This is a genomic window from Pseudomonas sp. Irchel s3a10 (assembly GCF_900187525.1).
GTDB lineage: Bacteria > Pseudomonadota > Gammaproteobacteria > Pseudomonadales > Pseudomonadaceae > Aquipseudomonas > Aquipseudomonas koreensis_G.
In genome coordinates this window covers 1-57,301 of sequence record NZ_FYDR01000008.1, presented here as the reverse complement: position 1 = coordinate 57,301, position 57,301 = coordinate 1, and the positions used below count along the sequence as shown (strand labels likewise).

Annotated in this window: 53 protein-coding genes and 1 pseudogene (1 of these 54 cut by a window edge); 23 read left to right on the top strand and 31 right to left on the bottom strand. The window is 61.2% G+C overall.

Translation table 11 applies throughout. The features are described from left to right. The 16 genes from CKW11_RS21735 to CKW11_RS21660 all read right to left on the bottom strand — a co-directional run. A protein-coding gene (locus CKW11_RS21735) for a class I SAM-dependent methyltransferase (RefSeq protein WP_095139352.1) crosses the window boundary here: on the bottom strand, positions 1-868 show its 5' portion. Its footprint begins 203 nt before the window's first position; 868 of the gene's 1,071 nt are visible here — the first part of the coding sequence; its start codon is at positions 866-868; the stop codon falls past the left edge of the window. Beyond that, positions 865-1,716, bottom strand: coding sequence for an NAD(P)-dependent oxidoreductase (locus CKW11_RS21730; protein ID WP_095139351.1), 852 nt, complete (start codon positions 1,714-1,716; stop codon positions 865-867). The genes CKW11_RS21735 and CKW11_RS21730 overlap by 4 nt, the downstream gene beginning before the upstream one ends. Then, positions 1,713-2,939, bottom strand: a complete 1,227-nt coding sequence (locus tag CKW11_RS21725) for a class I SAM-dependent methyltransferase (protein WP_095139350.1) — start codon at positions 2,937-2,939, stop codon at positions 1,713-1,715. The genes CKW11_RS21730 and CKW11_RS21725 overlap by 4 nt, the downstream gene beginning before the upstream one ends. Then, on the bottom strand, positions 2,936-3,496 hold the full coding sequence (locus CKW11_RS21720; protein ID WP_095139349.1) for a dTDP-4-dehydrorhamnose 3,5-epimerase family protein: 561 nt from the start codon (positions 3,494-3,496) through the stop codon (positions 2,936-2,938). Before CKW11_RS21720 ends, CKW11_RS21725 begins: the two co-directional genes overlap by 4 nt. Continuing rightward, positions 3,493-4,575, bottom strand: a complete 1,083-nt coding sequence (gene rfbG, locus CKW11_RS21715) for a CDP-glucose 4,6-dehydratase (RefSeq protein ID WP_003222822.1) — start codon at positions 4,573-4,575, stop codon at positions 3,493-3,495. Before rfbG ends, CKW11_RS21720 begins: the two co-directional genes overlap by 4 nt. Further along, entirely contained in the window at positions 4,557-5,330 is a 774-nt protein-coding gene (gene rfbF / locus CKW11_RS21710) for a glucose-1-phosphate cytidylyltransferase (protein ID WP_095139348.1), read from the bottom strand. The genes rfbG and rfbF overlap by 19 nt, the downstream gene beginning before the upstream one ends. Positions 5,331-5,585: 255 nt before the next feature. Further along, entirely contained in the window at positions 5,586-7,592 is a 2,007-nt protein-coding gene (locus CKW11_RS21705) for a calcium-binding protein (protein WP_095139347.1), read from the bottom strand. Positions 7,593-7,818: 226 nt separating this feature from the next. Beyond that, positions 7,819-11,412 carry a glycosyltransferase gene (locus tag CKW11_RS21700; protein ID WP_095139346.1) on the bottom strand — a complete coding sequence of 1,198 codons (3,594 nt, stop codon included), beginning with the start codon at positions 11,410-11,412 and terminating at the stop codon, positions 7,819-7,821. A 109-nt stretch (positions 11,413-11,521) separates the two neighbouring features. Further along, positions 11,522-13,093, bottom strand: a complete 1,572-nt coding sequence (locus CKW11_RS21695; protein ID WP_095139345.1) for a flagellar hook-associated protein 3 — start codon at positions 13,091-13,093, stop codon at positions 11,522-11,524. Positions 13,094-13,106: 13 nt separating this feature from the next. Then, the gene (gene flgK / locus CKW11_RS21690; RefSeq protein WP_095139344.1) at positions 13,107-15,152 is read right to left on the bottom strand and encodes a flagellar hook-associated protein FlgK; all 2,046 of its coding nucleotides are present in this window, start codon (positions 15,150-15,152) and stop codon (positions 13,107-13,109) included. A gap of 21 nt (positions 15,153-15,173) precedes the next feature. Further along, complete coding sequence (gene flgJ / locus CKW11_RS21685; protein WP_095139343.1) at positions 15,174-16,460, bottom strand: flagellar assembly peptidoglycan hydrolase FlgJ; 1,287 nt, start codon at positions 16,458-16,460, stop codon at positions 15,174-15,176. A gap of 11 nt (positions 16,461-16,471) precedes the next feature. Next, entirely contained in the window at positions 16,472-17,560 is a 1,089-nt protein-coding gene (locus CKW11_RS21680) for a flagellar basal body P-ring protein FlgI (RefSeq protein ID WP_164747921.1), read from the bottom strand. Between the two features lie 27 nt (positions 17,561-17,587). After that, the gene (gene flgH, locus CKW11_RS21675) at positions 17,588-18,283 is read right to left on the bottom strand and encodes a flagellar basal body L-ring protein FlgH (protein WP_095139341.1); all 696 of its coding nucleotides are present in this window, start codon (positions 18,281-18,283) and stop codon (positions 17,588-17,590) included. Between the two features lie 52 nt (positions 18,284-18,335). Beyond that, a complete protein-coding gene (gene flgG, locus CKW11_RS21670; protein WP_003222804.1) occupies positions 18,336-19,121 on the bottom strand; it encodes a flagellar basal-body rod protein FlgG in 786 nt (261 codons plus the stop codon). A 45-nt stretch (positions 19,122-19,166) separates the two neighbouring features. Next, positions 19,167-19,907 carry a flagellar basal body rod protein FlgF gene (locus CKW11_RS21665; protein WP_007965507.1) on the bottom strand — a complete coding sequence of 247 codons (741 nt, stop codon included), beginning with the start codon at positions 19,905-19,907 and terminating at the stop codon, positions 19,167-19,169. A 373-nt stretch (positions 19,908-20,280) separates the two neighbouring features. Continuing rightward, positions 20,281-21,843: a sigma-54-dependent transcriptional regulator gene (locus CKW11_RS21660; protein ID WP_095139340.1), complete on the bottom strand. Its 1,563-nt coding sequence runs from the start codon at positions 21,841-21,843 to the stop codon at positions 20,281-20,283. A 385-nt stretch (positions 21,844-22,228) separates the two neighbouring features. Between CKW11_RS21660 and phhA the strand changes: the two genes are divergently transcribed. The 6 genes from phhA to CKW11_RS21635 all read left to right on the top strand — a co-directional run bounded on the left by phhA (position 22,229) and on the right by CKW11_RS21635 (position 26,645). Next, entirely contained in the window at positions 22,229-23,020 is a 792-nt protein-coding gene (gene phhA, locus CKW11_RS21655) for a phenylalanine 4-monooxygenase (RefSeq protein ID WP_007965510.1), read from the top strand. A 118-nt stretch (positions 23,021-23,138) separates the two neighbouring features. Then, complete coding sequence (locus tag CKW11_RS21650) at positions 23,139-23,495, top strand: 4a-hydroxytetrahydrobiopterin dehydratase (protein ID WP_003222798.1); 357 nt, start codon at positions 23,139-23,141, stop codon at positions 23,493-23,495. After that, the gene (locus CKW11_RS21645; RefSeq protein ID WP_095139339.1) at positions 23,495-24,688 is read left to right on the top strand and encodes an amino acid aminotransferase; all 1,194 of its coding nucleotides are present in this window, start codon (positions 23,495-23,497) and stop codon (positions 24,686-24,688) included. The genes CKW11_RS21650 and CKW11_RS21645 overlap by 1 nt, the downstream gene beginning before the upstream one ends. Before the next feature lie 269 nt (positions 24,689-24,957). Beyond that, positions 24,958-25,089, top strand: a complete 132-nt coding sequence (locus tag CKW11_RS28895) for a hypothetical protein (RefSeq protein WP_256214475.1) — start codon at positions 24,958-24,960, stop codon at positions 25,087-25,089. Between the two features lie 70 nt (positions 25,090-25,159). Beyond that, complete coding sequence (locus tag CKW11_RS21640; protein ID WP_025113527.1) at positions 25,160-25,342, top strand: hypothetical protein; 183 nt, start codon at positions 25,160-25,162, stop codon at positions 25,340-25,342. A gap of 115 nt (positions 25,343-25,457) precedes the next feature. Then, positions 25,458-26,645, top strand: a complete 1,188-nt coding sequence (locus tag CKW11_RS21635) for an MFS transporter (protein ID WP_177440029.1) — start codon at positions 25,458-25,460, stop codon at positions 26,643-26,645. Here the strand turns inward: CKW11_RS21635 and arfB are convergent. Both arfB and CKW11_RS21625 read right to left on the bottom strand, forming a co-directional pair. Continuing rightward, positions 26,642-27,055, bottom strand: coding sequence for an alternative ribosome rescue aminoacyl-tRNA hydrolase ArfB (gene arfB / locus CKW11_RS21630; protein ID WP_095139337.1), 414 nt, complete (start codon positions 27,053-27,055; stop codon positions 26,642-26,644). The two genes, CKW11_RS21635 and arfB, sit on opposite strands and share 4 nt — an antisense overlap. A gap of 216 nt (positions 27,056-27,271) precedes the next feature. Beyond that, positions 27,272-28,690, bottom strand: a complete 1,419-nt coding sequence (locus tag CKW11_RS21625; protein WP_095139336.1) for an amino acid permease — start codon at positions 28,688-28,690, stop codon at positions 27,272-27,274. 893 nt (positions 28,691-29,583) lie between these two features. Between CKW11_RS21625 and CKW11_RS28680 the strand changes: the two genes are divergently transcribed. Both CKW11_RS28680 and CKW11_RS21620 read left to right on the top strand, forming a co-directional pair. After that, a complete protein-coding gene (locus tag CKW11_RS28680) occupies positions 29,584-29,721 on the top strand; it encodes a hypothetical protein (protein WP_003222780.1) in 138 nt (45 codons plus the stop codon). Positions 29,722-29,792: 71 nt separating this feature from the next. Continuing rightward, positions 29,793-30,758, top strand: coding sequence for a hypothetical protein (locus tag CKW11_RS21620; protein WP_041073062.1), 966 nt, complete (start codon positions 29,793-29,795; stop codon positions 30,756-30,758). 199 nt (positions 30,759-30,957) lie between these two features. Here CKW11_RS21620 and rluB read toward each other — a convergent pair whose 3' ends face one another. The 6 genes from rluB to CKW11_RS21590 form a co-directional block, all read right to left on the bottom strand. Next, the gene (rluB, locus tag CKW11_RS21615) at positions 30,958-32,178 is read right to left on the bottom strand and encodes a 23S rRNA pseudouridine(2605) synthase RluB (RefSeq protein WP_095139335.1); all 1,221 of its coding nucleotides are present in this window, start codon (positions 32,176-32,178) and stop codon (positions 30,958-30,960) included. A 142-nt stretch (positions 32,179-32,320) separates the two neighbouring features. Continuing rightward, positions 32,321-32,512 carry a DUF1289 domain-containing protein gene (locus CKW11_RS21610; protein ID WP_016771121.1) on the bottom strand — a complete coding sequence of 64 codons (192 nt, stop codon included), beginning with the start codon at positions 32,510-32,512 and terminating at the stop codon, positions 32,321-32,323. A 144-nt stretch (positions 32,513-32,656) separates the two neighbouring features. Continuing rightward, complete coding sequence (gene scpB / locus CKW11_RS21605) at positions 32,657-33,634, bottom strand: SMC-Scp complex subunit ScpB (RefSeq protein ID WP_095139334.1); 978 nt, start codon at positions 33,632-33,634, stop codon at positions 32,657-32,659. An 11-nt stretch (positions 33,635-33,645) separates the two neighbouring features. Then, positions 33,646-34,344, bottom strand: coding sequence for a ScpA family protein (locus CKW11_RS21600; protein ID WP_177440028.1), 699 nt, complete (start codon positions 34,342-34,344; stop codon positions 33,646-33,648). Positions 34,345-34,467: 123 nt separating this feature from the next. After that, entirely contained in the window at positions 34,468-35,097 is a 630-nt protein-coding gene (locus CKW11_RS21595; RefSeq protein WP_007966016.1) for an L-threonylcarbamoyladenylate synthase, read from the bottom strand. 13 nt (positions 35,098-35,110) lie between these two features. Beyond that, the gene (locus CKW11_RS21590; RefSeq protein ID WP_095139332.1) at positions 35,111-35,974 is read right to left on the bottom strand and encodes a PHP domain-containing protein; all 864 of its coding nucleotides are present in this window, start codon (positions 35,972-35,974) and stop codon (positions 35,111-35,113) included. 87 nt (positions 35,975-36,061) lie between these two features. Here CKW11_RS21590 and CKW11_RS21585 point away from each other — a divergent pair, with 87 nt between their 5' ends. From CKW11_RS21585 to CKW11_RS21560, 6 genes are all read left to right on the top strand, one after another. Beyond that, positions 36,062-36,658, top strand: coding sequence for a septation protein A (locus CKW11_RS21585; RefSeq protein ID WP_027613975.1), 597 nt, complete (start codon positions 36,062-36,064; stop codon positions 36,656-36,658). A gap of 1 nt (position 36,659) precedes the next feature. After that, a complete protein-coding gene (locus tag CKW11_RS21580; RefSeq protein ID WP_007966019.1) occupies positions 36,660-36,959 on the top strand; it encodes a YciI family protein in 300 nt (99 codons plus the stop codon). A 283-nt stretch (positions 36,960-37,242) separates the two neighbouring features. Beyond that, a complete protein-coding gene (locus tag CKW11_RS21575; protein ID WP_095139331.1) occupies positions 37,243-37,653 on the top strand; it encodes a translation initiation factor 2 in 411 nt (136 codons plus the stop codon). A gap of 7 nt (positions 37,654-37,660) precedes the next feature. Beyond that, entirely contained in the window at positions 37,661-38,338 is a 678-nt protein-coding gene (locus CKW11_RS21570; RefSeq protein WP_095139330.1) for a response regulator transcription factor, read from the top strand. A gap of 262 nt (positions 38,339-38,600) precedes the next feature. Further along, positions 38,601-39,050, top strand: a complete 450-nt coding sequence (locus CKW11_RS21565; protein WP_095139329.1) for a Spy/CpxP family protein refolding chaperone — start codon at positions 38,601-38,603, stop codon at positions 39,048-39,050. 180 nt (positions 39,051-39,230) lie between these two features. Continuing rightward, on the top strand, positions 39,231-40,571 hold the full coding sequence (locus tag CKW11_RS21560; protein WP_095139328.1) for a cell wall metabolism sensor histidine kinase WalK: 1,341 nt from the start codon (positions 39,231-39,233) through the stop codon (positions 40,569-40,571). Between the two features lie 110 nt (positions 40,572-40,681). Here the strand turns inward: CKW11_RS21560 and CKW11_RS21555 are convergent, their stop codons facing one another. Further along, positions 40,682-41,248 (bottom strand): nitroreductase family protein, encoded by a 567-nt coding sequence (locus CKW11_RS21555; RefSeq protein ID WP_095139327.1) that lies wholly within the window; start codon positions 41,246-41,248, stop codon positions 40,682-40,684. A 121-nt stretch (positions 41,249-41,369) separates the two neighbouring features. On the opposite strand from CKW11_RS21555, the gene CKW11_RS21550 reads away from it, so the two are divergent. Beyond that, positions 41,370-42,824, top strand: a complete 1,455-nt coding sequence (locus tag CKW11_RS21550) for a TrkH family potassium uptake protein (RefSeq protein WP_095139326.1) — start codon at positions 41,370-41,372, stop codon at positions 42,822-42,824. Here the strand turns inward: CKW11_RS21550 and CKW11_RS21545 are convergent. Beyond that, positions 42,781-43,836, bottom strand: a complete 1,056-nt coding sequence (locus CKW11_RS21545; protein WP_208101423.1) for an AraC family transcriptional regulator — start codon at positions 43,834-43,836, stop codon at positions 42,781-42,783. The genes CKW11_RS21550 and CKW11_RS21545 overlap by 44 nt on opposite strands. Before the next feature lie 164 nt (positions 43,837-44,000). Between CKW11_RS21545 and CKW11_RS21540 the strand changes: the two genes are divergently transcribed. Beyond that, complete coding sequence (locus CKW11_RS21540; protein ID WP_095139324.1) at positions 44,001-44,312, top strand: DUF962 domain-containing protein; 312 nt, start codon at positions 44,001-44,003, stop codon at positions 44,310-44,312. A 26-nt stretch (positions 44,313-44,338) separates the two neighbouring features. Further along, positions 44,339-44,929 carry an HD domain-containing protein gene (locus tag CKW11_RS21535; protein WP_095139323.1) on the top strand — a complete coding sequence of 197 codons (591 nt, stop codon included), beginning with the start codon at positions 44,339-44,341 and terminating at the stop codon, positions 44,927-44,929. Between the two features lie 120 nt (positions 44,930-45,049). Here the strand turns inward: CKW11_RS21535 and CKW11_RS21530 are convergent, their stop codons facing one another. After that, a complete protein-coding gene (locus tag CKW11_RS21530; RefSeq protein ID WP_047292436.1) occupies positions 45,050-45,865 on the bottom strand; it encodes a UDP-2,3-diacylglucosamine diphosphatase in 816 nt (271 codons plus the stop codon). A 136-nt stretch (positions 45,866-46,001) separates the two neighbouring features. On the opposite strand from CKW11_RS21530, the gene CKW11_RS21525 reads away from it, so the two are divergent. Both CKW11_RS21525 and CKW11_RS21520 read left to right on the top strand, forming a co-directional pair. Next, on the top strand, positions 46,002-46,766 hold the full coding sequence (locus tag CKW11_RS21525; protein ID WP_095139322.1) for an AraC family transcriptional regulator: 765 nt from the start codon (positions 46,002-46,004) through the stop codon (positions 46,764-46,766). Between the two features lie 183 nt (positions 46,767-46,949). Further along, positions 46,950-47,843 (top strand): DMT family transporter, encoded by an 894-nt coding sequence (locus CKW11_RS21520; RefSeq protein ID WP_095139321.1) that lies wholly within the window; start codon positions 46,950-46,952, stop codon positions 47,841-47,843. Here the strand turns inward: CKW11_RS21520 and CKW11_RS21515 are convergent. Further along, positions 47,837-48,124: a SelT/SelW/SelH family protein gene (locus CKW11_RS21515; protein ID WP_095139320.1), complete on the bottom strand. Its 288-nt coding sequence runs from the start codon at positions 48,122-48,124 to the stop codon at positions 47,837-47,839. The genes CKW11_RS21520 and CKW11_RS21515 overlap by 7 nt on opposite strands. A 71-nt stretch (positions 48,125-48,195) precedes the next feature. Between CKW11_RS21515 and CKW11_RS21510 the strand changes: the two genes are divergently transcribed. Next, a complete protein-coding gene (locus tag CKW11_RS21510) occupies positions 48,196-50,397 on the top strand; it encodes a patatin-like phospholipase family protein (RefSeq protein ID WP_095139319.1) in 2,202 nt (733 codons plus the stop codon). A gap of 142 nt (positions 50,398-50,539) precedes the next feature. Here CKW11_RS21510 and CKW11_RS21505 read toward each other — a convergent pair whose 3' ends face one another. The 3 genes from CKW11_RS21505 to recQ all read right to left on the bottom strand — a co-directional run bounded on the left by CKW11_RS21505 (position 50,540) and on the right by recQ (position 55,143). Then, complete coding sequence (locus CKW11_RS21505) at positions 50,540-52,318, bottom strand: FimV/HubP family polar landmark protein (protein WP_095139458.1); 1,779 nt, start codon at positions 52,316-52,318, stop codon at positions 50,540-50,542. 127 nt (positions 52,319-52,445) lie between these two features. After that, the gene (locus CKW11_RS21500) at positions 52,446-52,880 is read right to left on the bottom strand and encodes a MarR family transcriptional regulator (protein ID WP_007962151.1); all 435 of its coding nucleotides are present in this window, start codon (positions 52,878-52,880) and stop codon (positions 52,446-52,448) included. 133 nt (positions 52,881-53,013) lie between these two features. After that, the gene (gene recQ, locus CKW11_RS21495) at positions 53,014-55,143 is read right to left on the bottom strand and encodes a DNA helicase RecQ (protein WP_095139318.1); all 2,130 of its coding nucleotides are present in this window, start codon (positions 55,141-55,143) and stop codon (positions 53,014-53,016) included. 410 nt (positions 55,144-55,553) lie between these two features. Here recQ and CKW11_RS21490 point away from each other — a divergent pair, with 410 nt between their 5' ends. The 3 genes and pseudogenes from CKW11_RS21490 to CKW11_RS21480 form a co-directional block, all read left to right on the top strand. Next, complete coding sequence (locus CKW11_RS21490) at positions 55,554-56,141, top strand: YecA family protein (RefSeq protein WP_007962155.1); 588 nt, start codon at positions 55,554-55,556, stop codon at positions 56,139-56,141. Between the two features lie 10 nt (positions 56,142-56,151). Next, positions 56,152-56,547 (top strand): YbaN family protein, encoded by a 396-nt coding sequence (locus tag CKW11_RS21485; RefSeq protein WP_095139317.1) that lies wholly within the window; start codon positions 56,152-56,154, stop codon positions 56,545-56,547. A gap of 217 nt (positions 56,548-56,764) precedes the next feature. Continuing rightward, a pseudogene (locus CKW11_RS21480) lies at positions 56,765-57,301 on the top strand (hypothetical protein); the annotation flags it as partial.

The following is a 57,301-nucleotide window of genomic DNA, read 5'->3' as shown; positions in this document are numbered from 1 at the left end:
GATCCACCGCGACACCCGCACGTTGCAGGAACAGCGAATAGATCACGCCTTTGGACGACGCCCCCCAGATCGCCGAACCCTGTCCGGGTGCGGACTGAATGATCTGCACCGCGCGCCCAAGGCTCGCCGTGAAACCGTCCGGCAGCGTCAGGCGTGGCACCGGTTGCTCCGGGGTCAGGCGCAATGTCGACAGGTCGGCGACGATGTACAGGTATTGGCCGCCAAACAGGTGGCCGGCCTCGTGCACGGTGCCGAACATCCGGCGCAGGTCATCGAGGCGGAAATAATTGACGTGCTCGTAGAACAGGTCGAACCAGGCCTTGTGCTCGATAATCCAGTCGAAGCACGGCACTTCGATGTAGATCTGCCCGCCCTGATTGGCTTCGGCGATCACCGCCAGAAAGCTCACCGGGTCTTCGATGTGTTCCAGCACATGGCGCAGGACGATGGCGTCAGCCGCCAGACCGAGACCTCGGGTGAACGGCGCCTTGATCACGTCGGCGTTTTCGCCTTCGTAGGCCGGATCAATCCCGGTGATCGAATAACCGAGGCCTTTGAGCAGCTCAAGGAAGTAGCCCTTGCCGCAGCCGACTTCGATCAGCTCCTGGCCCTTGAAGTGTTTGGCGATGATGCCTTCGACGTCGCTCAGATGCTTCTGGAACTGGCCCGAATGGGCCTGCTCGTTTTGATAGTCGGCGTCATAGCTGAGCTTGTCGGCATCGAACGCAGCGTTGAAGATCAGGCCGCTGCGCTCATCCTGCACCAGCAGCATGTCGGCGCTGGCCGAGGCTTTTGCCGACTGCGGGTCGGCAAAGGTGCGGTTCTGCAACACCGGCAGGTCAGTGACCCGATACAACTCGTGCCTCATTGCGGCTCTCCCAGTAGCTGTTGCAAACGCTCGGTCACGGCCCAGAACGCCATCGGTTCATGGGTCGGATAAGGGTAATGGCCAAGGTTCAGATTCAGTGCCGCACCGCGCTCGCGCAGCCGTTGTTCAACCAGCGCGCGCACCGATACCGGCTGGCCGCTGGCGCAATTGATCACGCCGTTGAAATCGCGCTGATGGACGATCGTGGCGAGATAATCGGCGGCGCTGGCGATCGGCAAAAAGTCCCGCAATTGCTCGCCGCCAGACATGTTGAACGACGCGTCGCCGTTATCGATCGCCCGATCCAGCGCTGCCAGCAGACTGTTGGGGTTCTGCCCTTCGCCATGCAGGTAGAACAGACGCGCCCACTGCAAGGTGAACGGTTTTTCCTGCTGCAGATTTTGCAAGAACAGGTGCAGCGTGTGTTTGGCCAGACCGTAAGGGTTGCTCGGCTGCGGCTCGACGCTTTCGCCGAGCGGGCCGCTTTGCATGCCGTACTCGAAGCAGGTGCCGGTTACCAGGACTTGCGGTACGCCCGCCTCGACCACGCCTTTGATAAAGCGGTAGTCGGCCATCAGGTTGTGCTCGAAATGGAACAGCGCCCGATAGTTCGGCAACCCCGGCCAGGCCAGGTGCGCCAGCACGTCGATACCGTCGGTGAGCGCCGCAATGTCGAGATCCGACGCGTGAATATCCGCCGCGACGAATTCGACGTCATTGATCCATGGCATGCTCGCAGCCGTATCTGTATTGCGCGCCACCGCGCGCACGGTGCAGCCACGGGCGAGCAACGCCGCGACCAGATGCCGACCGACGAAGCCCGTGGCCCCGCTGACCAGGACTTTCACAGGACTTTCATCTCAGGCACGGCGATCACGAAGCGCCCGTTCCACTGACGCACCTGCGCCAGTTGCTGACTGACTTCGTGTAGCAGGTTCCACGGCAACACCAGCACGTAGTCCGGTTTTTCGATGTCGATCTGCGCCGGCGCGACAATCGGGATGCGACTGCCCGGCAGGAACTTGCCCTGCTTGTGCGGATTGGCATCGGCCACCCACGCCAGCAGGTCGGATTTGACCCCGGCGTAGTTGAGCAAGGTGTTGCCCTTGGCCGCCGCGCCGTAACCGACCACACGCTTGCCGTCGGCCTTGGCCTGCAACAGGAAGCGCAGCAGTTCATGTTTGATGCGTTCGGCAGCCGGCGCGAGGGTCGCGTAGTACTCAGGGGTTTTCACCCCGGCATCCAGTTCCGCCTGCAACTGTTGCTGCACCGCCGGCTGCACCGCACGACGCTCTCCGTCCTGGCGCTGCACGAACACCCGCAGCGAACCGCCGTGAGTGCTCAACTGACTGACGTCAAACACTTCCAGACCATTGCGTTCGCACAGTGTCTGCACCGCGGTCAGCGACAGGTAGGAATAGTGCTCGTGGTACAGCGTGTCGAACTGCGCACCGGCCATCAGCGTCAGCAGTTGCGGAAATTCGAAAGTAGCGACGCCGCTCGGCTTGAGCAGCGTGGCGAAACCGCCGAGGAAATCATTGATGTCCGGCACATGCGCGAGCACGTTGTTGGCGGCCATCAGGTCGGCGCCCCAGCCTTCGCTTTTGAGCTGCGCTGCGCTGTCGCGACCGAAGAACACCTCACGAATCTGCAGGCCCTTTTCCCGCGCCGCTTGCGCGGTGCTGCGAGTCGGCTCGACACCCAGGCACGCAATGCCGCGAGCAGCGACGTACTGCAGCAGATAGCCGTCGTTGGCGGCGATTTCGACCACACGACTGTCGGCGTTCAGCGCAAAGCGCTCGACCATCTCGGCGACATAACGCTCGGCATGGGCCAGCCAGGTGCTGGAGAACGAACTGAAGTAGGCGTACTCGGCGTCGAACAGGCTGTCGGCGCGGGTGTAATCCTCGGTTTGCACCAGCCAGCATTGCTGGCACACGGCAACCTTGAGCGGCACCCATTGCTCGGCCTGTTCCAGGCGCTCGGCGTGCACGTAAGCGTTGGACGGTGGCGAGGTGCCGAGGTCGATCAGCGGCAGACTCAGCGGTGCGGCGCACCCACGGCAGTTCATAGACGCACTCCAGCAAAGTGTTGATCGAGCGCGGGATGGCTGGAATCACGCGCTGACAAATTATTGACAGGCAACGGCCAGGCGATCGCCAACCGTGGATCGTTCACCGACAAGCCGCCCTCATGCTCCGGCGCGTAATCAGCGCTGTGCAGGTAAAGCAGTTCGGCGTCGGCGGTCAGGGTCTGGAAGCCGTGAGCAAACCCGGCCGGAATCAACAGGCTGCGACCGTCGCCGGCCTTGAGATGCTCGGCGTGCCAGTGCAGAAAGGTTTCGGAATCAGGACGCAGATCCACCGCCACATCCCACACTTCACCACGCAGGCAGGTGATCAGCTTGGCTTCCGGGGCGTTGGCATTCTGATAATGCAGACCACGCACACTGCCCTTCTCGCGGGTGCAGGAATGGTTGATCTGGCGGATATGAAATTCGCTGCCGAACGCGCTCAGGCTGCCCTCGCAGAACAGCCGCGCGAAGTGCCCGCGCTGATCTTCGAAGCGTTTGTGCTGAACGCTGAACAGCCCGGCCAGCGGCAATTGTTTCAAGGAAAACTCGCTCACAGCGCGCCCCGGTACAGGTTCAGTTGGCCGAGAGTGACATTGCGCATGTCATCGCCGTTCTGCCACGCCAGGTGCCAGTCGAGGGTCTGAGTCAGGCATTGCTGCAAGGTCCAGCGTGGCTGCCAGCCCAGTACCTGACGGGCGCGGCTGCTGTCCAGACGCAACAGACCCGCCTCGTGCAGTTCGCTTTTTTCGATGCGCAGACCGCGTGCCTGCGGCCAGCGACTGGCGAGCAGCTCGACCACTTCGCCGACGCTGCACATGTCCGCCTCGCCCGGGCCGAAGTTCCACGCCCCGGCGTATTCCGGGCCTTGTTCGTAGAGGCCGGCAGCCAGTTGCAGGTAACCGGCCAGCGGTTCCAGCGCGTGTTGCCACGGGCGCACGGCTTGCGGGTAACGCAGGGTCACCGGCTCGTCCGCAGTCCAGGCTTTGAGCACGTCGGGAATCAGTCGCTCCGGGGCGAAGTCACCGCCGCCCAGGACGTTGCCGGCGCGCGCGGTAGCCAGGGCCAGACCGTGCTCGGCGTACTTGTCAGCCGGAAAAAACGACGCTGCATAAGACTGCGCCAACAGTTCACAGCAGGCCTTGCTGCTGCTGTAAGGATCGTGCCCGCCGAGGGCTTCGTCCTCGCGGTACGGCCACAGCCATTCCTTGTTGGCGTAGACCTTGTCGGTGGTCACCAGCACGCAGGCGCGCACGCAACCGACCTGACGGATCGCTTCGAGCAGGTTCAGCGTGCCCATGACGTTGCTGGAGTAAGTGCCCAGCGGATCGCGATAGCCTTCACGCACCAGCGGCTGCGCAGCCAGATGCAGGACGATTTCCGGCTCGGTGTCGGCGATGATCTCCAGCAACGCGCCGAGATCGCGCAGATCGCCACGTTGATCGTTGATCCCTTCGTGAACCCGCGCCAGTTCATACAGGCTCGGTTCAGTCGAAGGATCCAGCGAGAAACCGCTGACTTGCGCGCCGAGGCTTTGCAGCCACAGGGTCAGCCAGCTGCCCTTGAAACCGGTGTGACCGGTGACCAGTACACGCTTGCCGCGCCAGAAATCCGCACTCAGGCCCATTGCTTCCATGGGGCCTCCCCGCTCTGCCACAGCGCTTCGAGGTGGTTCTTGTCGCGCAGGGTGTCCATCGGATGCCAGAAGCCTTCGTGTTCGAAGGCGTTCAGCTGTTCATCCTCTGCCAGACGTGCCAGCGGCTCGGCTTCCCAGGTGGTTTCATCGCCAGCGATGTAGGACAGGACTTTGGGCGACAGCACGAAAAAGCCGCCGTTGATCCAGCCACCGTCGCCGCGCGGTTTTTCGGTGAAACCCAGCACCTGATCGCCCTGGCGCTCAAGGGCACCGTAACGTCCAGGCGGCTGCACCGCGGTGACGGTGGCCAGACGACCGTGGGCTTTGTGGTAATCGACGAGTTGAGCAATGTTGATGTCGGAAACGCCGTCGCCGTAGGTGAAGCAGAACGCCTCTTCATCCTTGAGGTAACGGCCGGCACGCAACAGACGGCCACCGGTCATGGTTTCCTCGCCGGTGTCGATCAGGGTGACGCTCCACGGCTCGCTGTAGTTCTGGTGCACGTCCATGCGGTTGTTGCGCATGTCGAACGTGACGTCGGAGGTGTGCAGGAAGTAGTTGGCGAAGAAGTCCTTGATCGCATAGCCCTTGTAGCCCAGGCAAATCACGAAGTCGTGGATTCCGTGGGCGGAATACTGCTTCATGATGTGCCAGAGAATTGGCTTGCCGCCGATCTCGATCATGGGTTTGGGCTTGAGGTGCGACTCTTCACTGATGCGTGTGCCGAGGCCACCCGCCAAAATAACTGCCTTCATCGTCTCCCCTCTCGTTCGTCACCGGGCTGCGCATGGCTTTGTTGAGCGATGCGGGCCGTCTGGCTAACCCTTTTGCCGCCTGCGGCGCCGCTGCGATGACCGCGAGCGCTCGTTTTATGGCGATTTGAGGGGGACTTGCAGGAAACGCGCCAGCTCCGCGAGCGCTGCGTCAGGTGCGCCGTAAGGCATGAAAAAAGGGATGAATCCAGCAGCGGATTCATCCCTTTCATTGCGTTGCATCAACAGATCGAGTGATCAGCCGAACATGGCGAACCCATCAACCGTCGCCGGCAGGTCATAGACCTGGCCGTCGGCAGTCTGCAGGTGCTCGATGTTGTTAAACCCGGCATACCATCCCGCCAGTTTCACGCCGTTGTCCGGCACACCGGTGCTGCCGTCGTTGGCGCTGTGCAGGTAGGCGTCATCGCCGATGCGGGTGACGTTCAACTGGCTGGCGTTGGTGATGGTGTTGAGGATCAGGGTGTCGTTGAGATCCCAGCCCTCGTCCTGAATCGATACCAGCCCGGTGCAGTTCACGATGTAGATATCGTCACCCATACCGCCCAGTGCGGTGCCGCCAGTACCGGACTGCCCCGGAAGATTGAGGTTCAGCACGTCGTTGCCGCTACCACCTGACAACAGATAACTGTTGCCGGTGCCGGTGAGCACGTCATGACCGTCATCACCAAGGGCACTGCCGTTGTGGACCGTGATGGTGTCATTGCCTCCGTCGCCGTGGGCCACTGTACCCAGGTCATTCACAGCGCTGACGATGACGTCATCACCCGAACCGCCAGACAGTGTGTCGGCCTGCGCGACATCACCGTCGAGACCGGATTTCAGTCCGCCGTAAAGGTGATCATTGCCATCGTTGCCACTGATCACATCATCGCCGTTGCCACCTTCCAGGATCGCGTCCTCGCGGCCGGCATCCATCACATCGTTGAAACGACTGCCTTGCAGACCTTCTACGTCGTAATACATATCCCCTTCGGCCGTACCGTTCTGGCCAATCCTCGACAGGTTGACCACCACACCCGTATCGCTGTCGTCATAGCTGACGATGTCCGTTCCCGCGCCGCCGACGAACACATCCCGTCCGGCGCCACCGTAGAACAGGTCATCGCCGCTGCCGCCGAAGATGTAGTTGTCGGAATCATTGCCATAACCGGTGAAATCGGCTGTACCGGTGTAGGTCATTTTCTCGATGAACGGGTCCATCTTCATGACCGACAGGCTGGTGTACAGCTCGTCAAACCCCATGCCTGAGTCTGTCTCGACGATGGTCACACCCTCGCTGTTGATCGTGTAGACGTCGCTGCCCCAGCCACCTTCGAAGGTCACGCCGCCCGAGTTGGCAGTGAAGTGATCGTCCAGGTTAGTCCCGACAACCTTTTCCACATTGATCAAGGTGTCGCCCTCGGCGTAGTCGCCGGAACCGAAGCCCTTGCCATCACGAAACTCGATGCTGACCGCGTCGTTGGAACGGCTGTAATCGACGGCGTCAAAGCCATCGGCACCGTCCATGACCATTGCGCTTGCGCCGGCGAAGATCACATCGTTGAAATTCGAACCCTGCACGGCCTCGATGCTCGAGTAGGTATCGCCGAATGCAATACCAGTGGCGCCCCAAATGCTCGAGAGCTCGATACTGACGCCTTCAAGGCTTTCGGTATAGCTGACGGTGTCGAAGCCCTCGCCGCCAATGAACTGATCGCCACCGTCGCCACCCCACAGCACGTCATTGCCTGCACCGGCGACAATCACGTTCGCCTCGGCATTGCCGTAGCCCTTGAAGTCGCCGGTGCCGGTGAAGATCATTTTGTCCAGGAACGGATCCATCCTCTGGGTGTTGACGCTGGTGCGCAGCTCGTCGTAACCGCCGCGTTCCGCTTCGACGATGGTCACACCTTCGCTACCGACGATGTACACGTCGTCGCCGTTATCACCTTCCAGCGTGATACCGCTGATTGAACTGACCAGGGTGTCATTGTCAAAGCTGCCGATGACTTTTTCGATGCCGACCAGGGTATCGACGGAGCCGTCCGCCTTGGTGACAGTGGCCAGCCCTTCGCGAAAATCGACGCTGACGCCGTTCGGCATCATCTGATAACTCACCGAATCGAACCCTTCTCCGCCATCCAGCAGATCGGACCCCATGCTCCCCCAGATCCGATCATCCGACTCCAGTCCGTAGAGTTCGTCATTGCCTTCATCACCGCCCATGACATCGGCTTGACTCGTTCCATAAATCACTGTCATTTGCTACTTCCTTGCGTTGTTGTTGAGTCCGGAATTGTGAAATCACAGGGGCCAGCGATCCCCGTCGAGCAGCCCGCTGAAAAGAGCGAATAAAGAGATATCGACAACAAACGCCAACTATTGAAGTCGCCGCAAGCAAATGCGTCGGGATTGATGCAAACACTTTTCCCTGCACAAAAAAAAGCGACTCGGAAGTCGCCTTTCTTCAGTTGGGTGTCCAGAGCAATCAATCCGCCAGCCAGCCACTCTCCCAGTAACGCAAGTTGTCGCCACGCAACACGTAGTCACGCAGCACCACCTCACGCAACTCGTCCCCCATGCGGTAGCTGGCATCCGGGTCGGCCAGGTGCATGCGGATCGCCTGCAGCCATTCATCGGTGCTGTTGGTCTTGACCCGGGTGCACGGCAGGTAACCGCGATAGGCCTCGGTATCGGTGCAGACAACCGGGTAACCGCAGGCGCCATACTCCAGCAGACGCAGATTGCTCTTGCAGTCGTTGAAGATGTGGAATTCCAGTGGCGCCAGCGCCAGATCGAGATTCAGGCTGGCCAGTTTGGCCGGGTACACTTCCAACGGGATTACCCCGTGGAATTCATGCATGTACGGACGCAGATCATCCGGGCACATGCCAAAGAACACCCAGTCGACTTCGTTGGCCAGCTCACGCACGACATCGGCGATCACCGCCAGGTCGCCGTGGTGACTGGTACCACCGCCCCAGCCGACCCGTGGTTTTTTCGAAGTGCGGCGCTGGCTGCGCAGGTCAGTCCACAAGTTGCGCGCGAGCATGTTGGGGACGACGCGAATGTCGTGATGCATGTCCGACAAGGCGTTAGCCAGTGGCTGGGTCGATACCACCACCCGATCACACAGGCTGATCGCACTGCGCACCATCCGCTCCATTTCCTGCTTGTTGGGCATGTTACGGATATGGGCATTGCGATGGGGAACGTCGATCACATAATCATCGAGTTCAAAAATGCGCCGCGCATGGCAGAACTTCTTCAGCGGCGGAATCTCATCAATGGCACCCTGCGAATAACGCCCCTGCAGCACGATCACGTCCGGGGACTGACGCTCGATATCAATGATCGACGGCAGGCCATAGCAAATCCGCCCTTCTGCGCGGTTGGCGGCTTCCAGTTCGATCAGCGGCTGGCTCATGCGGTAGTGACCGATGGCCGAGGCGTTGATCGGCACGGCAAGCACGTTCGGCAACTGCGCCCGGGAAAATGCACTCCAGCCCGTACGCAGGCCCGGCTCCAGGCTGAAGCTCGTCGCACCGACACCCTGCAACGACAAATTGACGTTGAAGGCCGGATCACGGGCAATGCGCGGCAACCAGCGCTTGTAGAAGGTTTCCTGCTCCTGAAGCTGCAGCTGCTCCTCTTCTGCCGTCGCCTGGACACTGGGGCGTGCGCCCAGCGCCAGCAAGGCGTAAGGGGTCCACACCACCAGGTATCCTTCCTGACCGATGCGCAGGCACAGATCCACGACATTCAGCGCCTGTTTCAGCGCTTGCTCATCGAGACCGGCGACAGACTCGTAAACCGCCTTGCGCACCATCAGGCAATCGGCGCCGACGGCGCTCAGGTCATGGACCGCTTGCAGCCGGAACATGTAACCATCCGACTGCAACGACTGACCATAGAACGGCAAACCCACCGCACCTTGCAGGCCAAGAATCAGACCTGCGTGCAGCACGCACCCATCAGGATTGAACAGCTTGGCGCCGACCACGCCGACTTCCGGGCGCTGCGCATGATTGAGCAGTTCGTCGAGCCAGTCGGCCTGGGTGATTACCGCAAACGAATTGAGCAGCAGCACGTATTCGCCACGCGCCTGCCCTACCGCAAAATTATGCAGCGCCGCCGCGTTGCCCTGCTGCGGGTAGCTCAGGACACGAATCCGCTCGCCGCCCAACTGCGCCATGCCGTCCAGCCAGGCCAGCGCTTCGGCGCTTTCGCTGCCGTTATCGACCAGCAACAGCTCATACTCGGAGTAAGCGGTCTTCTCCAGCAGCGTCTCGACGCAGCGCTGCAAGGCAGCCGTCTGGTCCTTGGTCACAATAATGATCGACACCAGCGGACGCCGGGCATGGCGATAGTCGACACGATTGAGCAGCTCGGAGCTGCCACGGCGGATTTCGTGGGCGATCCCCAGGCGCTGCAGATGGGCCTCAATGACACGCGGGTTCTGCTCGATGACCGCCGGGGCGGCGAGCCAGGCGGACAGATCGAATGGCGATTGCACCAGAACTTCGGCGACATGCCCGACCACCTGCGTACCATCGCTCTCGACCATGCGCCACAGCACGTCGTGGGGGGCCAGCTCGGCGAACGTCGCCTCGAACCCGCCCAGCGCTAGAAAGCGTTCGCGCTTGAACGCCAGCGCGCGCCCGACGTACGGGTAACTGCGCAGCAGGTCGAGGTTGAAATCCGGTTTGAACGCAGGCTCCGCCGATTCGCCGTTGCGCAGGCTGCCTTCATCGCTGTACAGACACGTCAGCGCCGCAGAGTGGGCGATGCGCTCAGCCATGATCAACAGCGCCGGCACCACCGGACGATCCCCGGCCTGCAACAGGTAGAACCAGTCGGCCCCTTCCAGTTGCGGCAACAACGCGTTGATCTGCTCCAGCCCGTCGTCCTGCAACGGCATGCGGAACACCCGATCATCGAGCTCTGCCTCAAAACAGGCAGCGGACAGCACCAGAATCAGTTCCGGCAGATAATCCTGTGCGGCAAGTGCCTCCAGCGTGCGCTCGACGCCGTCGCGACTGCCGTCGCGATCGATGACGATCGGGACGATGCCCGGCTGATGCGACCAGCCAGCCAGAGTCTCCGGCAGCAACTTGCGCTGTCCCTCGGTAAGAACCCGGCACTCCAGCCATTGCGCATAGAGTTCGGCAAAACTCCAGCTGTCGATACCGACACACCACTCCTGGCGACTCTGCTTGGTACCCAGGGTGCGGCTCAGGGGCAGTTCTTCCCAGACCCGGGGTGTCTCATCAGCCTTGGTCAACGGGATGTAGCGAACCCAGCCTGGCGCAGGGGCAGATTCGCCGCTGCGCGCCTTGAGCATTTGCAGAATCCACTCACGCTCGACTTCAACCGCATCCTTCATCGACTGCTGGGCGCTCAGGCGCTCCGGGTACAGTCGCTCGGCACTGAGCACATTGTTGGACACCGCCACATTGCCGCGCCGCATCAGACAGACGAACAGCGCGAAATCCAGGGTTGCAACAAAGCAGTGGCCTTCCTGGGTCAACGCCGGCAGCAACTCGACAACATCTTCACGACGGAACAACGCATTGGTGAACCCACCCAGTACATTGACCGGAAACTTTTCAAAGATGCCCAGCAGGTCGTCGCCCTTGAACAGGCCACTGAGCGGAGACAGCGAAGTGTTTTCCAGACGCGCCGGAAGAATGATGTCGTCAGCGTCCCAGAACAGACGCTGAGCCAGCACCAGCCGGACTTCCTCACGCACCATTTCCTGCGCTTGCTGTTCAACACAGGCGGCGTAGAGATGATCGTCGTCGCACAGAAACTTGATGAGTTGGCCCTGCGCCTGTTCCAGGCAAGCCTTGAGATTGCCGACCATGCCCAGGGTGCGCGGATTGCGCACGTAACGCACGGCGACGCCGGACTGCTCGACTACCGCCGCAACAATGGTTTGAATCTCGCTGCCGCGGCTGTCGTCGCAAACGATGATTTCGAGCTGGCCATAAGTCTGGCTCACCGCACTGTTCAAAGTCCGCTCGAAGAAGCGCGGATTGAAGGCGGGAATGACCAGACTGACGAGAGGAAGTGGATTCACGGCGGGCTCACAGGCGGTACGAGCCCGCTCGGTAAAGCGAGCCCATGAAACCGCAAAAAAACATTAACTGAGGGACGAGACAAACGGGCGCCTGCGCGCCCGTCCAACGTCAGATCTTGTTGAACAGACCCAACTGACTGATCTTGCTGAACGCCAGTTGCGAGGCTTGCAGCATGGTCTGCTGCAACGTCAGGCGGGTCATCACCTCGGCCGGATCCGAATCACGGATCGAACCCTGGGTCGTGGTGTTGGCCTGGATCAGGCTCTGGTTGGTGGTGTCCTGGTCATCCAGCGACTGACCGCGAGCACCGATCGAGGTCACCGCAGCGCCAATCTGGTTGGACGCACTGTCGATGTTGCCCAGGGCCGACTCCATGGCCCCCTGGAATTTCTGCTTGGCTACCGGATCACCATCGACCGGCATGTTCAGCGCCGTGACCATCTGGCCCAGGGTGTCGAGCACGTTCTGGGTCTGATGGTTGTTGGACTGGATCGAGAACTGATCGCCCGCGCCTGGCGTACCGCCGATGGCGAAGGTCACACCGGCAGCCGTGGCGTTGCCACCAACCATGGTGCCCGACGACACCGGTTTGCTGTCGGCGGTGACCGGTGCCGCGTACAGGTCGAAATCGGTGGCGCTGGTGAACTTCAACACCGCGCCGCCGCCTGACGGGAAGGCCGCGCTGTACGCCGCCTGGTTGGTCACGCTGGAGCCGGTGATGACCGCTGTTGACGGGTTGCCCGGGCTGCGCGCGGTGGTGAACGAGTCAGGTGTGGCCGACAGCTGGAAGCTGTGACCGGCGATGACCGCATCCGGGTTGGTGTCGCCGGCTTTGAGGTTGATGTTCAACTTCATGTCGACGCCACGGAAACTGACGGTCTGGTTGGCGCCATTGCTGTTGCTGATCAGGCCGTTCTGGCTGGCCTCGGACGTCACGTCGTTGCCCAGGGCATCGGTGATTTTCAACTGCGTGCTGCTGATGAAATCCACGGTGTATGGCTGGCCCGCCGTGAACTTGGCGTTGTAGGTCGCCGCGGTGCCGACCGTACCGTTGGACAGCACTACACGACCGTCATCCACCGCCGGAGCGGTCATGTTGGTCTGCGTACGGCTGGTGTTGATGGTCTGCTGGAAGGCGTCCCAACCGGTGGTATTGGTCGCGACCGACATGCCGTCGCCAATGCCCAAGTTGATCTGGGTCTGGTCACCGTTATAGGTGTAGGTGCCGTCGACATTTTGCGAATACGGCGCGGTATCGGTCTTGGAACCGGAGAACAGATAGTTGCCGTTGGCATCCTTGGAGTTCATCAGGCCCAGCACTTGTTGCTGGATCTGGCTCAGTTCCGCCGCGTACGCCTTGCGGTTGTCGTCAGTGGCGATACCGTTGTTGGCTGCCAGGCCGATTTCCTTGGCGCGCTGCAGAGCCGTGGTGATGGAGTTCAACGTGGACTCCTGCACGGTCAGCGAGCTCTTGGTGGTGTCGATGTTGCCCTGATACTGGTCGAGCATCGCACTTTGTTGACCCAGCTTGAGCAGACGACCAGCGCCGATCGGATCGTCGGCAGCGGTGTTGATGCGCTGCAGGCTGCTCGCTTCGTTGGCGGTCGCGACCGTCTTGCTGTAGTTGCGCTGATATTGAGCAGCTTGCGTCGCGTAATACTGGGCGGTGGAAATGCGCATGAATTACGACTCCTTAAAGACTGTTGATCAGCGTGGCGAAAGTTTCCTGCGCAGCTTTGATGATCTGCGAAGACGCTGTGTAGTACTGCTGATACTTGACCAGGTTGCCGGTCTCTTCATCGAGGTTGACCTGAGACAGCGAATCACGCGCGCCTTTGGCCTGATCGAGGATCACCGAGGTGGCTTCATTGTCGGACTTGCTCTGTGCAGCCTTGGTACCGACGTTGGTCACCAGTTTGTTGTAGGCGTCGGTCAGGCTGATGCCTTTGCTCCCGGTGCCAGTGTCCACCGTCTGCTTGGTCTGCAGGCCAACCAGTGCCTGTGCGTTGCGGTTGTCCGAAGAGGCCGCGCCGGTCAGGTTGATGGTGAAGGTTTCGCCGGACTTCGGCGTCGCGCCCACGGTGGTCTGTACGGTAAAGGTCTTCTGCACGTTCGGCGTGACCGTGGTGTCCATCACCGGAGCACCGGTGGAGTCGACCATGCCGACCTTGAGGTTCAAGGTGTTGGCCTGGCCCGGCACGATGGTGCCCGAACCGATGGTGTTGCCCTTGGCATCGACCATGTTGTACGACTGGCTGCCGCTGGCGACCGCACCGAACACCAGCTTGACCGGCGTCGAATACTTGAGCGCATTCTGCAACTCGGTCTGCGACGCCGGGTTGTAGATGTTGATCGAATCGGTCAGCGTCGGCTGGGTGTAGGTACCGGAATTGTTGGTACTGGCCACGCCGGTCAGTGGTGCCGCCGCGGCGATTTTCTTCGGATCGGTCAGTACCGTCTGAATGGAGGTTGCCGCATTACGCGTCGGGGTCACCTTGAAGGTGTCGCCAGCGCTCAGGGCGCCGCCGTTAAGGGCCAGGGTGAAGCCGTCGATCACCGGCGGTGGCGTGGTCGTGGTGCTGAACGACCCCATGTCGGTACCGTCGGAGCGCTTGACCGAATAGTTGGTGGCGCTGGTGAAGGTCACCTGGTAATCGCTGGTGGTCAGCTTGCCGGTGTCCTTGATGGTGACATCGAGGTTGCCCGAGCCGGCGCTATTGGTCGACTGCGCAATACTGCGCTGACTGACCAGCGCGGCACTGTTGATGTTGTTGAAGATTGCTGCGCCGAAGTCACCGTTCTTGTCGATGCCCTGGGCTTGCTGACTGTTGACCTGGTCGGCCACCACCAATGCGACACGCCCCAGCTCATTGAGCGAAGGGTCGAGCACTTCTTTGCGATAGGTCAGCAGGCCACCGATTTCGCCACCGCTCATGGCCGACGTGATGTCGATCACGCTTGAGCCGCGATCCAGCTGAATGGCCATGCGCGTCGGATCGTCCTTGCTCGGCACGGTGCTCAGGGTGTTGGTGGTGTTGCCGATCACCAGCGGCTGGCCGGTGCCGATATACACGTCAAAACTGGTGCCACGCTCGACGACCTGCGCCCCGGTCAGCTCGGAGAGCTGGCGCACGGCTTCGTTACGGCTGTCGAGCAGATCGTTCGGCTGGCCGCCGCTGGTGGAAATCTCGCCGATCTTCTGGTTGAGCGTGGCAATCGAAGTGGCCAGCTTGTTGACCTGGGACGTCATGTCGCCCAGGTTGCCATTGATCGTGGTGTTCTGATCGTTCAGCTGTTTGGCCAGCGCATTGAAACGGCTGGTCAGCGCCTGCGCACCGGTCAGTACCGACTGACGGGAAGTGTCGTCAGTGGCCGAAGTCGCCACGCCCTGCATCGAGGTGAAAAACTTCTGCAGCACACCGGTCAGGCCGGTGTTGGTATCGGACATCGAGGCATCCAGCGCAGTGGCCTGGGCACCGTACGCAGCCGCTTCGCTATTGAGCGAGGTGGCGGTATGCAGCTGGTTTTCGAGGTAAGAGTTGTAGACCCGGCGCACATCGGCCAGGGTCGTCCCCGTACCGATGAAGACGTTGCCGAACTGCTGCGAGGACTTGGTGCTCTGCACGGTTTGCTGGCGTGAATAACCGGCGGTGTCGACGTTGGCAATGTTGTTACCTGTGGTCGCGAGAGAGGAAGAACTCGCGGACAACCCCGACATCCCGATATTGAGCAAACTCATGATTCAAACCTTACCGTGTGTTTATAGAGGCGTCGTTGAAACGCCGGCCGCAGCGTAGTTTTCGAAACTGTTCATCTGCTTGGCTATCTGCGAAATCTTCGTCGCGTAGTTCGGGTCGGTCGCATAACCGGCCTTTTGCAACTCGCGTACAAACTGTTCTGGGTTATCGGCCGACTTCACGACATCTTGATAGCGATTATTGGTCTGCAGCAAAGTCACCAGATCGTGGAAACTGTCCTTGTACGAGGCATAGGAACGGAACTGCGCCGTCTCCTTGACCATCTGCCCGTTACGGAACTCGCTGGTGATCGCCCGGGCCGAATCGCCGGTCCAGTTGCTGCTGGCCTTGATGCCGAACAGGTTGTGGCTGCTACTGCCATCCTGGGCGCGCATGACCGATTTGCCCCAACCGGTTTCCAGTGCAGCTTGTGCCACCAGGTAACGCGGATCGACGCCAATACGCGCGGCGGCCTCTTTGGCCATCGGCAGCATGGTGTTGACGAATTCATCGGCGGAGCTGAACGCGCGCTTGGCCGGTGCCAGCGGAATCTGCGCCATCGCCCGGCCGTAAACCTGCATCTGCCCGCCGGAGGCTTTGGCGTCTTCGGCACGACTCAGCCAGTCGCCGTTGTACAGCGGGCCGGCGCCGGTGACGGCCGTGGTCGCAGCACGTTGCGGCAAGGCATTGGCCGCAGTCGGCGTGGCGGAAGGCACAAGACCTGCGAGCAAACGATCAGCCAGCTTCGGTGGCAACGCCAGACGACGCTTGTTGATCATCTCCATGTCGTTGGCGTGCACGGCTTCGGTATTGGCGACACGCCCGGAACGCGATGCCCACAGCGGACGCTCGCCATTGAGTCGCGATAACGGCCCGTTGGTGGCAGTCGTGCCGGCCGCAATCGGCGTCTGCACAGCAGCGGCTTTCGCCGCCTCTTGCTTGGCGGCGGACGCAGCCGCAGCCTCACCCGGTGCCAGCGGTTTGCCCCTCGACATCTGCTTCATCAGCACGTCGGCCAGACCGATACCACCGCCCTCGCGGGACAGCGACACCGCCAGTTGCTGGTCGTACATTTCCTGATATTGCTTGGCGGCCGGGGTGTTCATCGGGTTGTCTTTACCCAGTGCCTCGGTGGCCGAACGCATCGACTTGAGCATCTCGCCGAGGAACAGCGATTCGAATTCCTGCGCCACCTTGCGCATGTTCGCATCGCTGTTCTTGTCGCCGACCTTGAGCTGGTTCAGACGATTGAGGTCGGAGTACGAACCCGAATCGCCGGTGCCCACCAGACTGCCTTTACGCATATCCATGGTCGGCGTCCTCAGATCACGATCAGGTCGGCTTGCAACGCGCCGGCCTGCTTCAGAGCTTCGAGAATGGCCATCAGGTCGCCCGGTGCCGCGCCGACCTGGTTCACCGCCCGTACGATCTCGTCGAGGGTAGTACCCGGGCCGAACTTGAACATCGGTTTGGCTTCCTGTTCGGCATTCACCCGCGAGCGCGGCACCACAGCAGTCTGGCCGTTGGACAACGGGCCTGGCTGGCTGACAATCGGGTCTTCGGTGATGGTCACGGTCAGGCTGCCGTGAGTCACGGCGGCCGGCGAAACCTTCACGTTCTGGCCGATGACGATGGTGCCGGTACGCGAGTTGATGATGACTTTCGCCACCGCCTGACCCGGGTCGACTTCAAGGTTTTCGAGGATCGACAGATAGTCGACGCGCTGGCTCGGATCGAGCGGCGCCGTCACACGGATCGAGCCGCCGTCGATGGCTTGCGCCACGCCAGGGCCGAGCATGTCGTTGATCTTGTCGACGATACGTTTGGCGGTGGTGAAGTCGGAACGGTTGAGGTTCAGCGTCAGGCTGTTGCCCTGGTTGAAACCGCTCGGCACCGAACGCTCCACCGACGCTCCACCGGGGATCCGACCGGCCGACGGAACGTTGACGGTGATCTTCGAACCGTCACGCCCTTCGGCATCAAAACCACCGACCACCAGGTTGCCCTGAGCGATGGCGTAGACGTTGCCGTCGATACCCTTGAGCGGGGTCAGCAACAGGGTGCCGCCGCGCAGGCTCTTGGAGTTACCGATGGACGAAACGGTGATGTCGACCTGCTGACCCGGTTTGGCGAACGCCGGCAGATCGGCACTCACCGAGACCGCCGCGACGTTTTTCAACTGCACGTTGCCCGATCCCGGCGGCACCTTGATGCCGAACTGCGAGAGCATGTTGTTGAAGGTCTGCAGGGTGAACGGGGTTTGCGTCGTCTGGTCGCCGGTGCCGTTAAGCCCGACCACCAGGCCGTAACCGATCAACTGGTTGGAGCGCACGCCGGAAATGCTGGCGATATCTTTCAACCGCTCGGCGTGAGCACCAAAGGCAGCGGACATCATGGCCGCCGCCAGCATGAAGCTTTTCAGATTCAACGTAGCCACCTAGAAAGGGAACAGCGGGCTGAGGAAGAAACGGTCGAACCAGCCTGGCTGACTCGTATCGGCGAACGCGCCGGTACCCGAGTAGGTGATGCGTGCATCGGCAACACGCGTCGACGACACGGTGTTATCGGTGGCGATGTCATCGGCACGAACCATGCCGGCAATGCGCACCAGTTCGTCACCGGTGTTGAGGGTCAGCCACTTCTCGCCACGCACAGCGATGATGCCGTTGGGCAGCACATCTGCGACGGTCACGGTGATCGAACCGGTCAGGCTGTTGCTCTGCCCGGACTTGGCGTCACCCTTGGTCGAGCGGTCGGCGCTATAGCCGGCGTTCAGGCTCAGGTCGCCGCCACCAATCGGGTTGTTGGTGGTCAGGCTGGAGCCGAACAACGAAGTCAGACCGATCGAGTTGTCGCTGTTCTTGTCCATTTGCGAGTTGGCGTTCTTGCTCGCCTGGGTGCGCTCGTTCAGGGTGATGGTGATGATGTCACCGACCCGGAACGCCTTGCGGTCGCTGTACAGGTTCTGTTCGAAACCGGCCTGATAGATCGAGCCGTTATTGGCGGCTGCCGGCAACGGCGTGCGCGGCAACACCGGAGCGTAATAAGGGTCATTGGGCTTGGGTGTCGGGGCGACACAGCCCGCGAGCGAGACGACCCCACCCAATGCCAGAACAGATACGAAGCGTTTCATGACCCTACCTCACGGTATTGCTGGCGGCCTCAAGACCGCCCCATAGACTTGATTACAGATTCTGCGTTACGAACGAGAGCATCTGGTCGGCGGTGGAGATCACCTTGGAGTTCATCTCGTAGGCGCGCTGAGTGGTGATCATGTTGACCATCTCTTCAACGGTGCTGACGTTGGAACCTTCCAGGGTGTTCTGCAGGGTGGTACCGAAACCGTTCAGGCCCGGGGTGCCGATTTGCGGCGCGCCGGAAGCAGCGGTTTCCAGGAACAGGTTGTTGCCTACTGCCTGCAGACCGGCCGGGTTGATGAAGTCGGCGGTTTGCAGGTTGCCGATCACTTGAGCGGCCGGGTTGCCTGGCACCGTGATCGACACGGTGCCGTCGGTGCCGACGGTGAAGCTCTGCGCGTTGTTCGGGATGACGATGGCCGGCTCCAGGGCAAAACCGCTGGCGTTGACGATCTGGCCGTTGGAGTCGAGGTGGAAAGTACCGTCACGGGTGTAGGACGTGGTGCCGTCCGGCTGCAGGATCTGGAAGAAACCGCGACCGTCGATGGCCATGTCCAGCGGCTGCTCGGTGGTTTGCAGGCTGCCGGCGGTGAAGTTTTTCTGGGTGCCGACGATGCGCACACCGGTACCCAGTTGCAGACCCGACGGCAGTTCACTGTCCTGGGTCGACTGGGCGCCTGGCTGACGCTTGATCTGATACAGCAGGTCCTGGAACTCGGCACGGTCACGTTTGAAACCCGTGGTCGACACGTTCGCCAGGTTGTTGGAAATGGTGGTCAGGTTGGTGTCCTGGGCGGACAGACCGGTTTTGGCAACCCATAGAGCCGGAAGCATTCGATTCTCCTCGTGCGCCTGTTTTACGGCGCGACGTTCTGATAATTAGCTGATCTGCAAGACCCGAGCCATGGCCTGGTCGTCGTCTTTGGCGGTGTTCATCATCTTGACGTGCAACTCGAACTGCTTGGCCAGGGCCAGCACCGAAGTCATTTCTTCCACGGCATTGACGTTGCTCGACTCAAGGAAACCCGACACCAGTTTGACGTTGGCATCGGCCGGCGCCGGCTGGCCGTCCTTGGTGTAGATCGAGCCATCGAGGCCTTTGTTGAGGTTCTTGATGTCCGGGTTGACCAGTTTGATCCGGTCGACTTCCGCCATGACGCGCGGGCCTTCGCCCATCGCACGAATACTGATGGTGCCGTCTTCACCGACTTCGACCTGCTGCTCCGGCGGCACGGCGATCGGACCGCCATTGCCAAGTACCGGCATGCCGTTGCCGGCGCGCAATACGCCGAGGGCGTCGATGTTGAGACTGCCGGTGCGCACGTAGCTTTCGCCACCGTTAGGGTTCTGCACGGCAATAAAGCCGTTGCCGGTCACGGCCACGTCGAGGTCACGCCCGGTCTGTACCAGCGAACCGGCGGTGAAGTCGGTGGCGGGCCGTTCGCTCATGGCAAACGCACGCGCCGGAAAGCTGTCACCGAACACCGGCATCGAACGCGCCTGCTCCAAGTCGCGCTGAAAACCATTGGTGGAAATGTTCGCCAGGTTGTTGGCATGGGCCTTTTGCGCCAGCGCGTTCTGACTGGCGCCGGTCATTGCCACATAAAGGTACTTGTCCACACTCTTTCCTCTGCATGCCGGACGTTTGCCGCCCACCGCTGTACTGCTGAGCCATAAGCAATTTGCAGACCAACTTTTTTCTGGCGGCTTGCGGCCCGGTAAACAAAGGACTTGAGGGGTTTTGCGGGGAAATCTGAAATGTATCGAAGTCGAAAAACCGGCGGTGTTATGCCGCTTGGCGGCAATCCCGATTTTTGCAGATGGAAAAAGAACCTGTGGTGAGGGGATTTATCCCCGATGGGCTGCGCAGCAGCCCCCAATCCATACATGGTGGTGTATCAGACGAACCGCATTCGCTGGTTTGGGGCGGCTTCGCCACCCTTCGGGGATGAATCCCCTCACCACAAAAGCTCTTTTCACCACAGTGTTGCTGTTAACTCTCGGGGTCTTTACCGACCTCATACTCACGGAGCTTATTAGCAATGGTGGTATGCGAAACCCCCAGCCGTTTGCCCAGTTGCCGACTGCTCGGGTGCTCGGAATACAGCCGCTCCAGCACCGCTTTTTCAAAGCGCCCAACGATCTCGTCCAGCCCGCCCTCCAGCGAGAAATCGCCAAGCGGCTGACGCACCCCGTAGTCCGGCAAGCGAATATGTTCGACCTTGACCGTGCCGCCATCACACAGCGAAACCGCCTGAAACAGCACGTTCTCCAGTTGCCGCACATTGCCCGGCCAGTGGTAATGACTGAGGCGATCCATCGCCGCCGGCGCCAGTTTCGGCAGCGAGCAACCGATCTGGCGGCTGGCCTGATCAAGGAAGTGTTCCACCAGCGGGGTCAAACCGTCGAGGCATTCGCGCAGCGGCGGGATGTGCAGCGACAGCACGTTCAAGCGGTGATACAGATCCTGACGAAATTCTCCACGCGCACACAGCTCGGACAAGTCGACCTGAGTCGCGCAGATCACCCGCACGTCCAGATACACCTCTTCGTCGCTGCCGACCCGGCGGAAGCAACCGTCCTGCAGAAAGCGCAGCAACTTCACTTGCAAGCGCGGGCTCATTTCACCGACGCCATCGAGAAACAGCGTGCCGCCCGCCGTCAGCTCCAGCAGACCGAGCTTGCCTTCGGCACGCGCGCCTTCAAACGCGCCGGGGCCGTAGCCGAACAGCTCGGTCTCGGCCATCGACTCCGGCAGCCCTGCGCAATTGAGCGCCATCAGCGGCGACTGCCCGCGCGGGCTGGCGAGGTGGCAGGCACGGGCCAACAACTCTTTGCCGGTGCCGGTTTCGCCTTCGATCAATAGCGGCGCATCCAGCGGCGCCATGCGCCGCGCTTCACGCACGACAGCGGCCATCACTTTCGAGCTCTGAAAGATACTGTCGAAGCCGCGCAGCTCCTGCTTGCGCACGTTATAGATGCGCTCGCCGACGCGGTCGGCGCGGTGCAAGGTCAGTACCGCACCGGCCATGGCTTCGCTGTCGTCGTGCTCCGATTGCAGCGGCGCGATGTCGGCGAGAAAGATGTCGCCCTTGACCTTGACGCGCATGCCGTTGATTCGCGATTTGTTGGCGCGCACCAGTTCCGGCAGGTCGAAATCCTCAGCGTAGCGCGACAGTGGAATCCCCGGCACCTCATCCACCCGCACCCCGAGCAACTGCGCCGCCGCGCGGTTGGCCGCGACGATCGAGCCGCCCATGTCGATCGACAGCACCGGGAACTCCAGCGCGCCGAGCAACGCGTTCAACTCCATGTGCCGGCGCTCGCTGGGCATCAGCCCGACGCGCTTGACGCCAAACACCCCGGCAATCGCCTCGAACTTCGGCCGCAGCGCCTGGAACTGAATGTTGATCAGGTTCGGGCAGTGCAGGTAGATCGCATTGCCGTGCTCACCCCCGACCTCACCGCGCGCCACGTTGATCCCGTACTCCACTAACAAGTTGAGGATGTCGCGCAGGATGCCGATGCGGTTCTGGCAGTGGACTTTGATACGCATATAAAGAGGACCGACGAGGATGAGGGGTTGAACTCAATCCCTGTGGGAGCGGGCTTGCTCGCGAAAGCGGTGTGTCAGTAGCCATTCATGCAGCTGATACACCGCTTTCGCGAGCAAGCCCGCTCCCACAGGGGGGTTGGGCCACGATTTTTCTGTCGAGGCGCGCAGATAGTTGTCAAGATTATGTGACAGCCATAGCCCTTTTCAAACCTGCAAATCGCCGCAAATGCGCAATATCAGTCAAAGCGTAACGATTTTTTTACGAAAACCCGCGATTGTTCCTGCCAGGAACGCGTTCAACCTGCTGCATCCCACCGCGCTCTCGGGTAATCCTGACCCCATCGCTGGACATAACAAGAACGAATTCCCCTAGCAGGAGAGCAGTATGAAGCAGACGCAATACGTGGCCCGCGAGCCCGATGCGCAAGGTTTTATCGACTACCCCGCCGAAGAACACGCGGTGTGGAACACGCTGATCACCCGCCAGTTGAAAGTGATCGAGGGTCGCGCGTGCCAGGAATACCTGGACGGTATCGAAAAACTCGGCCTGCCCCACGACCGCATCCCGCAACTGGGCGAGATCAACAAGGTGCTCGGTGAAACCACCGGTTGGCAGGTTGCCCGCGTCCCGGCACTGATCCCCTTCCAGACCTTCTTCGAATTGCTCGCCAGCAAGCAGTTTCCGGTGGCCACGTTCATTCGTACCCGCGAAGAACTGGACTACCTGCAAGAGCCGGACATTTTTCACGAGATCTTCGGCCACTGCCCGCTGCTGACCAACCCATGGTTCGCCGAATTCACCCACACCTACGGCAAGCTCGGCCTGCAGGCCACCAAAGAAGAGCGCGTCTACCTGGCGCGCCTGTACTGGATGACTATCGAGTTCGGTCTGGTCGACACCCCGCAAGGCAAACGCATCTACGGCGGCGGCATCCTGTCCTCGCCGAAGGAAACCGTTTACTCGCTGTCGGACGAGCCCGAGCATCAGGCCTTCGATCCGCTGGAAGCCATGCGCACGCCGTATCGCATCGACATCCTGCAGCCGCTGTACTTTGTCCTGCCGAACCTCAAGCGCCTGTTCGACGTCGCCCATGAAGACATCATGGCCATGGTTCGCCAAGGCATGCAGCTGGGGTTGCACGCACCGAAGTTTCCGCCAAAACCGAAAGCCGCGTGATCCGCGACTTTTGCTGAGAATTGAGTCTGTCAGTCGCCGCCACTTTGGTTTAGCGTGACGGCATTGACGGGCCGATAGTTTCTATAAAAAAAACACACTCGATTTCAGGAATCACACCATGTCCACTTTGAACCAAGCCCACTGCGAAGCATGCCGTGCCGATGCGCCACAAGTCAGCGACGAAGAACTGCCGATCCTGATCAAGCAGATCCCGGACTGGAACATCGAAGTACGCGACAGCATCATGCAGCTGGAGAAGGTCTTCCTGTTCAAGAACTTCAAGCACGCACTGGCGTTCACCAATGCCGTCGGTGAAATCTCCGAGGCCGAAGGTCACCACCCGGGTCTGCTGACCGAATGGGGCAAAGTCACCGTGACCTGGTGGAGCCACTCGATCAAGGGCCTGCACCGCAACGACTTCATCATGGCCGCACGCACTGACGAAGTGGCCAAGACCGCAGAAGGACGCAAGTAATGCACTTCGACGCCATCGGCCGGGTACCCGGCGACCCGATCCTCGGTTTGATGGAGGCCTATGCGCAGGACACTAACCCGCGCAAGTTCGACCTCGGCGTTGGCGTCTACAAGGATGCCCAGGGCCTGACGCCGATCCCCGAAGCGGTGAAAATCGCCGAGGCGCGACTGGTCGAAAGCCAGGACACCAAGACCTACATCGGCGGTCACGGCAATCCATTGTTCGGCAAAGTCATCAATGAACTGGTGCTTGGCGCCGACTCGAAGCTGATCGCCGAACAGCGCGCTGGTGCCACCCAGACCCCGGGCGGCACCGGCGCGCTGCGTCTGGCGGCCGACTTCATCGCCCAGTGCCTGCCGGGCAAAGGCGTGTGGCTGAGCAACCCGACCTGGCCGATCCACGAAACGATTTTCGCCACGGCCGGGGTCAAGGTCAGTCACTACCCGTACGTGGGCAGCGACAACCGCCTCGACGTCGATGCGATGCTCGCCGTACTCAACGAAGTGCCGAAGGGCGACGTGGTGCTGCTGCATGCGTGCTGCCACAACCCGACCGGTTTCGACCTGAACCATGACGACTGGCAGCGCGTGCTCGACGTGGTGCGCCGCCGTGACCTGCTGCCGTTGATCGACTTTGCCTACCAGGGCTTTGGCGACGGACTGGAGCAGGACGCGTGGTCGACCCGATTGTTCGCCGCCGAAGTGCCCGAGCTGCTGATTACCAGCTCCTGCTCGAAAAACTTCGGCCTGTACCGCGACCGTACCGGCGCTCTGATTGTCTGCGCGAAAACCGCTGACAAGCTGATCGACATCCGCAGCCAGTTGGCCAATATCGCCCGCAACCTGTGGTCGACACCACCGGATCACGGCGCGGCCGTGGTCGCGACCATCCTCGCCGACCCGGAGCTGAAAGCGCGCTGGGCCGACGAAGTGGAAGCCATGCGCTTGCGCATCGCGCAACTGCGCAGCGGTCTGGTGGAAGCGCTGGAACCGCACGGTCTGCGCGAGCGCTTTGCACACATTGGCGTACAACGCGGAATGTTCTCCTACACCGGGCTGTCGCCGGAGCAGGTGAAACGACTGCGTGAGCAGCACAGCGTGTACATGGTCAGCTCGGGACGGGCCAACGTCGCCGGGATCGATGCAACGCGTCTGGCGCTGCTGGCCGAGGCCATCGCCGACGCCTGCAAATAACCCCGCAATCCCCCTGTAGGAGTGAGCCTGCTCGCGATAGCGGTGTATCAGCCAGCATATGAGTTGACTGACACACCGCCATCGCGAGCAGGCTCACTCCTACAGATGTTTTTGCGGCGACCTTTGTTATTGCGCTTCTCCCTGCGGCCATCTGTCGCATTATTTTCAATTAAAAGTCTGATTGTCATTTTTCCTGCTGTATCCTGCGCAGGCTTTCAAGAAGCGCGGATCTACCAGATCTATCAACAGACTTAGCGAGGAGCGCAACCATGCACGAGATTCCTAATCTCCCCTTCCCAAGCCTGCACGTACCTGAGCAGACGACCACGCAACAAGCCGGCGCCCAGCAGCCCGAGCCGAAAGAAGCCGTTGAGAGCCGCCAGGCCGACAGCGAAGAGTAAAACCCCGCCGTACAGACCGTGTGGAAAGCGCTAAGATGCGCTTTCCACACTGCCTGAAACCGAGCCCGCCATGACCGACGAATTCTCTGAAAGCCAAGCCGCCGTCCTGATCGGCGCCACCGAGAAAATGATCGAGATCTGGAACCGCCTCTCCCCGGAAAAGCAGGCCGCCCTGCTCGCCCGTTTCGGCAGCGAAGAAAACGCCCTCGCCGCCCTCGTCACCACGCAACTGGTCGCCCCGGCCAAGTCGTGAATCTGCCCTGCGGCAAATAGTTTTACTTTTCCCCGCCCCTGCCGCGTCCGCGCCGGTATCATAAGCAGCCTATCTAATCCTGCTTTGCCGTGGATCGTTTCCCATGTCGTCCTCTATGCCACAACCCCAGCGCCCCCTGGCGGTCACGCTGCAAGTCGTGTCCATCGTCCTCTTCACCTTTATCGGTTACCTGAACATCGGCATTCCGCTCGCGGTGCTGCCGGGTTACGTCCACAGTGACCTGGGTTTCGGCGCGGTGATCGCCGGGCTGGTGATCAGCGTGCAATACCTCGCCACCCTGCTCAGCCGTCCGTACGCCGGCAAGATCATCGACAACCAGGGCAGCAAGAGCGCGGTGATGATCGGGTTGGCCGGTTGTGGCTTGAGTGGCGTGTTCATGCTGATTTCGGCGTGGACACCGAACTTGCCGATGCTCAGCCTGATCAGCCTGTTGATCGGCCGTCTGGTGCTGGGCAGCGCGGAAAGCCTGGTCGGCTCCGGCTCTATCGGCTGGGGCATCGGCCGCGTTGGTGCGGCGAACACCGCCAAAGTGATTTCGTGGAATGGCATCGCCAGTTACGGTGCGCTGGCGGTCGGTGCGCCGCTCGGGGTGTGGCTGGTCGGTCAGTTGGGATTGTGGAGCATGGGCGTCAGCATCATCCTGCTGGCAGCGCTGGGTCTGCTGCTGGCGTGGCCGAAAACCGCGGCGCCGATTGTCGCCGGTGAGCGCCTGCCATTCATGCACGTGCTCGGTCGGGTGTTCCCCCACGGCTGCGGCCTGGCACTGGGCTCGATCGGTTTCGGCACCATCGCCACCTTCATCACTCTGTATTACGCCACCCGGCACTGGGATAACGCGGTGCTGTGCCTGAGCCTGTTCGGCGCCAGCTTCATCGGCGCGCGACTGCTGTTCGGCAACCTGATCAACCGCCTCGGCGGCTTCCGCGTGGCGATCGCCTGCCTGTCGGTGGAAACCCTCGGCCTGTTGCTGCTGTGGCTGGCACCGGATGCGCATTGGGCACTGGCCGGCGCGGCGTTGAGCGGTTTCGGCTTCTCGCTGGTATTCCCGGCGCTGGGCGTGGAAGCGGTGAACCTGGTGCCAGCCTCCAGCCGTGGCGCAGCGGTCGGCGCGTATTCGTTGTTCATCGATTTGTCGCTGGGGATCACCGGACCGTTGGCCGGGGCGATTGCCGCGGGTTTCGGTTTTGCTTCGATCTTCCTGTTCGCCGCCATTGCCTCGCTCAGCGGCCTGGCGCTGAGCGTGTACCTCTACAAGCACACGGCCAAGTACCGCGAAGACTAGAAATCCACCTTGCCACGGCCGGCCTTGATGCTGCCGCGCTTGGTCTTGGATTCGAGTCGGCGCTTCTTCGAGCCGAGGGTCGGCTTGGTCGGGCGGCGCTTCTTTTCGACCTTGGTGGCGCTGAGGATCAGCTCGGTCAGACGCTCCAGCGCATCGGCACGGTTGGCTTCCTGCGTGCGGTATTGCTGAGCCTTGATAATCAGCACGCCATCGCTGGTGATGCGACTGTCACGCAACGCCAGCAGTCGCTCCTTGTAGAACTCGGGCAAGGACGAAGCCGGAATGTCGAAGCGCAGGTGCACGGCGCTGGAGACCTTGTTGACGTTCTGCCCGCCGGAGCCTTGCGCGCGGATGGCTGTCAATTCGATCTCGGCATCCGGCAGATGCACGTTGTTGGAAATCACCAGCATGGAAAAGCGTCCGTAATCAGAGGGTGCAGGATACCGCGAAACCGTCCGAGCCTCCGATCCCCCTGTAGGAGTGAGCCTGCTCGCGATAGTCAGATAAATATTCGTCGACTGATACACCGCTATCGCGAGCAGGCTCACTCCTACAAGGGATTGTGTAAACCCCAGAAACGACAAACCCGGCACGTTGGCCGGGTTTGTCGTTTGTTGCGTCAACGCTTACTTCGAAGCACTTGCCGCGTGCAGCGCCTGTTGCGCACCGCGCTTGTTCTTGATCACGTAGCAGACCCACATGAACACGACCCACACCGGAATCGCGTACACCGAGATCTGGATGCCCGGGATCAGCAGCATTACGCCAAGGATGAACGCGACGAACGCCAGGCAGACATAGTTGCCGTACGGGTACCACAGCGCCTTGAACAGCGGCGTCTGCTGCGTCTTGTTCATGTGCTGGCGGAACTTGAAGTGCGAGAAGCTGATCATCGCCCAGTTGATCACCAGCGTTGCAACCACCAGCGACATCAGCAGTTCCAGCGCGTGCTGCGGGATCAGATAGTTAAGCAGCACGGCGACCAGGGTCACCGCTGCGGAAGCCAGGATCGAACGCACCGGCACGCCGCGCTTGTCGATTTTCGCCAGACCTTTCGGCGCATCGCCCTGCTCGGCCATGCCCAGCAGCATGCGGCTGTTGCAGTAAGTGCCGCTGTTGTACACCGACAGCGCTGCGGTCAGGACCACAAAGTTGAGGATGTGCGCGGCGGTGTTGCTGCCGAGCATCGAGAACACCTGCACGAACGGGCTGCCGCTGTACGAATCGCCGGAAGCGTTGAGCGTTTCCAGCAGACTGTCCCACGGAGTCAGCGACAGCAGGATCACCAGCGCACCGATGTAGAAAATCAGGATGCGGTAGATCACCTGGTTGATCGCTTTCGGGATCACGGTTTTCGGCTTGTCCGCTTCGGCGGCGGTGAAACCGAGCATTTCCAGACCGCCGAAAGAGAACATGATGATCGCCATCGCCATCACCAGACCGCTGACACCGTTGGGGAAGAACCCGCCGTGCGACCACAGGTTGCTGACCGAGGCCTGCGGGCCGCCATGGCCGCTGACCAGCAGGTAGCTGCCCAGTGCAATCATGCCGACAATCGCCACGACCTTGATGATCGCGAACCAGAATTCGGCCTCCCCGAACACTTTGACGTTGGCCAGGTTGATCGCGTTGATCAGCACGAAGAAGGCGGCGGCGGTGACCCAGGTCGGGATGTCCGGCGCCCAGTAGTGGATGTACTTGCCGACCGCGGTCAGCTCCGACATGCCCACCAGAATGTAAAGAATCCAGCAGTTCCAGCCCGACAGGAAACCGGCAAAACCGCCCCAGTACTTGTGCGCGAAATGACTGAAGGAACCGGCCACCGGCTCTTCGACGATCATCTCGCCGAGCTGGCGCATGATCATGAAGGCGATGAAGCCGCAGATGGCGTAGCCGAGGATCATCGACGGGCCGGCCGATTTCAGGACCCCGGCCGAGCCGAGGAACAATCCGGTACCGATCGCGCCACCGAGGGCGATCAGTTGAATATGGCGATTTTTCAGGCCGCGTTTCAGCTCGCCTGATTGCGAGTTTTGTCCACTCATGAAAAAGGTCCCACGCAAGGTTTGATGATGTTCAGTAGACGTTGCTGCAAGGTTGCGATTTCAGACAACCTCGATCAAACCCCAGCGCAAGCACCAGGAATTCAGCTTTTTTACAACGGTCATGCGTCACCTGTTTGTTTTTATCTGTGACGAAATCGAACCCGACACGCTTGTGACGTGGCGGAGTGAACAAGGCGGATAACCTTGAGGTTTGCGCGATTACGCAGAGGGTCACAGTTAAAACGCGGCGCATTGTACACCGCTAACCCCCTGCTGCCAGACCCCGCTGGATCAGCGTGGCGCTTGCCGGGATTGCGTGGGTCCGCCTCGATATGTCCGGACGGCTGCAAAAATTGAGTCAGGCCTTTGCAGGCCATCGACGGGGACGAGCGAAAAACCGCCCCACAGAGAGAAGTGAAGATCAATCTCGGCGTTCATTGCGCCTCCTTCTTGTTATGCACCTGCACGACAGGCATGAGGCGCATCTCACCCTGCAAACGGCGCTGAAACAAGCACGCCAGAGCCTTGCACAAGGCCTTTGCGGCAGGGGTTCGGCAGGTTTTCCTTACAGCGTCGGCAAGGGGGTAAATTCACTGGGCTTTATCGGGGTTTTCGTAAACTTTTCTTTACGATGCGTAACGCAGATTTTCCATTTCGGAAAATTCGGTAGGACGTCTGCAAATTGACGGTAGCAAGCTTGCTAATGAAAGTTGTCGCTTAGTTTTTTGTTTTCAAATAAGAAATCCGCCGCTTAAAAACAGAATAAAAAGTTTATTTAAATTTTAAATAAATAATTTTTTGCATTACAAAACACCCTGAACTAGGTTCTTCACGTCTTGCCGGCCAACTCGACCGGCCAGTCATAACCGTGAAAGTCATCTAGGAGATCGACCATGCAAGCACTGGAAAAAGACCTGGACACCGAACTGCAACTGGACGAATGGTTCGAAGCACCGACCCATGAGGCGGCTGTGGAAATGATGCAAGCCGACGCGGTGGTTCCGTTCGGCACGGCGATGTGGCCTCTGTAAGACATCCCCGGGCAGGCACGATCCGGCCGGTCGTGCCTGCCACTTTCTTCACGGTCAGTCAGGGAGGACTCATGGATAAGCCCCGCGCGATCTCGCATTTCCTTTACTACCTCGAACATCACCCTGCCCTTGCCGGTCTCGACTCGGCGAAGGTACTGCTCGGCCACACCGCCGATTACGAAGCCCTGACCGGCGCCATCGCCGAACAGGCCGGCGATCATCCCCGCTTCACGTTCAGTGCCCGTCGCCTGGATCTGGAAAGCACCGCCACGCTGACCGCGGCCATCGCCGACAGCGATCTGTACATTTTCTTCTACGACTCTTCCACCCTGCCCAACCCGCGCCCCGACGGCCCGGAGTTCGTCCGCGCCCTGCAAGGCGTGATGGCGGAAAACTGGAAGAAGTCGCTGCTGTTCAAGGATTACGGCGACTATTTCTACGACACTTTCAGCGTCACCCCGCAGCGCATCGCCGGGCTCAACAGCCACTTGATCCAACGCATGTCCCAGGCCACCACGCTGAGCTTCAAGGACGACCACGGCTCATGGTTTGAAACGCCGCTGAGCAGCATCAAGAAGTGGACCGACATCAACGGCGTCGGCAACTTCGACCTGGCCCCCGGCGAAATCGCCACCCATAGCGAAGCCATCAACGGCCATGTGAAATTCAAGGGCACGTTCCTCAGCACCATCCCGTTTGCGCGCAAGTACGGCGTGCTGGAGTCGCCACTGGAACTGTGGATCGAGAACTCGACCATCAGCCGCATTGCCACCGATGTGCCAGGGCTGGAGCATGATTTCAACAAGTACCTGGACGCCAACCCGTCGAACCGGCGCATCGAGGAACTGGGGATTGGTACCAATGAAGGGGTAAAAGATCTGTATGCGCGCAATGCCGGGTTCGAAGAGCGGCATTGCGGGTTGCATCTGGGACTGGGCGGTGGGGCCAAGGGCAGTCATCACCTGGATCTGATTTTCTCTGGCGGGGTGTTGGCGCTGGATGACAAGCCAGTGTTTGATGGGCGGTTTGTGTTTTAGGCGACTGACGCTTTCGCGAGCAAGCTCGCTCCCACAATGGGATTTGTGTTTGACGCAATTCCAATGTGGGAGCGGGCTTGCTCGCGAAGAGGCCGGTTCAGCCAATGCAACTCTTTCACCAGACGAAAAAAAACGCCAACCCTGCGGTTGGCGTTTTTTGCTTTAGCTCGAAGCTTGCCGCTCAAAGCTCACAGCTGCCTTATTCCGGCTTCTTGCGACCGAAACCCGGACGCTGGCCAGAACCAGCCGGTGCGCCACGGCGCTTGCCCGACGGCTTGTCACCGTCGACCAGCTTGATGCCCGGACGCTTCGGTGCTGGCTTGGCCGGACGCTTGTTGGTGGTGTCGGCAGGACGATCCGCTACCGGCGTACCACGACCGGCCGGCGCACGACCTTCGCCACGCTCGGTACGACCGTTGGCCGGACGCGGTGCGCGCTCGCCATCACGGGCAACCGGCTTGCGGCCCGGACGCTCACCTTCGATCTGCGGCTCACGGCTCGGGCGTGGGCCGGTCGGCGCGCCAGCGGCTGGACGCAGGGTACGCACACGCTCGGTCTTGGCCATCGGCCGCGACGATTTGCGCTGCATACGCTCCAGCTTGTCCTTGCTCTTGGCGTTGAGTTGCGGCATCGCCACCGGGGTCAGGCCGACTTCGGCACTCAGCACGTCGACTTCGTACTGGCTCATTTCGCGCCAGCGGCCCATCGGCAGGTCGGAGTTGAGGAACACCGGACCGAAACGCACGCGCTTCAGACGGCTGACCACCAGGCCCTGGGATTCCCACAGGCGACGAACCTCACGGTTACGCCCTTCCATCACCACGCAGTGATACCAGTGGTTGAAGCCTTCGCCGCCCGGTGCCTGTTGAATGTCGGTGAAACGCGCAGGGCCGTCTTCCAGCACCACGCCCGCTTTCAGGCGCTCGATCATCTCGTCGTCGACTTCACCACGTACACGCACGGCGTACTCACGGTCCATCTCGTAGGACGGGTGCATCAGACGGTTGGCCAGCTCACCGTCGGTGGTGAACATCAGCAGACCGGTGGTGTTGATGTCGAGACGACCGATGTTGATCCAGCGGCCTTCTTTCGGACGCGGCAGTTTGTCGAACACGGTCGGACGGCCTTCCGGGTCGTCACGGGTGCAGATTTCGCCATCGGGCTTGTTGTACATGATCACGCGGCGTACCGACTCGGCAGCCTCTTCGCGCTTGATCACCTTGCCATCGATGGTGATGGCGTCGTGCATGTCGACGCGCAGGCCGAGGGTAGCGTCTTTGCCATTGACCTTGATCCGGCCCTGGCTGATCCAGGCTTCGACGTCACGGCGCGAGCCAACGCCGATACGGGCGAGGACTTTCTGCAGTTTTTCGCCTGCTGGGCCGATTTCCTGGTCGTCTTGCTGATTGATGTCACTCATCTGGGCACCTCCCGGTGTGGTCTGTTCAGGCGGCGCCTGAAGCATTGAAATCTGGTTTTCGGGCGAAGGGATCGCCGAAGGGTCGCGAATCATACGCGGATGTGCGCCATCGCGCATCAAAGACTAGCTGATCGATCGCCAGTTATTTCTTTTTCCGCCGACCGGCGCCACCGAGTTTGATCAGGCGCAGCGCGGCTTCGGCCAGCACTGTGCGCTTGTCGTCCTTGTCGAGTTTCTTCCAGGCCTTGATTTCGCGCTTGCTGCGGCCACAGCCGAGGCAGATGTCGTCGCTGAACTTGCAGAGGCTGATGCACGGGTCTTTGGTGGAACTCATGGCTACTCCAGAAGCACACAACTCCCTGTAGGAGTGAGCCTGCTCGCGATAGCGGTGTGTCAGGCAAAAAGATGTGAACTGATACACCGCTATCGCGAGCAGGCTCACTCCTACAAGGGAACAGTAGCGTTCAGAGGATCGGGATCAGTCTTCGAATTCGCGGCGTTCGGCCTCGATGGCTTCGGCCAGCGCACGGGCTTCGGCTTCTTCTTCGCTCAGCTCGGGTTCGGGCGCTGGCACCGGTTGTTCGAGGGCGGCGACGGCGGCCAGGAGTTTTTCCCGGGCTTCGGCAACGCCAAGAATGTCCTCTTCCGGTTCCGCTTCTGGCTCGGTCTCGAGTTCAACTTCAATCACCGGCTCGACGGTCTCGACTTCCGGCTCAGTCGTCGACGCTTCACCATCCACGGCATCGCGCAACAGATCATCGAAGTCGGTCTTGATCCCCTCCTCCATGCTGTCCAGCTCCAGCAGCAAGGTGTGGAAACTGGTTTCCTCCTTCGGCTCTTCCGGCTCGGCGCTGGCGTCGGCCTGTTCCTGCAGACCCTGCGGTACTGGTGCGTCGTCGAAATCGAGTACTGGCTCGGTTTCCATCTCGCGCAGTTCGGCCAAGGGTGGCAAGTCTTCGAGGTTTTTCAGGTTGAAATGATCGAGAAACGCCTTGGTGGTGGCGAACATCGCCGATTTGCCCGGCACGTCGCGGTAACCGACGATACGGATCCACTCGCGCTCGATCAGCGTCTTGACGATGTTGGTGTTGACCGCCACGCCCCGCACGTCTTCGATCTCGCCCCGGGTGATCGGCTGGCGATAGGCGATCAGCGCCATGGTTTCCAGCAGCGCGCGGGAATAGCGCTGCGGACGTTCTTCCCACAAACGCCCGACCCACGGCGAAAACTTCTCGCGGATCTGCAAGCGGTAGCCGGAAGCGACTTCCTTGAGCTCGAACGCGCGGCCCTCACAGGACTTGGCCAGCAGGCTCAGGGCTTTCTTGAAGACCGGCGGTTCGGGCCGCTCGCCTTCTTCGAACAGTTCGTAGAGGCGTTCAAGCGATTGCGGTTTTCCCGAGGCCAACAGAAAGGCTTCAAGCAGGGGCGCCAGCTCGCGGGGTTCAGTCAGGTTCATGTTTCGACTCGTTATTCGGCTCGGGCTCGCACGTGGATCGCGGCGAACGGCTCATTCTGCACCAGCTCGACCAAGGATTCCTTGACCAGTTCAAGGATCGCCATAAAGGTCACCACCACACCGAGGCGACCTTCCTCGGCGGTGAACAGCTCGACGAACGGCACAAAGCCGCCGCCCTTGAGCCGTTCCAGCACATCGCTCATGCGCTCGCGGGTCGACAGTGCCTCGCGGCTGACCTGGTGGCTTTCGAACATGTCGCCACGGCGCAGTACCTCGGCCATGGACATCAGAATCTCTTCCAGCGCGACATCCGGCAACAGCTTGCGCGCCCGGGCTTCGGGGGCGTCGAGCTTGGGCACGACCACGTCGCGGCCGACCCGATTCAGGCCGTCGATGCCTTCGGCGGCAGCCTTGAAGCGCTCGTATTCCTGCAGGCGACGGATCAGTTCGGCGCGCGGGTCGTCCTCTTCGTCTTCGACGGTTTCGGCGCGTGGCAGGAGCATCCGTGACTTGATCTCGGCCAGCATCGCCGCCATCACCAGATACTCGGCGGCCAGCTCCAGGCGCACCGACTGCATCAATTCGACATAGCCCATGTACTGGCGGGTGATTTCCGCCACCGGGATGTCGAGGATGTTGATGTTCTGTTTACGGATCAGGTACAGCAGCAGGTCGAGCGGGCCTTCGAAGGCTTCGAGAAACACTTCCAGCGCATCCGGCGGGATGTACAGGTCCAGCGGCATTTCCGTGACCGCCTGGCCATAGACCATGGCAAACGGCAATTCCTGCTGGGCGCCGGCCTGGGGATCGACAACGGTTTCCACTGCGGACATTCAGGCCTCGACCATGAACGGCGCGGGGTCGCCGCAACCGACGCGGATCACTTCCGGGTCGTCGCCGGTCAGGTCAATCACGGTGGACGCCTTGATCCCGCCGAAACCGCCGTCGATGATCAGGTCCACCTGGTGTTCCAGCAATTGGCGCATTTCGTACGGGTCGCTCAGCGGATCTTCATCGCCGGGCATGATCAGGGTCACGCTCATCAGCGGCTCGCCAAGTTCGGCCAGCAACGCCAGGGCAATCGGATGGCTCGGCACCCGCAGGCCGATGGTGCGTTTCTTCGGATGCAGCAGCAGACGCGGCACTTCGCGGGTGGCGTTGAGGATAAAGGTGTAAGGCCCCGGCAGATGCGCCTTGAGAATGCGGAAAGTGCCGGTGTCGATCTTGGCGTAGTTGCCCAGTTGCGACAGGTCGCTGCAGATCAGCGCAAAGTTGTGCTTCTCGTCGAGCTGACGCAGACGGCGCACGCGCTCGATCGCGGTCTTGTCGCCGATCTGGCAACCGATGGCGTAGGAAGAGTCCGTGGGATAAATCACCACCCCGCCTTTGCGGATGATCTCGACCGCCTGTTTGATCAGGCGCGCTTGCGGGTTTTCCGGATGGATCTGGAAAAATTGACTCACGTTTTCTACCTGTTCAGACGGCGGCAATATCTGTGTCATGTTTGAACCGACACCACAGGGGTGGAAGGTCCTCGGGAACCGGCCGGTACTGGCCTATCTCGGACCAGCCTCCAGGGCCATGGAAATCACTGCCGGCGCTGACCAGCAGACCGAACTCGCGGGCAAGGATGGCCAGGCTGCCGACCTGTTCTGCGGGCTGATGGCCATTGACCACTTCGATTGCATGCCCGCCTGCTTGAATATAGTCGGCAATCAGCTTTCGGCGCTTGCTACGGGTGAAATCGTAGTGCCATGGATGCGCCAGACTGACCCATGCGCCGGCGGCACGCAGGGTGCCGACGGTGTCTTCCAGGGTCGGCCAGTGCTGCTTGACGTCACCCAGCTTGCCGGCGCCGAGCCATTTGCGAAACGCCTCGGCGCGATCCTTTACAAAACCTTCACGCACCATCCAGTCGGCGAAATGCGGGCGGGCCGGGGCGTTGCCGCTGTCGCCCAGCTCCTGCTGGATCTGCCGGGCACCGTCGAGGGCACCGGGCATACCTTTGAGGCCGAGCTTGCGGCTTATTTCCTCCGACCGCAGCCAGCGGCCATCGTGCAATCTGGCGATCGCCTCGACCAGTGGCGCGGCGTTGACGTCGAAACCGTAGCCCAACACGTGGATGGTCGCGCCGCCCCAGGTGCAGGACAGTTCGACGCCATTGACCAGTTGCATGCCCAGCGCCTCGGCAGCGCTGCGCGCTTCGGCGAGGCCTTCGAGGGTGTCATGATCGGTCAACGAAAGGATTCGCACGCCGTTTTCAAACGCACGCGCAACCAGAACCGCCGGCGCCAGGGCGCCATCGGAGGCCGTGCTGTGGCAATGCAAATCAACATTCACGGGGAGTTGTAACCTCAAATCAGCTGGCGCTATCGCGCGCCCATATGTTTGTTATTATGCCGCCACATCCAGCTTCTGGCTCTCACTGTGAAACAATTCATCGATTTCATCCCGCTTCTGCTGTTCTTCATCGTTTACAAACTTGATCCACGGGTCGTCGACATCGCTGGCCATGAAGTGACTGTAGGCGGTATTTACAGCGCCACGGCGATGCTGATCATCAGCTCCCTGGTGGTCTACGGCGCGTTGTTCATCAAGCAGCGCAAGCTGGAAAAGAGCCAATGGCTGACCCTGATCGCCTGCCTGGTGTTCGGCAGCCTGACCCTCGCGTTCCATAGCGAGACCTTCCTCAAATGGAAAGCCCCGGTGGTCAACTGGCTGTTTGCCCTGGCCTTCATCGGCAGCCACTTCATCGGTGACCGGCTGCTGATCAAACGCATCATGGGCCACGCGCTGACCCTGCCGGATCCGGTCTGGACCCGCCTGAACATCGCCTGGATCGCCTTTTTCCTGTTCTGCGGCGCTGCCAACCTGTTCGTGGCATTCACCTTCCAGAGCATCTGGGTCGACTTCAAGGTGTTCGGCAGCCTGGGCATGACCGTGCTGTTCCTGGTCGGTCAGGGCATCTACCTGTCCCGCCATCTGCATGACGCCGATACCACAACACCAAAAACCGAGGACTGACATGCTCTACGCAATCATTGCCACCGACGTCGCCAACTCGCTCGAGGCCCGCCTCGCCGCGCGCCCGGCCCACCTCGAACGCCTGCAAGTGCTCAAGGGCGAAGGCCGCATCGTACTGGCCGGCCCGCACCCGGCGGTCGACAGCAATGATCCGGGCGCTGCGGGTTTCACCGGCAGCCTGATCGTCGCCGAATTCGACTCCCTCAGCGCCGCCCAGGCCTGGGCCGACGCCGATCCGTACATCGCCGCCGGCGTGTACGCCAACGTGATCGTCAAGCCGTTCAAGCAGGTTTTGCCGTAACCAAGGAATATCGAGGGACTCTGTGGCGAGGGGATTCATCCCCGATGGGTTGCGCAGCAACCCCAAAGCCATCCAATGCGGTGTGCCTGACACACCGCATGCTCCCATTTAAGGTCTGCTTCGCAGCCCATCGGGGATAAATCCCCTCACCACAAAAATCATCAACCGCGATATCCCATCCACCCGCACTGAACCTTCCCGATTCTCCCCGCTCTCAATCGCTCATTATTCTCGTTTGCCTGCCGACAACCTGCCCAATATCCATTTGCAAGCAGGAATCGCAATGCGCAAAGGTCCGTTGTGTCTGATGTGGGTCACGTTGTCGATCATGGCGCCCGCCCATGGTGAGGAAACCACCGAAAGCGGCAGCTCCACGCCATTGTCATTAAGTGCCGGCAGCCAGATTACCGAGTTGCAGCAGCGCCTGAAGGCCAGTGAGCAGCAGCGGGAAGAACTGAGCAAACAACTGCAAAATGCCGACAACACCCGCGAAAGCGCCCAGCTCGCCCGGTTGCGCCAGGAGAACCAGCGCCTGAAGCTGCAACTCAAGGAAGCCCAGGCCAGCCCGGTGCCACGTCTGTTGACCGAACAGCAGCAATGGTTCGTCACCGGCGCCGGGGTAGCGCTATTGGCGCTGCTGTGCGGTATCTTTGCCAGTGGAGCAAGCCGAAAACGTCGGCAATGGCTAAATTGAGTGAGTCATGAGCGAGCTGTTACTGATTGATGATGACCAGGAGTTGTGCGAACTCCTGAGTAGCTGGCTGAGCCAGGAAGGCTTCCAGGTACGCGCCTGCCACGATGGCCAGAGCGCGCGCAAGGCGCTGGCCGAATCGGCGCCTGCCGCTGTAGTGCTGGACGTGATGCTGCCCGACGGCAGCGGTCTGGAACTGCTCAAGCAATTGCGCAGCGAACACGCGGAGCTGCCGGTGCTGATGCTCTCGGCCCGTGGCGAACCGCTGGATCGCATCCTTGGTCTGGAGCTGGGCGCCGACGATTATCTGGCCAAACCCTGCGATCCACGTGAACTCACCGCGCGCCTGCGTGCCGTATTGCGCCGCAGTCACCCGGCTGCCGTGTCGACCCAGCTCGAACTGGGCGACCTGAGCTTCAGCCCGGTGCGCGGCGTGGTCAGCATCGACGAGAAAGAACTGACCCTCACCATGTCCGAAAGCCGTTTGCTCGAAGCCCTGCTCAAGCAGCCCGGCGAACCGCTGGACAAACAGGAACTGGCGCAATTGGCCCTCGGCCGCAAGCTGACCCTGTACGACCGCAGCCTCGACATGCACGTCAGCAACCTGCGCAAAAAGATCGGCCCCCACCCCGACGGCCGCCCTCGGATCGTCGCCCTGCGCAGCCGTGGTTACTACTACAGCCTGTAAACCGTTTGCTTCTCTGTGGCGAGGGAGCTTGCTCCCGCTGGACTGCGCAGCAGTCCCTCGTTTTTGATTTGAAAAGCGAGGGCCGCTTCGCTGCCCAGCGGGAGCAAGCTCCCTCGCCACAGGCGGATTGCCAGTGATATTTGTCAGGTCAGGACCGAAGCGTCTTTACCCAAGCTTTACGCAGCGCTGACCGCCGCTGACCTTGATCTCCGTAATCTGAACTCATCCGGAACGTACCGGGAACGAGACAAGGAGATACACCATGCGCAAGACTCTTATCGCTCTGATGTTCGCTGCCGCTCTGCCAACCGTCGCCATGGCTGTGCCACAGGATGGCGGCCCGATGGGTGGCCCGCTCGACGGCCCACGCCACGGCGGTCAGGTGCACGGCGAGCACGGCAAAGGCCCGTACAGCCAACTCGACCTGTCTCGCGAACAGCGTGATCAGATCCGCAAGATCATGGGCGAGCAGATGCACGAGCGTCGTCAGGTGGTCGAGAAGTACCTGGAAAAACTCTCGCCGGCGGATCAGAAAGCCATGAAGGACGAGATCGCGGCCAACCACAAGAAAGCCGAAGCTGACGTACGCAACCTGTTGAAACCGGATCAACAGAAGAAATTCGACGAGATCCAGAAGAAACAGGCTGAACGCCGCGCCGAATGGGCCGAGTTCAAGGCGTGGAAAGCGCAACAGCCGCAAAAGGCGCAATAATGCGATAACCTCGGACCCGACGGCTAAACGCCGTCGGGTCTGTTGCCACTCAATCCAAATGTGGGAGCGGGCTTGCTCGCGAATGCGGTGTATCAGACAAAGAGATGTTGACTGACACACCGCATTCGCGAGCAAGCCCGCTCCCATATCGTTGGGTTTTTGTTTGATTGGGGATTTTCTGTGCGTTCATTGTTCTGGCGTATTCTTGCGAGCTTCTGGCTGGCCATCGCTCTGGTGGCGGGGCTGTCGATCCTGCTCGGGCACATGCTCAATCAGGACGCGTGGATTCTCAGCCGCCATCCGGGTCTCAACACGCTGGCCGCCGAATGGACGCAAACCTACGAAACCCAGGGCGAAGACGCCGCGCAGGACATCCTCGAACAACGCAAACGCCAATATCACATCGATGTCCAGGTGCTGAACGAGAGCGGCGACCCGGTGGTGCGTGGCACCTTCCCGCGCCGCGCCGCCGCCTTCGAAGCGCGACAGAACAACGATGACCGACGCCTGCCCTGGCGGCGCCTGACCGATGAATCTACCAGCGAAAAAACCGGCGACACCTACCTGTTCATCTTCCGCATCCCGCACCCGGAACTCGACGCCTGGCACCGCGAAAGCCTGCTCTGGCCGCTGAGTGCGCTGGGCATCGCATTGGTGGTGCTGACCCTGTTCAGCTTGCTGGTGACCTTCTCCATCACCCGACCGCTCAGCCGTTTGCGCGGCGCAGTGCATGATCTGGGGCAGACCACCTATCAACAGAACAGCCTGGCGAAACTGGCCAACCGCCGCGACGAGTTCGGCGTGCTGGCCAACGACTTCAACCGCATGGGCGCGCGCCTGCAGAGCCTGATCGGCAGTCAGCGCCAATTGCTGCGCGATGTGTCCCACGAACTGCGCTCACCCTTGGCGCGGCTGCGCATCGCCTTGGCGCTGGCGGAGCGCGCCAACCCCGAAGAACGGGAAAAGCTCTGGCCACGCCTGACCCGCGAATGTGATCGCCTCGAAGCGCTGATCAGCGAGATTCTGGTGCTGGCGCGGGTCGATGCCGACAACGCCAGTGCTGAAGAAGTAGACCTGAATGCGCTGCTCGGCACCCTGCAGAAGGACGCGCAACTTGGCTCACCCGAGCAGACCGTGCTGCTGGACGCCGAACAACACCTGACGCTGACCGGCTGGCCGACCATGATCGAGCGCGCCGTCGATAACCTTTTGCGCAACGCCCAACGCTTCAACCCGGTGGGGCAGGCAATCGAAATGCAGGCCACGCGTCAGGGCGAACGGATTGTGGTGAGCGTGCGCGACCACGGGCCGGGCGTGCAGGCCGAGCACCTGAGCCAGTTGGGCGAACCGTTTTACCGGGCGCCGGGGCAGACGGCGGCGGGACATGGTCTGGGCCTGGCGATTGCCAAGCGCGCGGCGGAGCGCCATGGCGGGAGTCTGCTGCTGGCCAATCATCCGGACGGCGGGTTTATCGCCAGTCTGGAATTGCCGTTAGTGCCGGGCGCCGTCGTGCAACCCTGATCAAAACTGTAGGAGTGAGCCTGCTCGCGATAGCGGTGGATCAGACGAAAATTCATTGACTGATCCACCGCTATCGCGAGCAGGCTCACTCCTACAGTTGATCGGTGGTGTCAGGCCTTGGAAGGCCAGGCGCTGACGAACTCGGCCAGATCAACCTTCTCCGCCACACGCGGTTCTTTCTGCGGCGTGCCGAGGTACAGGAAGGCAATCACCTCTTCGCCTTCCGCCAGACCCAAACCTTTGGCCACATGCTTGGAATACGCCAGATCACCGGTACGCCACACCGCACCAATCCCCTGCGCGTACGCCGCCAGCAGAATCCCGTGCGCCGCACACCCCGCCGCCAGCAACTGCTCGGACTTCGGATACTTGACGTGTTCCTGCAGCTTCGCGATCACCACGACCACCAGCGGCGCACGCAGCGGGCCGTTGCGCGCCTTGTCGATCATCGCTTCAGTGACTTCGCCTTCCTGCATTTGCGCCGCTTCAGCCAGCAACTCACCCATCTGCTCGCGCGCCGCGCCTTCAACAGTCAGGAAGCGATACGGCTGCAGATGCCCGTGATCCGGTGCGCGCAAGGCTGCGCCAAACAGGGCTTCGCGCTGCTCGGCAGTGGGGGCCGGTTCGACCAGTCGTGGAACGGAAACACGGTTGAGCAACGCGTCGAGAGCCTGCATCGGCCACCTCCTGAGAAAAATGTGCGGCTATTCTAGCGGTATCCAGCAACAGGGTGCCGGTTTACATGCCATGCCCCACAGGTAGAATGGCGCCCTTCCTCTATCAGCCCGAGCGGACTTCATGGCGTTGCCGACCTTACGGATCATTGGTTTCATCATCGGCATCTTCCTGATCACCTTGGCCATCGCCATGGTCGTGCCCATGGCCACCCTGGTGATTTTCGAGCGCACCAGCGATCTGCCGTCATTCCTCTGGGCGAGCATGATCACTTTCCTCGCCGGGCTTGCGCTGGTGATTCCCGGGCGCCCCGAACATATCCACCTGCGCCCGCGCGACATGTACCTGCTGACCGTCAGCAGCTGGCTGGTGGTGTGCATTTTCGCCGCGCTGCCGTTTCTCCTGACCCAGCACATCAGCTACACCGACTCGTTCTTCGAAAGCATGTCTGGCATCACCGCCACGGGCTCGACCGTACTCAGCGGGCTGGACAACATGTCACCGGGAATCCTGATGTGGCGCTCGCTGCTGCACTGGCTCGGCGGCATCGGCTTCATCGGCATGGCGGTGGCGATTCTGCCGTTGCTGCGCATCGGTGGCATGCGCCTGTTCCAGACCGAATCGTCCGACCGTTCGGAAAAGGTCATGCCGCGCTCGCACATGGTGGCGCGTTTGATTGTGGCGGCCTACGTCGGCATCACCATCCTCGGCAGCCTGGCGTTCTGGTGGGCCGGGATGAGCCCGTTCGATGCGATCAACCACGCGATGTCGGCGATCTCCACCGGCGGTTTCTCGACCTCCGACCAGTCACTGGCGAAGTGGACGCAACCGGCGGTGCACTGGGTCGCGGTGGTGATCATGATCCTCGGCAGCCTGCCGTTCACCCTGTATGTGGCGACCATGCGCGGCAACCGTCGTGCGCTGATCAAGGATCAGCAGGTGCAGGGTTTGCTCGGCATGTTGCTGGTGACCTGGCTGGTGCTCGGCACCTGGTATTGGTGGACCACCAAGCTGCATTGGCTGGAAGCGCTGCGGCACGTGGCGCTGAACGTGACCTCGGTGGTCACCACCACCGGTTTTGCCCTCGGCGACTACAGCCTGTGGGGCAACTTCTCGTTGATGCTGTTTTTCTATCTGGGCTTTGTCGGCGGCTGCTCCGGCTCGACGGCGGGCGGGATCAAGATCTTCCGTTTTCAGGTCGCCTACATCCTGCTCAAGGCCAACCTGAACCAGTTGATTCACCCGCGCGCGGTGATCAAGCAGAAGTACAACGGCCACCGTCTTGATGAAGAGATCGTGCGTTCGATCCTGACCTTTTCGTTCTTCTTCGCCATCACCATCTGCGTGATCGCCCTGCTGCTGTCGCTGCTCGGCGTCGACTGGATGACCGCGTTGACCGGCGCTGCCAGCACCGTGTCCGGCGTCGGCCCGGGCCTGGGCGAGACCATCGGCCCGGCGGGCAACTTTGCCACCTTGCCGGATGCCGCCAAGTGGATCCTGTCGTTCGGCATGCTGCTTGGCCGACTGGAGATCATTACGGTGTTTGTACTGTGTATTCCGGCCTTTTGGCGTCACTGACTGGCGCCTGCAACAGCCGCGCCCGGTAATCGCCGGGCGTGGTGTCGAACCAGCGGCGGAACGCGCGGAAGAAGTTGCTCGGATCGGCAAACCCCAGCAGATAGGCAATCTCCAGCAGGGTCATGCCTGGCTGTGCCAGATACTGCTCGGCCAGTTCGCGGCGGGTGTCGTCGAGCAACTGCTGAAAACTGGTGCCCTCCTCCTGCAAGCGGCGCTGCAAGGTGCGCTGCGACAGGTGCAGGGTCTGCGCCACCGTATCGCGCTTGGGTTCGCCCTGCGGCAGTAAACGGCACAGCACCTGGCGCGCCTTGTGGGTCACGCGACTTTCAGAGAATCGCGCCAGGTATTCCCCGGCAAACCGGTCGTGCAGCAGCGCCATGGCTTCGTTGGCGGTGGGCAGCGGCGCTTCCATGTCGGCCCGTTCGAAAATCAGCGCGTCGTAAGGCGAGTTGAACATCAAGGGAGCATGGAAAGCTTGCCGGTAGGGTTGCAAGTCTGCGGGCTCGTCGCCCTGAAACAGCACTTTGACCGGATGCAGGGTGCGCCCGGTCAACCAGCCGCACAGGCCCAGCGCGCAGGCCAGCGAGGCTTCAGCGCTCTGCCGGGTCGGTGGCAGGTGATCGCCATGCACCGTCAGAATCAGCGCATAGCCTTCTTCGAGCAGACGAAAACTCAGGTCGGCGCTCTCGGCGATGATCCGCTGATAACGCACCAGGCGTTGAAAGCCTTCGGCCAGGGTGTTGCTCGACATCAAGGCGTAGCCGGCAACGTGGAACGAGGCCGGGCGCACTACTTTGCCCATGTTCAGGCCGATCGCCGGGTTGCCGGACAGCTCGACCGCCCGTTGCCAGAGACGGGTCATGGAATCTTGCGGGAAACGTGCATCCGGATCATCCAGGGCGGCGTAATCGAGCCCCAGTTGCTTGAACAGTACCCGGCAATCCAGGCCGTCCATCTCCAATGCTTTGACAATCCCCATCGCCCAGCTTGCAGAAGTCGTTCGTTCGCTCATGGCGTTATTCTTTTACATGATGGATCGCATGTGACGACCCGATTTGCGAAGGATACTAAAGTGGCGCCCATTGTCACTGGCTGATGCCAGTGTTCACTCTAGACTCAAATAAGCTACCCGCCGAACAACTTGCCGTCAGAACAATAACCACAGAGATCGCAGTCGTGGAAAACATCAAGCAATTCAACACTTTCGCCGAGTTCTACCCGTATTACCTCAGCGAACACGCCAACAGTACCTGCCGACGATTGCATTTCATCGGCACCACGCTGGTGATTTTCATTCTGGCCATGACCATCGCCAAAGGTGCCTGGCTGCTATTGCTGGCCCTGCCGCTGGCCGGTTACAGCTTTGCCTGGATCGGGCATTTCTTCTTTGAAAAGAACCGTCCGGCGACCTTCCAACATCCGCTGTACAGCCTGCTCGGCGATTTCGTCATGTACCGTGACATGATTCTCGGCCGCGTGGCGTTCTGAACCCCGACCCATCTGGAGGCTTGCCGATGAACGCCAATGCCCGCTTCACCCACATGCAGGATGGCACCGAGGAAGACTGGGCGATCATCGCCGCTGACTTCAGTGCCTACGCCCGGCAATTGCCGTCGCGGATCGTCGCGCACCTGAAGTTGCTCGAAGGTGATTTCGGCGGCTTTCAGGTGGATCGCCTGACCCACTCGCTGCAAACCGCGACCCGCGCCTATCGTGACGGCCGCGACGAGGAATACGTGGTCTGCGCGCTGCTGCATGACATCGGCGACACCCTCGGCTCCTACAACCACCCGGACATCGCGGCGGCGATTCTCAAGCCGTTCGTCAGCGCCGAGAACCTGTGGATGGTCGAGAAGCACGGGATCTTTCAGGGCTACTACTTCTTCCATCACCTGGGCATGGATCGGCACCTGCGCGAGCAATTCGCCGCGCATCCGCAGTATCAGGCGACGACGGAATTCTGCGCCAGGTACGATGCGGCGGCGTTTGACCCGGCCTATGAAACCCTGCCGCTGAGTTTCTTCGAACCGATGATGGAACGGCTGTTTGCCCAGCCCAAGCACTCGATCTACAAGGCCGCGATGGAAGAACACTCCCCCGCCTGAGAACACCACAGATCAATGTGGGAGGGGGCTTGCTCCCGAAGGCGGTGTGTCAGATAAACATGTACTTACTGATACACCGCATTCGGGAGCAAGCCCCCTCCCACAGGAGATATCTGGCGTCTAGGCGAGTTCAGCGACCTTGGCCGCCTTGAGCTGCGCCTCCCGCGCCTGTGCATCCGCCAGGCGATACAGCTCGATCGTGCCATCCCAGTGCTCGATCAATGCCGTGCACGATTCCACCCAATCGCCGCAATTGAGGTAATCCACCTCACCGACCTTACGAATCTCGGCATGGTGAATGTGCCCGCAGACCACACCGTGCAATTCTCGCTTCACGCATTCATGGGCGATGGCTTCTTCGAAGTCGCTGATGAAACTCACCGCCGTCTTCACCTTGTGTTTCAGGTACGCCGACAACGACCAGTAACCGTAGCCATAACGGGCACGCCAGTGATTGAGCCAGCGGTTGAGGGTCAGGGTGAATTCGTAGGCCGAATCGCCGAGAAAGGCCAGCCAGCGGTGATAGCGGGTGATCACGTCGAACTGATCGCCATGAATCACCAGCAGGTGCCGGCCATCCGCCGTGACATGCACCGCCTCATCGACCAACTGGATGTTGCCGAGGATCAGCTTCGAATAACGGCGCAGGAACTCATCGTGGTTGCCGGTGACGTAGATCACCTCAGTGCCGCGCTTGCTCATGGTCAGCAAGCGGCGGATCACGTTGGTGTGCGCCTGCGGCCAGTACATGCCGCCGCGCAGCTTCCAGCCGTCGATGATGTCACCGACCAGGTAGATCTTGTCGGCGTGGTAGCCCTTGAGAAATTGCGACAAGTGCTCGGCCTGGCAATCCCGCGTACCCAGGTGCACGTCGGAAATCCACAAGGTACGCACCCGTTGTTTGCGGCTGGGTCTGGCGAGCTCGGCGCTGGTCATGGGCAACCCTCTGCGATGTTTTCGCCACTGTGCACGCGCCCGGTGAATCGACCATGACAGGCAGGCGTCAGTCGTGTGACAGCGCGCAAGTCCGCTACCCCGGTGTAGACTGGCGCTCACTTCGGAGACCTCTGCCATGCGCCCGATCCTCACCCTGCGCCAATACACCCACGACCTGATCGTCCACAGCCACGACCACGCGCAACTGGTGTTCGGTTTGTCCGGCGCGCTGGATTTCGAAGTCGAGGGTCAGGGCAGTCAGGTGCGCCAGCAGAGTTTTGTGGTGGTCCCCGGCGGCGCGCATCACGCGTGCGGCAGCCCCGATGGCAGTCGTTGTCTGGTGCTGGACGTGCCCGACGAGCAATGGCTCAGCGATTCGCTGGGCGAGCACGCCGCGGCCAGTCAGCGCTTGCTCGACCAGCCGGCGCGGTTGTCCCTTGATGCGGGGCAAAGTCAATTGGTCAACTGGCTGGCGAACAGCCCGGTCACTGATCCGCTGATCGCTCAGCAAGGCGCGGTGTTGCTGCTGGCCAGCCTGAATCACGCCAGACCTGGCGAACTCTCGACGCGGCGCCTGCCCTACGCGGCTTTGGATGCGCACATCGAGCAACACGCCGCCTACCCGCTGCAGGTGGCCGATCTGGCGCAGATCGCCGGGCTGTCCAGCGCCCGCCTGCACGCGCGGTTCATGGCTGAATGCGGGCAGACGCCGATGGACTACATTCGCAGCCGGCGCCTGCACAAGGCGGTTTGCCTGTTGCGCGAGACGGCGCTGCCGATCGGCGAGATCGCCAGTCGGGTTGGCTACAGCTCGCAGAGTGCCTTCTCCGCAGCAGTGTTGCGTGAGTTTGGTGCCTCGCCGGGGCAATTGCGTCGCGATTCCTGCGACAAAAAACGCTAGTTCGCCGACAGACTTCCGAGCCGTAACACGCTTCAATGTGCATTCACCTGTAGGAGCTGCCGCAGGCTCGGGCCGCGTTCGGACGATCTTTTGACTTTGACTTTTCAAGATCAAAAGCAAGATCAAAAGATCGCAGCCTGCAGCAGCTCCTACATTGAAACTGTGTTCGGATTAAGGATTGCAATGACTCCGCGTACCGCCCTCGGCGCCCTGCATATCGGCGCTCTGATGTTCGGCCTGACTGGTGTGTTCGGCAAACTCGCGGCCGCCTCGCCGGCGGTGATCGTCTTCGGACGTGCGGCGTTTGCCGTGCTCGCCCTGGCCTTTTTCGCCCGCTTCGCCAGTCAGCACGGCTGGCGGAAACTGCAGGCGGTCGACTGGCGGCGTCTGGCGCTCAGCGGCGTGTTGCTGGCCGGACACTGGGTGAGTTTTTTCATCGCGGTGAAGGTCGCCGGCGTGGCGATTGCGACTCTGGGCTTTGCCAGTTTCCCGGCGTTCACGGTGATTCTTGAAGGGCTGATTTTCCGCGAACGCATCCGCGCCAATGAAATCGTGCTGGTGGTGCTGGTTAGCGTCGGTCTGGTGTTGGTCACCCCGGCGTTCGATCTGGCCAGCGGCGCCACCACCGGGTTGCTCTGGGCGGTGCTGTCGGGCTTGCTGTTCGCCCTGCTGTCGCTGACCAACCGCGCCAGCTCCGGACGCATCCCGGCGGTGCAGGCCGCGCTTTGCCAGAACGTGGTGGTGGCGCTGTGTCTGCTGCCGGTGGCCGCTCCGCAACTGAGCGAAGTACGCGCCCTGGACTGGTTATGGATCGGCCTGCTCGGGGTGTTCTGCACCGGCGTCGCCCACAGCCTGTTCGTCGCCAGCCTCGCGGTGATCAAGGCGCGCACCGCCGCCGTGGTGTTCGCCATGGAGCCGGTTTACGGCATCACCATCGCCTGGCTGCTGTTCAATGAAAACCCGACCGTACGCATGCTGATCGGAGGCGCGCTGATCATCATCGCCATCGTGGTCTCGGCGCGGATGTCAGGCAGCGCCGACAAGAAAACCGTGGCTGCCGAAGCCGCGTCTCACTGAGTGCGATCGTTGTGGCCGAGGTCGCGCTCAGGGTCGATCTGATCGCGCACCCGCTGCTTGAGCACCTTGGCCTCGGGAAAACCGCCATCGGCCTTGCGCTCCCAGATCTGCACATCGTCGCAGCTGATGTGAAATACCCCGCCGGTGCCGGGCACCAGAGACACCTTGCCGAGGTCATCGCCGAAGGTGCTGAGCAGTTCCTGCGCCAGCCACGCAGCGCGCAGCAGCCACTGGCATTGGGTGCAATAAGTGATGACGACTTCCGGTTTTGCAGCAGACATGTTCGCTGAAACTCCTGAGACAGAGGGCGCCGCTATAATAGCCGGCTTTATCGCTTGCCCCGAGACTCACCATGCGCCGTTTGCTGTTCTGCCTGCTGCTTGGCTTCCTGCCCCTCTTTGCTAATGTCATCGTGCATGCCGCCGAAGCCCCCCGCCCCAAAGTCGGCCTGGTGTTGTCCGGTGGTGCCGCCCGTGGCCTGGCGCACATCGGTGTGCTCAAGGCTCTTGAAGAACAAGGGATAAAGATCGACGCGATTGCCGGCACCAGCATGGGTGCGGTGGTCGGTGGCCTGTATGCCTCGGGTTACAAGATCGATGAACTGGAAAAACTCGCGCTGAACATTGACTGGCAGCAGGCACTGTCCGACGCCCCGCCCCGGGAAGACGTGCCGTTTCGCCGCAAGCAGGACGACCGCGATTTTCTGGTGAAACAGCAACTGAGTTTTCGCGATGACGGTAGCCTCGGCCTGCCGCTGGGAGTGATTCAGGGCCAGAACCTGGCGCTGATGCTGGAAAGCCTGTTGGCGCACACCAGTGACACCCGCGACTTCGACAAACTGCCGATCCCGTTCCGCGCCGTCGCCACCGACATCGCCAACGGCGAAAAAGTGGTGTTCCGCAAAGGCCACCTGCCGCAGGTGATCCGCGCCAGCATGTCGATTCCGGCGGTGTTCGCCCCGGTCGAACTGGACGGGCGGCTACTGGTGGACGGCGGCATGACCGACAACATCCCGCTCGACGTCGCGCGGGAAATGGGCGTCGATGTGGCGATCGTGGTCGACATCGGCACGCCGCTGCGCAACCGCAAGCAACTGGCCACCGTGGTCGACGTGCTGAACCAGTCGATCACCCTGATGACCCGGCGCAACTCCGAAGAACAACTGGCCGCCCTCAAACCCACCGACGTGCTGATCCAGCCGGCGCTGGCGGCGTTCGGCGTCACCGACTTCGGCAAAGCCCAGGAGATGATCGACGCCGGTTACCGCGCCACGCGAATTCTCGACGCCCGCCTCGCTCAGCTCAAACCTCACGAATCCCAAGACGCCGAACTCAATGCCGCCCGCGCCCCGGGTCAGCGCACCCCAATCATCACCGCGATCAGGGTCGAGAACGATTCGAAAGTCGGCGATGAAGTGATCCGCTATTACATCCGCCAGCCGATCGGCGAGCCGCTGGACCTCGGTCGGCTGCACTCGGACATGGGCACGCTATACGGCCTCGACTACTTCGAACAGGTGCAGTACCGCGTGGTGCACAAGGGTCAGGATCACACGCTGGTGATCAGCGCCCGGGGCAAACGCAGCGGCACCGATTACCTGCGGGTCGGCCTGAACCTGTCAGATGACATGCGCGGTGACAGCGCCTTCAACCTCGGCGCCAGTTACCGCATCAACGGCATCAACCGCCTCGGCGCGGAATGGCTGACCCGCGCACAAATCGGCGACAAGCAGGAACTGTATACCGAGTTCTATCAGCCGCTGGACGTTGGCTCGCGCTACTTCGTCGCGCCGTATGCTGCGTTTGAGGCGCAGAACGTCGATGCCGTGCTCGACAACGATCCGATCGCCCAATACCGCGTCGAACGCTACGGTTTCGGCCTCAATTTCGGCCGACAGATCGGCAACAACGGCGAAATCCGCTTCGGGGTTGGCGAGGCCTGGGGCAAGGCGGACGTGCGAATCGGTGATCAGGACCTGCCGAGGGAAAACTTCACTGAAGGTTTCTACTCGCTGAAGTACTCGTACGACTCGCTGGACAACGTCTACTTCCCCCACGAGGGCAAGGACGTCAGCCTGACCCTGCTGCAATTCGAACCAAGCCTGGGCTCGGACACGCGCTACCGGCAGTGGGAATTCAAACTCGACAAAGCCATGAGCCATGGTCCGGATACGCTGATTCTCGGCGGGCGCTACGGCCGAACGCTGAACGACGCCAACGTGGTGACGTCGAGCTTCCTGCTCGGCGGTGCACGGCAGTTGTCGGGCTTTCGCGAGGATTCGATTTCCGGGCAGAACGTCAGCCTGATGCGCGCGGTGTATTACCGCCGGTTGACACCGCGCGCCTACCTGCCCCTGGACTTCCCGCTGTATGCCGGGGCGTCGCTGGAACGTGGGCGGGCGTGGAACAACGACAATGAATTCGACAGCGGCTACATCAATGCCGCCAGTGTGTTTATCGGCTTCGATACGCCGCTGGGGCCGCTGAACTTCACCTACGGTCTGAATGATGCGAACGAGCAGGCGGTTTATCTGAATCTGGGGCAGACGTTCTGATCATTCGGGTGGATCTATGGTGCCTGCCAGGCCGCCTTCGCGAGCAAGCCCGCTCCCACACTGGAACGCATTCCAACTGTGGGAGCGGGCTTGCTCGCGAAGGCGATAGTTCAGTCAGCGAACAATTCCGCTGACTCAACCTTCAGCGAATCCCCGCCAATAACGTCCGCGCCGTTTGCTTGAGGGGTTCATCCCCTTCCTTGAGCAATTCGTTGAGCAAGGCAATCGCGCTGTCGATATCCCCATCATCAATGCAGGTCTGCGCCTGTTCGAGTTTCACTGACCCGACAGCAGGTTCCGGCTCCTGCAACGTCAGCGGCTCCAGCGCCAGAGTGGACGGAGGATCGCCGAACGCATTGAGAAAGTCATCGTCCAGCGGCTGCGCGTCCGGTTCGGGGATCCACTCCAGCTCCGCCTCTTCGCTGGCCACTGTTTCGGGCAACTCGAAATCCGCTGGCAGGATTTCAAGCCCCGAATTCGATGCAGACGGATCCACGTGCTGCTCAGGTGCCGAACGACTGTCCTCAAGATCCCAACTGGACGCCATCGACAGCTCACCCAGATTCAATTCGAAATCATCCTCGGGCGCCGGTGGCGCAGGAGCGGCCACTGCCGCAGCAGCGACGATCGGCAATACCGGTGTGATCGGCGCAGCGCTGTTCAATTTCGGATGCCGTTCACGGATCGCGGCCAATTGCTGAGGATCAACCCCTGCCCCACGCAACTGGTTTTCCTGTTGCTCATAAGCGGCGCTGTCACCCTGACGCCCCAGCACTTCGAGCAACTGCACGCCCAGATCGATGCGCTCCGGCTCCTTGTCCAGGGCATTGCGCAGCAACCCGACGGCCTCGTTCAGTCGCCCGTAAGCCAGATAGATCCCCACCGCTTCCAGCACATCGCCTGCCGCCGGTTCTTCACGATGTTCGTGCGCTGCGCCGAGGCTGGGCGAGGCTGTGGTGGGTGTGTCATCCAGATCTGGCGCGAGACCTGTCGGGGCCAGCGCCAGCGGCGCTGCATCCTGAACCCGTTGACGGCGACGGCGCACGAACAGCACGCCCCCCAACAGGCCCAGCAACAGCAGCAAACCACCGAGCAACGGCCAATTGAGGCCATCGTCTTCAGCTGGCGGCGCTGGGGTTGCTGCGGGCGCAGGTGGCGGCGGCGTAACGGCCGGTGCCGGGGGCTTTTGCAACTCGCTCAAACGCGTTTGCAGATCACTGACGTGCTTTCTACCGTCAGCAATCTGCACTTCCTGCGTTTGCAGTTTGACGTTGAGTTCGTCGACGGTCTTCTGCAGTTGCTGATTGAGCAACACGCTGGCCGCCAATTGCTCGGCCAAGGCATCGCTGACGGGCGCAGCCGCCGCTGGCGATGCCGGCGCAGAAGGCGGCGCATCGCGTTTACCCTGGGCAGCCTGCGGGGCCGCCGTGGCAGGTTCGACGGTGGGGAATTCAGAGGATTGCGGACGTGGATCGGGTTCGTCCGTGGCCGGTATGATCCCCGGCGATCCGGGCGGATCGATCAGCAGCGTGTACTCGCGCAACAAGCGGCCATTGGGCTGATCGAGCTGCACCAGAAAATTCAGATAGGGTTCATTGACCGGCTTGCGCGAGGTCACCCGGATCATCTGGCGATTGCCATGCAGGATCGGGGTGAACTTGAGGTCGTTGAGAAAAAACACCCGCTCGACCCCGGCCCGGCCGAACTCATCCGCCGTGGCCAGGCTGGCCGAGAGGTCGCTGGCACTGAGGCCCGCGGCATCCACCAGCGCGATGTCGGCCTTGAGCGGCTGATTGAGGCCCGAGTGGACGGTGATGTCGCCCAGCCCCAGTGCCATCGACCAGGTCGAATAGCAGAATACGCCAGCGACCAGCAGCCATTTGGCGCTACCGCGCAGTACCACGTGCCGACTTGCGTGCATGAGCATCCCTTAAATAAGCAAAACCGGTTTCTATGCGTTCGCACATCCGGTACGAACACGATATTGCCCAGTAGTTCTTATAGTCTGCTCAGCGCGATCCCTCAAAAAACCGGCACGCGGTTATGCCTCAAGATTTTTCCAGGTTGGCCAGAATGTGCCCGTGAACGCGCATGCACACCTTCAGATCCGCCTCGTCGACGCCTTCGAACAATTCGTGGCGCAGTTGCGTGGCAATGGTTTCGATTTGTTCGATCAGCGGCAGCGCGGGCGCGCAGAGGACGATTTTTTTCGCCCGACGGTCTTCCATCACTGACTGACGTTGCACCAGGCCCTGGCTTTCCAGGCTGTCGAGCAAGCGCGCGAGGGTCGGCCCTTCGACACCGACGCTTTGCGCCAGCTCGCGTTGGGTCGGCGCGTCTTCGAAACGCGCCAGATGCAGCAGCACCAGCCAGCGTGCCTGGGACAAACCCAGACCGGCCAGCCGGCGGTCCAGTTCGGCGCGCCAGCCACGGGACATCTGGGCCAGTTGCATGCCAAAGCGGTGTTGATCGGTTAACGGCATAAAGCACTCATGAGTAGACTGACAAATAGAGAAAAACTAATTATTAGTCAGCTAAGCATGACATTTGGCTATAGGCAAGAGCCGATCCGTACTGAATCGTTACAACTGTCTGACGGTTGGCGCAATCGCCGTCTTACATTTCGAATTCAGATTGCAGCGCAGCCCTTACGCAGTAAAGAACGCCTTCCGGAACCCGACCGGCGAACAGCTCAGCCACTTCAGCGACAGACGGCAATTCGCCCTCGCCATCGAGGAACGCGTCCTGCACTTCGCCCATCAGTTCTTCCGGCAAATCCAGCGCCTGCTCCAGCGACAATTGCTGCTTGCCAATGGCCTCGGCAAGCATGCTGTAGACGTTCTTTTCCGAGCACTGCAGCTGCCCGGCGATCTGCATCGGGGTCATGCCGGCGCGGGCCAGGGTGATCAGTTCGTGACGCACGTCGGCCACCACTTTCGGCGCTTCGGCCTCCCCGCCGAGCACTTCGAGGAAGGCCTCGCCGTAACGTTCCAGCTTGCGCGCACCGACACCGCTGACCCGGGCCATGTCGGCCAGCGAGGTCGGCTGGCTGCGGAGCATTTCCAGCAGGGTCGAGTCGGGGAAGATGACGTACGGCGGCACACCGTGTTCTTCGGCGAGTTTACGCCGCAGCGCGCGCAAGGCTTCCCACTGTTCGCGCTCTTCGCCACGCACCAACTGACTGGCCGGGCTCTTGCTGGCGGTCTTGGCGGTGACCTGCGGCTTGAGGTCGCGGCGCAGCTCCAGGCTCACTTCACCCTTGAGCAATGGCCGGCAGGTGTCGCTCAGGCGCAGACCGCCATAACCTTCATGATCGACATCAGCCAGGCCACGGGCCACCAGTTGCCGGAACAGCGAGCGCCATTCGCTCTCGCTCAACGCCTTGCCTACGCCGTACACCGACAGGTGCTGATGGCCAAAGCTGCGCACCTTTTCGTTGTCCTTGCCCAGCAACACGTCCACCAGATGGCCGACGCCATAGCGCTGGCCGGTGCGATAGATCGCCGACAGCGCCTGGCGCGCCGGCTCGGTGGCGTCCCAGGTCTGCACGCCGTCGACGCAGTTGTCGCAGTGGCCGCAAGGCTCGGGCATGTCTTCGTCGAAATACGCCAGCAAGGTCTGCCGGCGGCAGCGGGTTTCTTCGCAAAGCGAGAGCATCGCGTCGAGCTTGTGCTGCTCCAGACGCTTGTGGCGCTCGTCGCCCTCGGAGTTCTGCAGCATCTGCTTGAGCATCACCACGTCTTGCAGACCGTAAGCCATCCACGCATCCGCCGGCAGGCCATCACGGCCGCCGCGCCCGGTTTCCTGGTAATAGGCTTCAAGGGATTTCGGCAGATCGAGGTGCGCGACGAAACGCACGTTGGGCTTGTCGATGCCCATGCCGAACGCCACGGTGGCGACCATGATCAGACCTTCCTCGTTGAGGAAGCGCTTCTGGTGATAGGCGCGCAGATCATTGGGCAAACCGGCGTGATACGGCAGCGCCGGGAAGCCCTGCTCGCTGAGGAACGCGGCAACTTCTTCAACCTTCTTGCGCGACAGGCAATAGACGATGCCGGCATCGCTGCGCCGTTCGGCAAGGAACGCGAGCAACTGCTTGCGCGGCTGCTCCTTGGGCACGATGCGGTAGAAAATATTCGGCCGGTCGAAGCTCGACAGGAAGCGCTCGGCGTTCTGCAGGTGCAGGCGGGTGACGATTTCTTCGCGGGTACGCTTGTCGGCGGTGGCAGTCAGGGCGATGCGCGGTACGTCGGGGAACATTTCCGCCAACTGGCCCAGTTGCAGGTATTCCGGACGGAAGTCGTGGCCCCATTGCGACACGCAGTGCGCTTCGTCGATGGCGAACAGCGCGATGTTCAAGCCTTGCAGGAACGACAGCATGCGCGGCTGCACCAGACGCTCGGGCGCCAGATAGAGCATTTTCACTTCGCCACGTTTGATTCGCGCGGCGAGGTCACGCTGCTGCTCGGCGCTCAACGTGGAGTTCAGTGCCGCCGCAGCCACGCCGAGCTCTTCGAGGGTGGCGACCTGATCGTCCATCAAGGCGATCAGCGGCGACACCACCACCGCCAGGCCTTCGCGCAACAGCGCCGGCACCTGGAAGCACAGGGATTTGCCGCCACCGGTAGGCATCAGCACCAGCGCATCACCGCCGCTGGCCACGCGCTCAATGATTGCACCCTGACGGCCACGGAAACTGTCGTAGCCGAAGATGTCCTTGAGGACGCGTTGAGCCTGTTCGAGCATAAAAACTCCAAAAATCTACCGAAACATCCCTGCACAGGCTGGTTCAGGACAGCCACAGCTGCTTAAACAAAACGTAAGAGCGCGTTGCCAGACCACCGCAATACGAGCAGGGAGCGCAAAACGCGGCAGTATACCCGAGCGTTCCCCGGCACAGGGTGCCGCTGATAAGACTCCGCTAGCCGCCAACACGAAAACCCTGTGGGAGCGGCGGTGCGACGAATCGACTTGCTCGCGAAGGCGGCGTGCCAGTCGATACAAAAGTGTCTGATACACCGTATTCGCGAGCAAGCCCGCTCCCACAGGGATATTCGTGTTGCCTGTAATTGCGGCAAATCTGCCGTGCGGCTGGCTTGAGCGAGCAAGAAGGCCTAGAATTCCCGCATTGTTTATTCCCCCAAGGTAGCCCCGTAATGTCCTTCGCTGAGCAACTAACCCGCCTGCAAGTCTTTCTCGACGCCGACGAGCTGCACGAAGAGGCGCTGGATTACGTGGCCGCCCACGGTTACCTGACCGCCCTGTCGATCTGTGCAGAAGACGTACCGGAGCGTGAGTGGATCGACGCTCTGTTCGCCGAAGAGCCGCATTACAGCAGCGAGGCCCAGCGCGAAGAAATCGAAGCCACGCTGATCGGCCTCAAGGCACACATCGCCCGCCAACTGGCGTCCGACGAAGAATTCGAACTGCCGTGTGACCTGGACCTGGGCGACGAACCGGACGACTCCGAACTGCGCGGCTGGTGCATCGGTTTCATGGAAGGCGTATTCCTGCGTGAAGCGGCCTGGTTCGAGACCGCTGAAGAAGAAGTCAGCGAAATGCTCCTGCCGATCATGGTCGGTTCCGGCCTGTTCGACGAACAGCCAGAGTTCGAAGACATCGCCAAGGACGCCAACCTGATGGACGACATGATCGTGCAGATCCCGGAAGCCCTGACCGCGCTGTACCTGCTGTGCCAGGCCCCGGACGAAAAACCGGCGATCCTCAAGCCACGTCACCATTAAGCCCCAGCCTATGGACAACCCCATAGGCAACCGCCCCCTGATGTTGCGCTACATCCTGCTGGCCGTCGGCTGGCTCAGCGTGGCATTGGGGGTGATCGGGATTTTCCTGCCTGTTCTGCCCACCACCCCTTTCCTTTTGCTGGCGGCCGCCTGCTTCGCGCGCAGCTCTCCGCGTTTCTATCAATGGCTGGTCGAACACCCGAAGCTCGGGCCATGGATTCGTGACTACCTCGACGGCAACGGCATACCGCTCAAGGGCAAGGTCTACGCGATCGGCTTGATGTGGGCGAGCATTCTGTTTTCGTGTTACCTGGTGCCGCTGCCGTGGGCGCGGGGGTTCATGTTGACCAGCGCGGTGTTGGTGACGGTGTACATCCTTCGCCAAAAGACTTTGAATAAATCCTGAATACCGCCGCCCCCGCTACATCTGCATTTATCCCCGATACAGCGCCTCAGGCTGTCTATCTCCTGGGTTTTGAGCCAGTTACCCAAGTGCCCCGCCACTGACCGCTCGTCGGAAAAAACCTCCTACCTGTTATTTCTGACAGTAGTCAACGCAGCAGCTTCAGCGCTGAATGGACTCCATCGCTCTTGTCCCCGACAGCTCGAAGGAGTGCCCCATCATGTTCGTCAAGCCCAAGAAGAAAATCCCTGTTCCCTTGGCACTGCTGGCCCCGCTAGTCCCCGGGCGCCTCCTGCCTTCCGGCCAGTGGGGGATCAACCGGGCGGCGGCGCTGCTCAATTTTCCCGATGACGGTCTGCAAGTCGTGATCCCCGTCTGGGCCACCAAGGCTGTTGGAGATACCGTCAAGCTGCTGCTCAATGACCGTGAGGTCGACGGGCGCCCCATCATTGACGAGACCGAGCTCAAGCAACCGACCCTCTTGTGGGTGGCTCCCCGTCATCTGCAGACAGATCCTTACGAACTCACCTACGAAATCAAACAGCCCAATCAAAAAGAAGAGCGTCCGGACACCCCTCTCAACCTCTACGTCAAACTGGAAATCCCCGCTGGCCAGGATACCGACCCGGACCCCGGCAGCCACTCCAACCTGTACATGTACATTCCCCCGGAAATCGTCAACGACGGCGTGGACAAAGACGTTGCCGAAGCGGGGGTGCCGATTGTCATCAGGTCCGAGTCCGGCAGCGGCTTGCCT

Bases quoted from the DNA above. Each gene is read 5' to 3' on its own strand.
- CKW11_RS21725 (WP_095139350.1), bottom strand. From the start codon at position 2,939: ATGAACTGCCGTGGGTGCGCCGCACCGCTGAGTCTGCCGCTGATCGAC.
- rfbG (WP_003222822.1), bottom strand. From the start codon at position 4,575: ATGGAAGCAATGGGCCTGAGTGCGGATTTCTGGCGCGGCAAGCGTGTA.
- rfbF (WP_095139348.1), bottom strand. From the start codon at position 5,330: ATGAAGGCAGTTATTTTGGCGGGTGGCCTCGGCACACGCATCAGTGAA.
- CKW11_RS21705 (WP_095139347.1), bottom strand. From the start codon at position 7,592: ATGACAGTGATTTATGGAACGAGTCAAGCCGATGTCATGGGCGGTGAT.
- CKW11_RS21695 (WP_095139345.1), bottom strand. From the start codon at position 13,093: ATGCGCATTTCCACCGCCCAGTATTACGCGACGCAAGCTGCTCAATAT.
- flgK (WP_095139344.1), bottom strand. From the start codon at position 15,152: ATGAGTTTGCTCAATATCGGGATGTCGGGGTTGTCCGCGAGTTCTTCC.
- flgJ (WP_095139343.1), bottom strand. From the start codon at position 16,460: ATGGATATGCGTAAAGGCAGTCTGGTGGGCACCGGCGATTCGGGTTCG.
- CKW11_RS21680 (WP_164747921.1), bottom strand. From the start codon at position 17,560: ATGCTGGCGGCGGCCATGATGTCCGCTGCCTTTGGTGCTCACGCCGAG.
- flgH (WP_095139341.1), bottom strand. From the start codon at position 18,283: ATGAAACGCTTCGTATCTGTTCTGGCATTGGGTGGGGTCGTCTCGCTC.
- flgG (WP_003222804.1), bottom strand. From the start codon at position 19,121: ATGCTTCCGGCTCTATGGGTTGCCAAAACCGGTCTGTCCGCCCAGGAC.
- CKW11_RS21660 (WP_095139340.1), bottom strand. From the start codon at position 21,843: ATGCGTATCAAAGTCCACTGCCAGAACCGCATCGGCATCCTGCGCGAC.
- phhA (WP_007965510.1), top strand. From the start codon at position 22,229: ATGAAGCAGACGCAATACGTGGCCCGCGAGCCCGATGCGCAAGGTTTT.
- CKW11_RS21650 (WP_003222798.1), top strand. From the start codon at position 23,139: ATGTCCACTTTGAACCAAGCCCACTGCGAAGCATGCCGTGCCGATGCG.
- CKW11_RS21645 (WP_095139339.1), top strand. From the start codon at position 23,495: ATGCACTTCGACGCCATCGGCCGGGTACCCGGCGACCCGATCCTCGGT.
- CKW11_RS28895 (WP_256214475.1), top strand. From the start codon at position 24,958: ATGCACGAGATTCCTAATCTCCCCTTCCCAAGCCTGCACGTACCTGAG.
- CKW11_RS21640 (WP_025113527.1), top strand. From the start codon at position 25,160: ATGACCGACGAATTCTCTGAAAGCCAAGCCGCCGTCCTGATCGGCGCC.
- CKW11_RS21635 (WP_177440029.1), top strand. From the start codon at position 25,458: ATGCCACAACCCCAGCGCCCCCTGGCGGTCACGCTGCAAGTCGTGTCC.
- arfB (WP_095139337.1), bottom strand. From the start codon at position 27,055: ATGCTGGTGATTTCCAACAACGTGCATCTGCCGGATGCCGAGATCGAA.
- CKW11_RS21625 (WP_095139336.1), bottom strand. From the start codon at position 28,690: ATGAGTGGACAAAACTCGCAATCAGGCGAGCTGAAACGCGGCCTGAAA.
- CKW11_RS28680 (WP_003222780.1), top strand. From the start codon at position 29,584: ATGCAAGCACTGGAAAAAGACCTGGACACCGAACTGCAACTGGACGAA.
- CKW11_RS21620 (WP_041073062.1), top strand. From the start codon at position 29,793: ATGGATAAGCCCCGCGCGATCTCGCATTTCCTTTACTACCTCGAACAT.
- rluB (WP_095139335.1), bottom strand. From the start codon at position 32,178: ATGAGTGACATCAATCAGCAAGACGACCAGGAAATCGGCCCAGCAGGC.
- CKW11_RS21610 (WP_016771121.1), bottom strand. From the start codon at position 32,512: ATGAGTTCCACCAAAGACCCGTGCATCAGCCTCTGCAAGTTCAGCGAC.
- scpB (WP_095139334.1), bottom strand. From the start codon at position 33,634: ATGAACCTGACTGAACCCCGCGAGCTGGCGCCCCTGCTTGAAGCCTTT.
- CKW11_RS21580 (WP_007966019.1), top strand. From the start codon at position 36,660: ATGCTCTACGCAATCATTGCCACCGACGTCGCCAACTCGCTCGAGGCC.
- CKW11_RS21575 (WP_095139331.1), top strand. From the start codon at position 37,243: ATGCGCAAAGGTCCGTTGTGTCTGATGTGGGTCACGTTGTCGATCATG.
- CKW11_RS21570 (WP_095139330.1), top strand. From the start codon at position 37,661: ATGAGCGAGCTGTTACTGATTGATGATGACCAGGAGTTGTGCGAACTC.
- CKW11_RS21565 (WP_095139329.1), top strand. From the start codon at position 38,601: ATGCGCAAGACTCTTATCGCTCTGATGTTCGCTGCCGCTCTGCCAACC.
- CKW11_RS21555 (WP_095139327.1), bottom strand. From the start codon at position 41,248: ATGCAGGCTCTCGACGCGTTGCTCAACCGTGTTTCCGTTCCACGACTG.
- CKW11_RS21550 (WP_095139326.1), top strand. From the start codon at position 41,370: ATGGCGTTGCCGACCTTACGGATCATTGGTTTCATCATCGGCATCTTC.
- CKW11_RS21545 (WP_208101423.1), bottom strand. From the start codon at position 43,836: ATGAGCGAACGAACGACTTCTGCAAGCTGGGCGATGGGGATTGTCAAA.
- CKW11_RS21535 (WP_095139323.1), top strand. From the start codon at position 44,339: ATGAACGCCAATGCCCGCTTCACCCACATGCAGGATGGCACCGAGGAA.
- CKW11_RS21530 (WP_047292436.1), bottom strand. From the start codon at position 45,865: ATGACCAGCGCCGAGCTCGCCAGACCCAGCCGCAAACAACGGGTGCGT.
- CKW11_RS21525 (WP_095139322.1), top strand. From the start codon at position 46,002: ATGCGCCCGATCCTCACCCTGCGCCAATACACCCACGACCTGATCGTC.
- CKW11_RS21520 (WP_095139321.1), top strand. From the start codon at position 46,950: ATGACTCCGCGTACCGCCCTCGGCGCCCTGCATATCGGCGCTCTGATG.
- CKW11_RS21515 (WP_095139320.1), bottom strand. From the start codon at position 48,124: ATGTCTGCTGCAAAACCGGAAGTCGTCATCACTTATTGCACCCAATGC.
- CKW11_RS21510 (WP_095139319.1), top strand. From the start codon at position 48,196: ATGCGCCGTTTGCTGTTCTGCCTGCTGCTTGGCTTCCTGCCCCTCTTT.
- CKW11_RS21505 (WP_095139458.1), bottom strand. From the start codon at position 52,318: ATGCACGCAAGTCGGCACGTGGTACTGCGCGGTAGCGCCAAATGGCTG.
- CKW11_RS21500 (WP_007962151.1), bottom strand. From the start codon at position 52,880: ATGCCGTTAACCGATCAACACCGCTTTGGCATGCAACTGGCCCAGATG.
- recQ (WP_095139318.1), bottom strand. From the start codon at position 55,143: ATGCTCGAACAGGCTCAACGCGTCCTCAAGGACATCTTCGGCTACGAC.
- CKW11_RS21490 (WP_007962155.1), top strand. From the start codon at position 55,554: ATGTCCTTCGCTGAGCAACTAACCCGCCTGCAAGTCTTTCTCGACGCC.
- CKW11_RS21485 (WP_095139317.1), top strand. From the start codon at position 56,152: ATGGACAACCCCATAGGCAACCGCCCCCTGATGTTGCGCTACATCCTG.